Here is a 57,671-nt window from a genome sequence, read left to right as displayed (position 1 = left end):
TTTTAAAACCAACCATTACGCTTTCAAGTGATCTTCAAATTCTTCACCGAGCTGCATTGCTAAAGAATTTCCAGATAAATCACAAGTGACTAAACCATATTCTTTTTTAAAGCTAAAAGTAAAACCGCGATTATCTGTCAGATTTTTAACTGAATATCCTAACTTTTCCAACCAAATACGAAAAGCCAATAAATTTTTTGCTTTAACAACTCTGTTTTTCATAGCCGAACTCCTTGTGAACCTGTATTCATTAATAAGGGTTGCTTAAATTTTTTTAAAGGGGGATTGCATAGATTTATTTTGCTACATGTAAATAATGTAAAAATAGAGTAATTTTTAAGTATTTTGTTCTAATTGCATTTGGTTTAAGTGTCTGTATTTAATTGTGAAAAATATATTTGTGTATTTGAGTAAGTGGTTTCAAACTTAAAAATAATTTAATTAAAAATGTAAAAAATAATTTCATTTTTCAGTTTGGTTCTATGTGAAAAATGAAATCATTTTTATTTGATCGAATCTATTAAAACTGATCTTTCAGGCTACGGATTCGAGCAAAATCCTCGGCACTCTCGGTGCGTAAGAAAGGGTTGGTTTCTAGTTCTAACTCAATGCTACTAGGTAGCGTGATTTGATCAGATTCTCTTAATGCTTTGACCTGTTTTATACGCTCTTGTAGTGCAACATTGTTCGGTTCAATGGTGAGCGCAAACTCAGCATTTGCGAGCGTATATTCATGGGTACAATAGACTTTGGTTTGGATTGGCAACGCAGCTAGACGATTTAAAGAATGATACATTTGTTCTGCTGTACCTTCGAACAAACGTCCACAACCCATTGCAAACAGGGTATCACCGCAGAATAGACTGTCAATTTCCTCAATAAAATAAACGATATGACCTAATGTATGTCCCGGTGTCGCAATGATTTCAATCTTTAAATCATGGAAATTGAAATGGTCATTGTGTTGAAGCGGATTTGAGATGAAAGCAATTTTACTCAATTCGTCACGCGGACCGTATACGGGAAGATTATTGTTTGCGGATAACTCTGCTACACCATTGGTATGGTCGGGATGCCAATGGGTGAGCCAAATTTGCTTGAGTTGTAACTGGTGTTGTTCGCAGAAATCACTGACCAGACTGGCTTCAGTAGGGTCGATTGCAATAACTTCATTTGAGCGAGTATCTTCCAATAACCAGATATAGTTTTTTAAGGCATTTTTTACGTCAATTACATGAATCTTATAATGCATAGCCGATTCCTAAACCTTTCGTCATGTGGTTATTTGAAGCTGTCGATAAACGCTTTTTAGAGCTCCTAGTGTAAGTGTAAATGCGTAACAGTGCAAAACTGCTGATGATGAACATCGCGTAAATATGACTTTTTTGGGCAAATTTTGACAGCTTAAATCAGGGTGGATTTTTATCATTGACAAGCTTGGTGTTTTACATAAAGATGAGATAAAAGGCATATAAGTTAATGGTTTATATTGTATTTAATGGTGTTAAATAGATCGCATATTAGACGGTTTTCATAAATCGGTTTTGTTTCTTCTTGTGAGAGAAATACAAAGAGGGTATGAATAATTATGAAAGAGCTCTATTCAATATAATTGAAATGAAGGGATTTATCCTGTTTAAGTATTGAATGTTGATTTAGGCTAGGGGGATGTGCCATTTGCTAAGATGGCATTGAAAAAGACAAGCCATTGTAAATAAATATAATTTAATGAGCGTAGAGCGGGAATAAATCACGATAAGACAGAGAGGGAATCATGTCAGATTTGGTCGATCATGAAGTGGTCGTTATCTTTAGAAAATATTTATGTCCTCTATCTGCCAAACTTACAGAAATGCTCAATGAGCACTTTAGTCATCAAACGGAGCGGCGTGGTTGTGGATATACCCAAGCAACACGTGTGATCGCAGAATTTGTTTCGCAACCTCGCGATGCGCTTGGTTTCCAGGATTTTCGTATTTTTGAAGATTATGAAACTAAGGCTTTGAAAAGTATTTTGAATCAAGCATCTTCCTATGGTTTGGAACTAACGAGTTGGCGGAACCTAGATATAAACTCAGATGTCCAGCAATGCTTAGTGCGTTTGACTCCACAAGAATTATTTGCGAAAAACTTGCAGCAGCAAGTCGATTTTCAAGCGAAGCTCAGAAGCATTCATCAATATGCCGAGCTGGAGGAAAGCGTACTGATTTGTCAGTTATTGGCAGATATTATTCTTCCTCAAAGTGCCAAAAATGGCTTGATTGAATGCAATGCTTTGCCAGAAAAGCCTAAAGTGGGTTCTTGTCCAATGGCTGAAAAATTCTTTCTTCGAATTGCACATCATCGGTTGCTTAGACAGGGCGAGATAAATATTTTTGTTGATGAGCATGAACAACCGATTATGATGGAAAAAATGAATATGGGGGACAATCACTCCTGTATTAGCCTTGTTTCATTATTGATGAATGGAGTTCGTTTACCTGCAGGCAGCCTTTTTTCAGCAAATTATGAAATTGAGCCATTAGAAAAGCATCAAAATAAACACTATAAAGGACATGTGATTCCGATTTCTGCGATCAATGGGTTTTGGTTTTTGAGATTAACAACTTTAGCTGTTTCCCCTAAAAATCGTGCCCGTGCGTTTGGTTATCATTTTAAGCAACAGGTAGATAACGGATTGTTTAGACCTGATATCACTGAACTGGGGCAGCTTATGGAAATCGCTCAAGGTCAAATCTTTGTAGGACATCCATGCTAAAAGCTTGTTATTCACCACGCTATTATGCGCAAACGCATACCAATAGCATGGAAAAATTGACCGCAGTTGCGGATATGCTTCGTGCGAATAAGATGGCTGATTTGATTGATCCAGGTTTGATTGATGTTGAAATTCTTAAAAAATTACACAATCCTCAATATGTGGAAGCATTTGTTTCAGGTCAATCTAGTTTTGCGACGATCCAAGGCTTTAAACCTTGGAAAGTACAATTACGTGATGCAATTTTATCTATACAAGCAGGGCAACTGCTTGGCGCTAAAATTGCGTTAAAAGAGGGGATTGCCGCAAATATTGCGCAGGGGTTTCATCACGCCAGTTATGAGTCGGGCGCTGCCTACTGCACCTTTAATGGTTTGGCTTTAGTTGCGAAACAACATCCTGAAAAACGGATTTTTATTTTAGATTGCGATCAGCATGGTGGCGATGGCACAGCCGTATTTGCGAACCGAATGACCAACCTTGTGAATTTTGGAATCTTTGGTATTCGCTTCGGTTGTAAGGCGAGTGAACGCAGTTTGACTCGTTATATCCATCCTAAGCAAGGCAACTTTGATTTGTACCGTGAGGCTGTTTTAGAGGCATTTCAATACGCTTCACGCTGGGACGCGGATTTAGTTATTTATCAAGCGGGTATGGATTGTCACCAAAATGACCGTTATGGTTCAAAATGGTTTACGACAGAATTACTGTTTGAACGGGATCGTTTGGTCTTTGAAATGGCAAAGAAAATGAATATTCCATTGCTGTTTGTTTTGGCTGGCGGATATCAACCCTTAGCTGATCTCGTTCCTTTACATGTCAATACATTTAAGGCTGCGACTGAAATCTATTTTCCATAAAAATACTTGAGATAAAAAAAGCCCTCATATTGAGAGCCTTAAGCTGTTTACTCAATGATTAACGCATTTTTGCTAACCAATCACCAAAGGTTTGCACAAATTGAACCAACAATAAAAGCACGATCACGGTCAGAATCACAACACTACTATCAAAACGTTGATAGCCATAAGAAATTGCCAAGTCACCAATTCCGCCTGCACCGACCGCACCTGCCATTGCCGTTGCACCAATCAAGCTAATCGTTCCCGTGGTTAAGTTTAGAATAACTGAGCTTCGTGCTTCAGGAATAATAAATTTGAAAACGATTTGCCAAGGCGTTGCGCCCATTGCTTGAGCAGACTCAATGATTCCTTCATTGACTTCAAGTAATGAGGTTTCGATTAATCGACCTAAATATGGGCCAACATAAATGGTGAGGGGAACAATCGCTGCCCACGTTCCGATTGATGTTCCAACGAGGAATTTAGTAAATGGAATAACTGCGATTAGCAAGATAATGAAAGGAATCGAACGTAACGCATTGACGATTGGGTTGAGGAAATAATAAATCGCTCGATTTTGTAGGATACCACCTGTACGTGTCACTACTAAGGTGATGCCTTGGATGAAGCCCCAAATACAACCAAAAAGCAGTGAGAAGAATACCATTTGTAAGGTTTCTTGTAAGGCTGTCACAAATTGATCCATTGACAAAGAACTTTGCCAAAAAGGCGCAGTGATTTCAGTCAGCCAGTGTACGATAAAGTCTCTCATTGGCTTACTCCAGACGGTTCAACTTTGACACCTTGTTGCTCTAGAAATTGGATTGCTTCTTGGATGATACGTGGGTCACCGAGCAGTTGTATAAACATTTGCCCAATCACTGTACCGTTAATCTCGGTCATGTTGGCAAACAGAATATTCAAACTAATATCAAACTGTTTAATCACAGACTGAATCACGGTTTCTTGTGCTGATGTACCTAAGAATTGAAGGTTATAGATACTGTTATGGTGCTTGTGTTCGAGATTGTTGAGAATATTGATCGGCAGTTGTTGCTGTAATACGGTTTGGATAAAGGTTTTGGTTGTGGGATGTTGTGGTTGACTGAAAATCTCTAAGGTCGAACCTGTTTCAATCACTTTACCAGCTTCCATGACAGCAACGTAATCGCAAACTGATTCGATCACATCCATCTCATGGGTCACCATCACAATGGTAATATTTTGTTCTTGGTTAATTTTCTTCAACAACGCTAAAACAGATTTGGTGGTTTGCGGATCTAAAGCAGAGGTAGCTTCATCGCAAAGTAAAATTTTGGGATGATTGGCGAGGGCACGAGCAATACCCACACGTTGTTTTTGACCACCTGAGAGTTCGTCAGGGTAGGCATCTTTTTTATGTTTGAGATCAATGAAATCTAACAGTTCAGCTAAACGCTTTTCTCGTTCAGCTTTACGATGACCGAGCAATTTAAGCGGCATTTCAATATTTTCAGACACTGTTTTAGTTTGTAATAAATTAAAGTGCTGAAAAATCATGCCGATATTTGCACGTTCGTTACGAAGCGTGCGCGCATCCATCGCAGTAAAATCTTTTTGATGAATAATCACTTGCCCTTTAGAAGGGCGTTCTAGCAAATTAATCAAACGAATTAATGTACTTTTACCTGCGCCACTATAACCAATAATGCCAAAGATACTGCCTTCTGGGATCTCTAAATCGATTTGATCCAGCGCATTAATGGTTTGGCCATTTAGCTGATAGTGTTTGGAAATATTTTTAAATTCGATCATATCGTCAATACTAAATTAAAAAGAAAACAGGCAAAATCATTTGCCTGTTTTGTAGAACGTCGGAGCGTAGTATATTACGAATTCGCTTCAGTGAGATAGCTTGTCGGTTTGTTTACATCAACCTTAGTGCCATCAAAGTGTTCTTGTACATATTTTTTTACAGCTTCAGTATGATAGAGCGCGCCGACTTTTTGAAGTACCGCATCATCTTTACGTGATTCAGCAGTTGCTAAAACATTCACATTGAGCTTAGTGCTTTGATCAACAGGTTCATAAAAGATTGCATCTTTAAGAACATTCAAACCACCTTCCATCGCCAGCGTATTGCCTAACAAAATTGCATCAACTTCATCTTTTACGCGTACCGCAGTCGCCATTTGGATCGGTTTAATCACAATCTTTTTAGTATTCTCAATAATATCTGCTGGCGTACCTTTTACTGGGTCAAAATCAGCTTTTAACTTGATTAAGCCTGCGCTTTGTAAAAGTAATAATGCGCGAGATTCGTTAGCACCGTCGTTTGGAATCGCAATGGTTGCACCTTCAGCAAACTCTTCAACTTTCTTAACTTTGCTTGAATAGATGCCCATAGGCTCTAAATATGTGGTTGAAACAGGTGCAATCTTATCTTTATTTGCAGCATTGAATGCAACAAGGTAAGCGTAAGATTGGAATGCATTGAGATCAACTTCTTTGTTTGCCGCAGCAGTATTCATCGCAACGTAATCAGTGAAGTTTTTAATTTCGAGTTTCAGGCCAGCGGCTTTGGTTTCAGGCAAAGTTGCAATATGACGCCAGATATCAGCATCTGAACCTGTAGAGGCGATGACAACAGTTTGTAATGCAGCAGCATCCCCGTTTTGGTCTGTAGCTGTGGTATCTGGTTGTTTACTGCAAGCTGCAAGTAATAATACCGATACACTTAAAAAAAGACTAATTAGCTTTTTCATGTATAAATCCTAATCAAAATAATGTCGGAAAATCACGTGGTTTCCGTATTAAAGATTGTAATAGATTGCGATGCTATTGATTGGCGTTGTATTCAAATAATCATGTGAATAATTTTTGAAGCATTTGCCAACACAAATTTCACAACATAAGAAAAATAGGTGAACATTCATGTTCCAGTTTGCTATAGATAAATAGCACAGTGAATCATTCACTTACTCTTGAAATTAAATTTGGATTTAACTGTAACTCGTGCAGCTCAGTTTAATATTCTAATCATTTGAAAATAATAGAAAAGAATAAAATCTGGCCATAAAAAGTACAGCTAAAAATTTCCCCAATCATAGCAATATTTTAGTTCAGGTTATAGTGGAGTAGACAATACTGAAGGGTATAAATAACTGATTATTTAAGGAAATTGTGTACTAAGTAAATATAAATAGATGAAAATTTTATAGATTTTTTAAATATTTGTTTAGATAATTCAATTGAATAGTGAATATATATTTTTTTGCATGCGTTATATGAAAATTGAATAAACAACTGGGCACTGTTTTGATTTGAGCAATAAAAAACCTTCCGAAGAAGGTTTTTCGAATTGAGACAATTTATTCAGCTTTTTCACGTGCAATCGCGCGGTAACCAATATCGCTACGGTACTGCATGCCTGTGAACGTCACTTGACCGCAAACTTCTAGCGCATTGATTTGTGCTTCAAGTACGGTGTCGCCCAGTGCTGTTACGCAGAGTACACGACCACCTGCAGTGATAATATGCCCATCAGCAGTCATGGCAGTGCCTGCATGGAAGATTTTAGTATCTTCTGGAGATTGACCGATACCCGAAATCACATCACCTTTACGGACGGTTTCTGGATAACCCTCAGCAGCAAGAACGATACCGATCGATTTACGCTCGTCCCATTCTGCTTCGCTTGGTAAGTTACCTTCAATACCTGCTTCAACGAGATCAACCAGCGATGATTTTAAACGCATCATGATGGGTTGTGTTTCAGGATCACCAAAGCGGCAGTTGAATTCGATGACACGAGGTTGACCTTGCTCATCAATCATTAAACCTGCGTATAAGAAACCTGTATAAACGTGACCATCCGCAGCCATACCATCAACGGTCGGGCGCATCACTTCATTCATGACACGTTCAAAGACTTCAGCAGTCACAACTGGGGCAGGAGAGTAAGCACCCATACCACCTGTATTTGGACCTTGGTCAGCTTCAAAGATACGTTTGTGATCTTGTGATGTCGCCATTGGCAAAATGTTGTTGCCATCAATCATACAAATGAAAGATGCTTCTTCACCTGCGAGGAACTGCTCAACCACGACACGTGAACCTGCATCACCAAATTTATTGCCTGCAAGCATGTCATCAATGGCAGCAAAAGCTTCTTCGTTGGTCATTGCCACGATCACGCCTTTACCCGCAGCTAAACCATCCGCTTTAATAACGATCGGTGCACCATTTTTCTCAACATAGGCTTTAGCGGCATCTACTTCGGTGAATACATCATAAAATGCAGTTGGAATGTTATGACGCTTTAAGAAATGCTTGGCAAAAGCTTTTGAACCTTCAAGCTGCGCTGCGTATTGTGTTGGTCCCCAAATTTTTATACCTGCTTCACGAGCAGCATCAACCACACCATTGACCAATGGTGCTTCTGGACCAACAATCACCAATGCCACATCATTTGCTTTTGCAAAAGCAATCACAGCTGGATTGTCTAAAATATCAAGTTCAACGTTTTCACATTTATCTTCTGTTGCTGTGCCTGCATTACCCGGCGCAACAAAAACTTTAGTTACTTTTGTATCTTGTGCGATTTTCCATGCAAGTGCATGTTCACGGCCACCGCTACCCAAAACTAAAATATTCATTATTAAGTTATTTCCTTTTTCAGTATTTAAGAATATACCTGTTCAGAATAAAAAAGTCCCCCTGAGATGCGACTATAAGGCATCGCAAGAAAGAGGGACTTGGGTGTTATTAATGGCGGAAGTGACGCATGCCTGTAAAGACCATTGCGATGCCAGCTTCATCAGCTGCTGCAATTGTTTCTTCGTCACGCATTGAACCACCCGGTTGGATAATACATTTAATGCCTGCTTTAGCAGCATTATCAATACCATCACGGAATGGGAAGAATGCGTCAGATGCCATTACTGCACCTTCAACCACTAAACCAGCATGTTCAGCTTTAATCGCAGCAATACGTGCAGAATTGACGCGGCTCATTTGACCTGCGCCGATACCAACAGTTTGGCGATCTTTTGCATAAACAATCGCGTTTGACTTCACATATTTCGCCACTTTCCAAGCAAAGATTAAATCATCAATCTCTTGTTCAGTAGGCGCACGTTTGGTCACAACTTTTAGGTCATCTTTACTGATCATGCCTAAATCTTGGTCTTGAACCAGTAAACCACCGTTGACACGTTTATAGTCAAGTTGTGGTGCACGTGCATCAATTGTAGGGAGTTCGCCACAAACCATGACGCGGACATTCTTTTTCGCGCCAGTCACTTCAAGTACGCCATCAGCAATACTTGGAGCAATAATCACTTCAACGAATTGACGATCAACAATCGCTTGCGCAGTTGCAACGTCCAATTCGCGGTTGAACGCAATGATGCCACCAAACGCTGATTCAGGATCAGTTGCATAAGCGAGGTCGTAAGCCGCTTTGATGCCATCGAGTGAAACAGCAACACCACATGGGTTGGCATGTTTAACAATGACACAAGCAGGTTTTACAAATGACTTCACGCATTCAAGTGCGGCATCTGTATCTGCGATATTGTTATAAGACAGTTCTTTACCTTGTAGTTGTTTCGCCGTCGAAACAGATGCTTCTTGTGCATTTGCTTCTACATAGAACGCTGCGCTTTGGTGTGGATTTTCACCATAACGTAAATCTTGTGCTTTATTCAGTTGGGTGTTGAATGTGCGCGCGAACGTATCCGCTTCACCTTCAGTTTTACCCACACGTGCGCCCAAATAAGATGCAATCATGCCATCATATTGCGCGGTATGTTCGTATGCTTTTACCGCTAAGTCGAAACGCGTTTCGTAAGATAAAGTCCCATTTGCTTTTAATTCAGCAACGACGGTATCGTAGTCAGCAGCATTGACGATAATACCGACAGATGCATGGTTCTTCGCAGCAGCACGAACCATCGTTGGACCACCGATATCGATGTTTTCAATCGCATCAGCAAGTGAACAGTTTGGTTTTGCTACTGTTGCTGCAAACGGATAGAGATTTACCACAACGAGATCAATTGGATCGATATCGTGTTCTTGCATTACAGCTTCGTCTAGACCACGACGAGCCAAAATACCACCATGAATTTTTGGATGTAGTGTTTTGACACGGCCATCCATCATTTCAGGGAAGCCCGTGTGTTCAGAAACTTCTACGACGGCGATATTGTTGTCTTTAAGCAACTTATATGTACCACCAGTAGATAAAATTTCTACCCCGAGAGCTGCAAGATTTTGAGCAAATTCAACGATTCCAGTTTTGTCTGAAACAGAGATTAAAGCACGTTTGATAGTCATGATTTTAGTCAACAGTTTGAAGTCTACAGATTAAAACAAAGGCACAAAAAAAATGCCCACGAGAACGTGAGCATTTTATCAATTATTCACTCATTAAACCGTGAGCTTTTAACTTTTTGCGTAAAGTTCCACGGTTAAGGCCTAGAATCTCAGCAGCACGTGTTTGGTTGCCACGAGTATATTCTAAGACCACAGATAAAAGAGGTTTCTCCATTTCTGCTAAAACCATGTCATACACTTGAGATGGTTGCTCACCTTGCAATTGTGCAAAATAATGACGAACTGCGCGATCTACATGGATGCGGAGAGCGACATCAGATTGAGCCGTAAAAATAGGAGATTTGCTATTCATGCGTTTTAATCCGAAAAATAAAAATATCACTTGGATAAAGTGATATATAAATGTGGTCTGAATTACTGAGCCCTGTTTTAGATCCTAAAACAGTGACTCTAAAACAATGGGACTATTAGCTTGCCACAAATCCTCGAATTGTGTAAAAAATAAGCGTAACAATAGTTAAATATTTGTTACAGCCTACTTTCAAAAACAAAAAAACCGACAATGCGCTTATGGGATAGAAGCACAGTTCGTTTAACTATTTTTTGTCTATAAATAACGAGGAGTATGTAGGTCAAAGCTTTCGTGGCGCGTATCATACCACTGTCTACGAAAAAGTGAGCAAATTAACTGCACTTTTTTTATATTTTTTTGTCATTTTTTTTTGTTTTTAGGGTTGTACAATTTCTAAACTATAGTCATTGAAGCTATTTTTGCTTTTTGGAATGGTAAATTCAAACCTAAATGGGCTATTTGTTGGGATGCGTTGAATCGTCTTCAAGCTATCAACCAAATAGTTTTGGGGGGTTAATACCGTATTTGAAATCACTTCACCATTGTCTTTCAAAATAACTTTAATGGCAGGAAGTACAACACTGTTTTCATGTCGGTTGACGAGCGTACCTGAAAAGCGTGTTGAATTTTGATCAGCAGGTCTAACTTGTACTTTTTCAAAGTTTAAATATTTATACTGCTCATCTCGTGTTTTACAAGTTAAAGCACCGCATGCGTAGTTAAAGATTCGATTTAATGCAGGGCTTTCGTGCATCAATTTAGGATTGAACCATAAAATTTGAAAGGCAAATACCAATATAAGGGAGATATTGCCAAGCCCCCAAAGGGTGTAGTACAGCCAACCGTGTTGTTTTTCAGTTGAAGTCTCATCTATGAGAACGGTATCTTCTGAAAGGTTTAAGTTGGGTAAAGCAGTGACTGGTTCGGTATTGAAATAATTTAGGTTGTTTAAATAGGTCAACAAGTCGATATTAGAGTTTTCAATTTTTTGATCAAAAATACTTAAAATTTGCATTTGCTTTTCTGCAAATGAGCTGTTTGGTTGGATTGAAGAAAATAATGAACGATTTGCGGGTACGGCAATCGTTTCATCTTCTTCAGAAGCGAGTAAATTAGTGAGTGCATTAAAGTTAATCACACATTTTGGACAACAAACCATACCCTGTGCAACGCTGAGTTGTGAAAGGGTCACTTTGTACACGGTTGAGCATTTAGGGCAGCGGGTTTGTTTTTCACTCATAACTTATAGAGATCTCAAGTTGTTGTTTTACGTTTTCCTGAAATGCGACACCAGTTTTCTTCACGCTTTTCGATCTCTAATATATCAAAAAACTGAGAGTAAACACTAGAAACATCAGCAACTTGCTCTTCTATTACACCAGCAAGTGCGAACTCGCCCTCATTTTTTAATAAAGTTGAGAATTCAGGCGCAAGTGCCATTAACGGTGCTGCCAAAATATTTGCAACAAGTACATCTGCTTGTTGTTGTTTAAATTCTTGATCGAACTCTTCTGGCAAGCCTACATAAAGATGATCGAGCACACCATTTAATTCTGCATTTTGTTTGGTCGCCAAGACTGCTTGTGGGTCAATGTCTGTTGCATAGACCTTTTTTGCGCCGAGCAACAATGCTGCAACACCTAAAATCCCTGAGCCACAACCATAGTCAATTACGACTTTGTCTTTTACATCGGTTTTGCCTAACCATTGTAAGCACAAGAATGTACTGGCATGGTTACCTGTGCCGAAAGCTAAACCAGGATCAAGCTTGATGTTGGTTGCATCTGCTTCTGGAGGTTCTAGCCATTCAGGTACGATCCAGTATTTCTCACCGATTTGGATTGGCTCATAATAGTCCATCCATGCACGTTCCCACACTTGGTTTTCTAGATATTCATGACGCATCGGAACATCTGGAAGTTGTGCTTTTAAGAATGCTTCCAACGTATCGACATCAATTGGATCATCTTCTTCTTGTTGATAAATGCCTGTAACAATGACTTTGTTCCAAAGTGGTGTTTCACCTGGTAATGGTTCAAGTAAAGCCTGATCTTCGGCATCATCTAAAGTTACACTCACTGCGCCTAATGATAGGAGTAGGGTTTCAGTAAGTTCAACTTGATCTTGATCGACAGTAATATGAATTTGTAGCCAGTTCACAGGACAACCTAAGTAAATGTATTTGGGATTATTGTAATGGATTCAGGCTTGTTAAAGGGCTTATAAAATAGACAGATTACAATTTTTAAGATGAAATAACTGTAGTTTCTAAGAATTCGGTATTTAAAAAACATGAAAGGATGCCACATCACGCGGCATCCTTTCTTTCATTGGATCTTCATTTAAGCACTTTGATTGATTTAAGGTGCTTCTAGATCATTATCCATCATCGGTTGTTCAGCATTTTCCATCGGAGCAGCAAGTTGGGATGGTGCTTCGGCTGGCATTTCAGTCGGTGTGCTTACAGGGCGTGGAGCAGATTGCGTTTCTGAAATTTTGCTTTGTGTTTCAACTGGCGCTTCAGAGGCAGGCGTTGGAGGTTGGAAGCTTAGCTTGTTATTTTCATCGCTTTCACAAGCACCGTTAAAAACAACACCTTTGTGGGCAAATGAAACCGCATCACCTTGTTTCTTACCTTTACATACTTGCTGATACTTCTGGGTCAGTGGATCTGTGGCAGTTTTGGCATTTGCTTGAGCCGTTACAGTAAAAAATAAACCACAGATTAATGATGACAGTAAAAGCTTCGAGTTCATTTCATTTTCCTAAACTATTTGTTCTGTACTTTTAGGATAGAAATATTTTGAGATAAGACAGTGGTGATCAGGTTAGCAATTTTAGAGCGCTTTGTTAAAAGTACAGGGAAAATGCAACAGAAAGTTTCTTTTTGTGTCATTTTTCGCCTTATCAATCCTTTGCAGCCGATAAGAATCTCACTGCTTTTTGTCAAATAACAAGGAAAATCCTGTATAATGCTCTGTCATTTTTTGAATACACATTTACCACTATGCACTATCCTAAAGTTTACGACGTTATCGTAATTGGTGGCGGTCACGCTGGTACGGAAGCGGCGCTTGCTGCTGCACGTATGGGAAGACAAACATTATTGTTGACGCATAATATTGAGACTTTGGGGCAGATGAGCTGTAACCCTGCGATTGGTGGTATTGGTAAATCACATCTAGTCCGTGAAATCGATGCGCTCGGTGGTGCAATGGCACTTGCAGCGGATAAAGGTGGTATTCAATTCCGTATTTTAAATTCGCGTAAAGGCGCTGCAGTTCGTGCAACGCGTGCACAGGCTGACCGTGTTCGTTTTAAAGCTGCGATTCGTCATACCTTAGAAAACCAAGCAAATTTAGACATTTTCCAACAAGCGGCAGATGATCTTATTGTTGAAGGCGATACGGTTAAAGGTGTTGTGACCCAAATGGGCATTCGTTTCGACACTAAAACTGTGGTGTTGACGACGGGAACATTCTTGGGTGGTGTCATCCATATTGGCTTACAAAACTCAAGTGGTGGTCGTGCGGGTGATCCACCTTCGATTGCCCTTGCTCAGCGTTTACGTGAACTCAAATTACCAGTGGGTCGCTTAAAAACAGGCACACCACCTCGTATTGATGCGCGTACGGTTGATTTCTCAGTCATGACCGCACAACCGGGTGATTTTCCATCTCCTGTGATGTCATTTATGGGTGATGTGTCGATGCACCCGGAACAAGTGAATTGTTATATCACGCATACAAGCGAAAAAACCCATGAGATTATTCGTGGTGGTTTAGACCGTTCGCCGATGTATACCGGTGTGATTGAAGGTGTTGGACCGCGTTATTGCCCATCGATTGAAGATAAAATTCATCGTTTTGCAGATAAAGATTCGCACCAAGTTTTCCTAGAGCCTGAAGGCTTGGATACCCATGAGCTTTATCCAAATGGGATATCAACTTCACTGCCATTTGATGTGCAGTTCAATTTGGTTCGTTCGATTCGTGGTATGGAAAATGCGCATATCTTACGACCGGGTTATGCGATTGAATATGATTATTTCAATCCACAAGCACTTAAATTTACGCTTGAAACTAAAGCGATTCAGAACTTGTATTTTGCCGGTCAAATTAACGGTACAACGGGTTATGAAGAAGCGGGTGCGCAAGGCTTACTTGCTGGTTTGAATGCTGCTCGCCGTGCTTGGGAACAAGAAGAGTGGACACCAAAACGTGATCAAGCTTATATGGGCGTATTGGTCGATGACCTCATCACTTTAGGAACGAAAGAGCCATATCGTATGTTTACTTCACGTGCAGAATATCGTTTGATGTTGCGTGAAGATAATGCCGATCAACGTTTAACGCCGATTGGTCGTGAGCTTGGTTTAGTTGATGATGAACGTTGGGCTGCTTATAGTGAGAAAATGGAAGCAGTTGAACGTGAAACTTCTCGTTTACAGCATTTATGGGCTGCGCCAAACAACCCGATGGGCAAAAAGTTCGTTGAGATGACAGGGGCAGATCTCAGTAAAGAGTGTAGTGCGATTGATTTGTTGAAGCGTCCAAATATTAATTTTGGTCAAATCGCAGAATTGACAGGTTCGGATGTTGCTCAACACGTGGGTGAGCAGATCGAAATTGCTGTGAAATATGAGGGTTATATCAATCGCCAACATGATGACGTTGCTCAAATGAAGCGTTTGGAAGAAACCAAGATTCCTGTTGATTTTGATTATGATATTGTGTCTGGCTTATCTCGTGAAATCACTCAAAAATTAAAAACCGTTCGTCCTGAAACATTGGCGCAAGCCAATCGTATTCCGGGTGTGACTCCAGCAGCAGTTCAACTGGTGATGATCACGATTCGTAAAAATAATATGGCGAAGAAATCTGCATAACGTTTAGCCATACAAGATAATTCCTAAAAACACCCTTTTGCTAAAAAGGGTGTTTTTCTTTGTGTATCATGTCTTACTATTTCGTGTGTACTGGACTAGGTATCTAAATTAATGAAGAATTGGATGTTTTTATTCATTGCAATTATTGCTGAAGTGATTGCAACTTCAGCTTTAAAAAGTAGCGAGGGTTTTACTAAACCGATTGCTTCAATTATTGTCGTGCTTGGTTATATTATTGCATTTTATTGTTTGTCTTTAACCTTAAAAACGATTCCTGTTGGTATTGCATATGCGATTTGGTCTGGGTTGGGGATTGTACTCATCTCGGCTGTGGCTTGGATTGTCTTTGATCAAAAACTAGATGTGTGGGGCATTGTGGGTATTACATTGATTATGGCTGGTGTATTGATATTGAATTTGTTATCGAAAACCAGTGCGCATTAACCTTTGCTATTATGGTCCACTAAAGTAGATTTAGTTTATGCCTATATGGAACTCATCTTAAGTTTTATTAAATTATCATTCTATTTCAGCATTCGATTATTATATCTATATGGAAAAAGTGACAGTTTTTTTAGCTGAAAAAGATATTCTTTAAACAGAATTTTCTATTATAATTGCTCGAACTTTAAACAATAAAACTTTATTAAGATGGAGCGTGCGAGGGTGGAAAATAGAAATAATATCTTTGATTGGGTATTCATCGTAGGACTAATCGGGAGCGTACTAATAATTTCAGGTTGCGAAACTGAACAAAGTGCCTCAAAGAGCAATAACGCTATGGTGGGGTACACCCAAGACTATGCTAATGCTCAGGCTGATTTTATTAATCAAGAACAGCTAAAAAAATCTTCGATCACAGAGATGAAAGCTGTAACAGATGGTTCTCCGCAGTCTTTGCGCTCACAGAACTAAATTTTATCAGTTAATAAATAAAACCGCTTAAAATGAATGGAATTTTTGTATGGAAATTTATACATAAAATTCTGTATATATTATTGGATGTAATAATGGAAAAAATAATCAATAAATTTAAGCATAGTATTTGGCTATGTTTATGGGGGCTGGTAAGTTTAATTAGCCAAATCAGTTATGCGGCACCTGATATCGTGTCGCAAAACTATGCTTCCGCAAGATCCCCAGGAATTCAGTCATGTACAACTGGATATGATTTAATGGCGGGTGATGTGAGTTATGGACAATCTCAGATCGTAGGAGCTTTACCATATAGTCTTAACTATCGCGCACCTCTTCGTCAGAATCTTTCGGCAGCACAAACCTTTGCTCAACCTGAATCTAGCAGTACTGGTTGGACAGATAATTATCAAGCTCATGTTTTTATACAGAATACGACTGCTCGTACAACTGAATATACACAGTATAATACCCAACTTGTCAGTTCTAATCCTTTACGCTATCAGCTGACGACTACTTCGCCAACAACGTATACAAGCTTATCTGCTAAAACCATTTGGGTGCGTCTACCAGGTGAAAGTGTTGATACAATCTTCAAGGAGCAAAATGGCAGTTTCACCCGATTGTATTCTGCGGATGCAGTACGAGATTTAAATAATAATAGTTTACAAAGTTTACCGTGGAATTCTGATCTTGGCGAATACCAACTCAGTCGTTCGGGAGCTAATCTGATCATCGTAAAAAACGGTGTGAAATACACGATATCTGATAGTTCCCATACCATTTCTCCAGCGCAAACTGCAACAAGAAGAGTAAACCTTTTTATTGATGCAAATGGATATTTTGGACTTACAGAGAATAGCTGGGGTGTGTATAACACACCAAATGGCGTTATTTCTAATACTGATCTATATCTTAAAACAGATACCACTGTTTCATTAGCGCTTCATAGAGTGACACAGATTGATAACCAACAAGGTAAAGTCATCAATCTACAATATGATAGTAATATGAATCTGACTCAGGTGAGTGATAAATACAACAACAAGCTCGTATTTGAACGTACTTTCCATGATGCTAGTACGGGATCAAGCCAAACGATTGACGAATCTCGCTTAGTCACAAAAGTAACTTTTACCGCTGCACAAGGTGGTAGTCAGGTTGCTACATTTAACTATCAAGCTTATGTAAATAAAGTTCCAAGTACAGGACAAAACACGACAGTTTTTGCATTAATTAGCTCAAATTCAACAGCAGCTGGTTCTTACAGTTATATTAACGAAATGACTGAAATTGGAGCAATAAAAGCTTATGTTGCGAGTAAGGGGAGAACTGCTGATGAAAGTTATTATTATCCTGTATTACGGCAAGTCAAAAATAGTGCTGATCAAGTAATTAGGCAATGGGATATTACCCAGAACTATGTACTAGGAAGTGGAACAACTTATACAACAGCACTTACATTATTAAGATCATATACATTGTTACCCTCTGGACCTGTACAAGATACATCGACTTATTATGATGATGTCGCTAAAACAATACATTTTGTTTTATTGTTAGATGGTAGCTTGGTGTCAAGCTCGATTCAAAGTACAGTAAATTCAGATAAAAGCTTGAGTATTACAGCATCGGGCTATCCATGTTTAACCTCTAATGGTACGCCTATCAGTTCTGCTGAATTTGCAACTGATCGGAGCCGTTTGGTTAAAGTCACTGATGCGAAAAATGTTGCCAGTACCTATAAGTATGACAATTTAAATCGTGTCACTGAAATTAAGGAAGCGGTAGATACAGCACTGAGTCGGTCTACAACTTATACTTATGGTCCATTGAACAATAATGCAGTGAATCTATTTGCTGTACCTACTAAAATCACAACGCCATTACTCACGATAGATAATGAGCTGAATGCACGTGGACAAATTGTTAAACAAACTGAAAATTCAAATCAGTCTGGGAGTGTGAGTAAAACAACAAGTTATACTTATAATGAGACGCCTACCAACATACACTTTGCTCGATTGTTAAGTGTTGATGGGCCACGTGCAGGAACAGCTGATAAAATTTCATATACCTATCATAGTCATGGAGCGCTTGCTAGCCAATATCAAATCATTAACGGGGCAGAACGTAGAACGTGGTATTCAGGTTATAACCATTTTGGTCAACCTCAAAGGCTTGTATATCCAACTGGTTTAGTCGATTTTATGGTTTACAATTCGGATGGTACTGTTAAGAGTAAAACGACAGGGGTAGGGGGAACAACTGGAACAATTACGGGACAAACCACCACTTATACCTATAATTCACTGAAACAAAAAATCAGTGAAACCAGTCCAGATGGAGAGACGATACAGTTTACTTATGATGTAGCTGGACGACTTAGCTTAAAAACACTCGCGAATGGTACCAAAGAGCAATATAGCTACTATCCAGTTGGTATTTTGGCACGCATTGATCAACTTGATGCGAGTGGGGCGGCGGTTATTTCGAGCCATCAGCTTATAGACCAAAATGGACGTGTGAATAAAACCTACCAAGGGAGCAATAGTAGCTTTGATTATATTCTCTACAGTTATGATGCCAATGGTAATTTAATTCAAACGACTCGTCCGAATAGCATCATTGAAAAATGGAGTTATGATGCGTTGAATCGTCTAAAAACCCATACTGATGGTGAGGGCAAAGTTGATGTTAAAGACTATGATGTAGGAGATAATTTAGTTCTTGCAAAAGATGCTTTAAATGCAGGAACAAACCCATATCGTTATAGAAATGGTAGTGTTCTTACGGATGAGTTTAATACGGATTATGGTCATAAGAGTTATGCTTACAATGAAGCAGACCAATTGACACAACGTTTGCATGGCACTCGTCGTTGTGATTACAATAATCTTGATGAGATAGGTCGCCATCGTAATTTTTTGTGTCAACCAAATTCAGGATCTACTGCTGAGGAGTATCGAATAGATGAAACCTATATATATGACCAGAGTAGATATGGTCGTTTAGATCAAGTGATTGGTAATATTGCAGGTTTTGATGTTGATACAAATTATATTTATGATAATTACGGGCGGATTATCAAAAAGAGTCAGGCTGATAAACGTGTAAATCGCTGGTTGGGGAAAGTTGGACAAAACCTCGGGGTAAGTTATGGTTATAGCTTAGCGGGAAAACCGACATCAGTAACGCTTCCATCAGGACGTAATATCAGTTATCAATATAATAACGCAGGGCAGTTAAGTGGTATCCAGTTGGATGGTACTTCTTTAATTCGTAATATTATTTATGATGGTGCAAATCGTCTGAGTCAATGGAATTGGGGTACTGGCAATGCCAATATTACATTTAGTTACCATGCTACGTACGGTGTATTAAATAGTATCATTAATCGTAACAATAGTAATTCAAGTAATTATTGGCTTACACATGCTTATGATAGTGCGGGACGCGTCATTGCCTTAAACCGTAATACAGGCGTTCGAGATACATTTAGCTATGACAAGGTTGATCGTCTGGTGAGTGAAGCCAGAACAACAGGCGGTGTAGAAACTTATCAAATCCAATATGGCTATGATGCCAATGGTAACCGAACTAGTCTTGGTGCAATCGGTCAGCATTTACAATCTGCGTCCAATGTCAATTATAGCTATACTGGGAATCGTCTGACGGGTTTGATTAAAGATGGCGTGAGCCAATCCCTTACATATACAGCGGATCGTGAACTTCGTTATGGAGCATATTTACCAGCTTATGATAATGTTGGTCGTCGTAAAAGAGATAGTGGTTCTACGACTTACTATATGGGGTATAACCATAAAAATGAGCGTAGTTTTAGAGCCTCTGGAACAAATTTCCAGTCAACAACCAAAGAGTTTATTTATGATGAGCAAAGCCACTTAGTTGGTGAATATCCAGCAGCAGGTGAAATGGTTGAATATGTCTGGATGGGAGATAAACCTGTTGCAGCGATCTATGGTAGTGGTGCAAATACCAAGATTTATTATATCGTTGCAGATGCTCAGAACACCCCACGTCGTTTGATTGATAGTAGTACGCATCAAGTTGCATGGGCTTGGGATTCGACCGCCTTTGGTTTAGGTGATCCTGTTGGAACAGTGACTTTTAACTTACGTTTTCCTGGGCAGTACTATGACCAAGGCACTGGACAGTTTTATAACCACAATCGTTATTACAATCCTGAACTTGGGAGATATATGGAACCTGATCCGATTGGGTTAGAAGGTGGTTTGAATCCGTATGCGTATGCAGGTAGTAATCCTGTGATGAATGTTGACCCGAGTGGGTTGTGTATGTTTGATCTATTATGTTCTGGCAGTTGGAATATGCCTACACAAAACTATGATCTTCAAAATCAAAATTGGTATGCTATACAAAATCAATTTAATTATGGGTCAGGCCCATTCTATGTCGATCCAGCAAAGTTTAATCTTGATTATTCAATTGATATTGGAAAACAGTTGCAACAAAGTGCGCTTAACGTAAATGGTTATTTTAATAATGAATTGAATAGAATTAATGTGGGACAAAGTACGAATTTTTCCCGTGAAAATATTGCATTTAATAGTAACTATGCACATGCAGTAATGGATGGTTCATGGCCAATGGGACGAGTATCTGCTAATTTGGAGGCTACGGTACATAAGTGGGCAGATGGTACTTATGATGTTTATGGGACATTGGCATTTAATAAAGATATGTATAGTTGGAAGCAAGACGGAACAACTTGGCTTCAAACGGCAGCTATTACACTAGGAAATAGTTTACTCAATTATAGTAATGGTCAGGTGAAAAGCTGGGGAACCCCATCTTCCGCATATGTAAATAGTGTAGATAAGGGGGAAATGCCGTTAATCTATATCCGAAGTTATGGATTTACAGCATCAGGAAGATGGAAGTGAAAGCATTTATTAGAAAGTATCAGATTGGTTTGACTGTATTGATGCTGATACTGATAGGATATATTTTATTTTATAATCCAAATAAAGATCCACATCTTATAGCTGTTCAAGACATTTTGAAACGTGGAAATAATATGATAAAAAAAGATATTATTTACCGCGATTGTACACGTGTAGAGTTTAATCGCTATCCTGAACTTAGTGATAAATTTACTGAGGCTGTTAAGATGAAAATGGTTTCAGAATATTATGACGAATCTAAACCATTTATTGGTCAACCATTTACTTCTGTATTTCCACCTAAGGGTAAGTCATGTTTTAAAAATATGAAATTGGTAAATCTTGAATATTCATACGACATTCATGGAAATTATGAAGCAGTATTTCGTTGTGAAAAAAACGGCGTGGGAGAGGAGCTAAAAGTAGGCTATTTTCAAAAATCTTGTAGCTATACCGCCTATCTTACCAAATGGGATTTTCCAGTAGGAAAATATACAATGGTATCTCAACCTTAACACAATAGTTATAAGTTTTTCTGAAACCAATTATTCACTCATGAGTAATTGGTTTCTTATTTCATCCCAAATAACCAAAATGTTTAATTGATAGTCGTACGCATCAAGTTGCATGGGCTTGTGGATGAGCAACGGTAAGCAAAGCGATTATAGCTTTGCCGTTGCGCAAGGCCTTTGGTTTAGGTGATCAAGTTGGAACAGTTACTATTCAGGCTTTAGTTTCTACAATATAGGAAAAAGGGAATAGTATATCTACCCCCTTTTATATTATGAAAAAATTCTTGATAATTTAAGCGATTGATACTTAATACAAATTCTTATAAAGCCACCTCAATTCCCTGACGTAAATTTAATTGGTCAAGTTTAGAATTTTCATCAATTTTTGCAAAAGCTTTAGGCAGTAAACGACGAGCTGCTTTATTCACCCTTTTCTCTAACCAAATAGGCATTTTCATGGCGAGAGGGTTGGTTTCAGTGGTCGAAGCATCGGTCATCACGCGTGTTCCCATGATGTAGTCAAACCAAGGTCGCGTGACACACCAGTTTGCATTTTGATTACTGGTCATGTGGTGGTCATAGTGCCAAGGAATCCTTTTTTGCGCATATTCAGGGTCTAAATGAGACTTAGCGTGGACTTTCCAATAATTCCAAATCCCATAATACAAACCAGCGGTAAAGAAAGGAGCAACGGGAAGAAAGACAGTTGCAGCAGCGGTTAAACCATATAATGCTGTTTTTTCATTATAAATTTCAGCATTTTTAAACATCGATTCTGCATAACCTTCATCATGAAAGCCATTTAAACGCGCACGTTTGTGATGTGCAATATGAGTAAAGAAGGGGCTATTTCTATTTTTACTTGGAAATTCATGTAGCCATACCTTATGAAAATACCATTCCATCCCATTCGCAACAAAAACACCTACTGGAAAACCGATCATATTCGCCTACCTCATAAAACATGATCAGATTTTAGAAACATAGCGCTGATTTTTTTTGACTGAACGGGCAGTTATAATCTGCCGATTAAATCAACTTATTGTTGTTTTCGTAGTCGATAGGCTGTTGGTGTTTCACCAGTCCAACGTTTAAAAGCTCTTGAGAATGCAGATGGTTCAGAGAATCCAGTAAGATATACGATTTGATCAATAGATTCTTGGGTCTGAGAGAGTAAGCGCCGAGCAAGTCGTTCACGATATTGCGCAATTACTTTTTCATAAGTTGTATTCAAAAGTTGCAAATCCGCTCTTAAACTGCGGGCGCTGCGGTTTAATCTTCTCGCAACAATGTTCTGATCAAACTCACTTGATTCCAAAAATCCGCTGGCCAAGATCTTTTCTATCTCATCAATAAGTTGATGTTTGTGTAAAAGCTCAAGTTGTGAGGCGGCATGGTGTTCATGGATTTTTAATAACTCAGGTTCATAAGCAGGCGAATGATGGTCTAATAATTTCGCATCAAAGAAAATACAGCCTTCAGTTTGCCCAAGTCTGACATTACACCCCCATATTTTTTTATATTCATCTAGCTTGGCACCTTCATCGTAAGGAAGCCAAATTTCAGAAGGTGTAAAAGCATCTTCACTTATATATTTGAAGAACGTAAGCAAAATTCCTATCGCACATTCTAAATAGTGTCTAACTGGATGGTTTAGACCTGAAATGATCGCAATCTCATTGTCATGGTATTCGAGTTTAAAAGACAGCGCATCAGTGAGTAATGCTTGATAGCGAATAGTGCGTTGTAATCCTTCACCAAAGGTTGGACTACTGAGAAAAAGATATTCAATCACTTGTCCACGAAAGGGTGGAACATGGCTACCAACATGTAAGCCAATATCCTGATCTTGGCTAAAATGTTCCGCAGCGCGCCAAAATCGTTGTTGAGTAGCGTTATCACGACGGACGAATTTATCAGGCGGTTGGTCAGGTAAGTGAACACTGGCAAAGATAGCGGCCGCATCAAGGTTCATCTTGTGCATGGTTTGATAAACCATCCATAGAAAGATGCCTGCATCACTGGTTTTTCGAGAAAGCATATAAACAAAGTAAATATAAGTTTTAAAATAATATACGCTGTTCTTTTTAGGATAGAAATGGAAAAGATCTAATAAAAGAAAGGGCACTTACAATTACAGTAAGTACCCGATGTGCTTATTCAGTTACTTCTACAGTCACGCTATAAGTATAGCTTTCAGCGATTGGTTGTTTGGTATTGTCACTATTTGCTTCAGGATAAACGCCAGTAATTAAATAAATACCAGCTTGCTCCAATTTAACTTCTAATTCGCCTTTTGTATTGGTTTTGACATGTGGAAGTTCACGTCTTTCATTTGCGGTGTAATTGCTCGCACCTTTGAAAATATCAAATTCAACATTCGGTACAGGTTTACCATTCATTAACACGACTGCTTTTAATGCTTCGCCTGCATAAAGTTCATTTGGATGCGTGATAAATTTAAGCTCAAAGCCTTTATTGCTCACAGTAGGAATAGGACTTGGTTTGCCCTTGGTCACGAAACTTTCAGCAATATAATGATTGATTGTTTGTGCTGTTTTAGCTTTTGCTGGAACTTTGTCTTCAGTAATGAAACGAGGTGGCTGTTGAGTCGCTGGTGCTGCTGGTTTTTGCTCATTATTGGCAGTTGTTGGTGTTGGCATATTATTCATAGGACGTGGCGGACGCACACGTAACCAACGACCATCAATCAATGCGTATTTACTTGGGTTGCCTGTCGCATTTTGTGTGCGAATACGATAAGTTCCTTCGCCATCAAGACTAAATTCAGCGATATTAAATGTTTTGAGTTCTGCCGCTGCATTGACTTGCTGATTACGACCATTCGGTGTTGTTATTTGATAACTGGTTTTAAAATTACGGCTAGGAACAAAGAATTTTTCTATGGTTATACCGCTTTGGAAGCTGACGTTATCAGATTTACTATCGAATACTTCTGGTAATACAAAAGGGCTAGCTGTATGAGCATGGCTTAAAATAGGTAATACAGACAATAACGAAATGGTCAGTAAATGACGCATCATATACCTCAGCTTACAAATTAATAAAAGATTGTAACAATCTACTTGATAACGAGTATCAATTGCAATATTATTTTTACTAAATTTTGGAGTTAAAGTTATGTCATCAGGTGCTGTATTACTTCGTCCAATCAATTTGGTTTTTCGTTTATCTCCACTGATGGCCGCGATGGCAATAATGGCTTCTCCAGTACAGGCGACTATCCCAACAGTTGATTCAGCAATCGCACCACCGAGCATCGCTACAGATGCACAAGCTGCAAGCTATCAGTTTCACCAAGATCATGTTTTAGGAACGTCATTGGATGTGATCGTGACGACATCGGAACAAGCTGATGCTGAAAAAGCTTTGCAAGCCATTCAAGCAGAAATTGCTCGACTCGATCAAATTTTATCGGTGTGGCGTGATGATAGTGAAATTAGCCAATTAAATCGTGAGCAAACTATTTCTGCTTCATCCGAACTTTATGATGTGATTGCTGCTTGTGAGCAATGGCGTAGTGCAACCTGTGGTGGTTTTGATGCACGCTTAGGGCAGTTGCTCCAACTTTGGGAGCAGAGTAATGATGTACAGCGTCTCGATCTCGATACGCAAGAAACCTTGCTACAGCAACTTAAAACACAAAGTATCGAATTAAATTCACAAACCAAGCAAATCACAACAAGTTCAGCGACCAAAATCGTTCCAGATGCTTATGCCAAAGGTTATGTGATCGACCGCGCTTTAATTGCGGCGAAGAAAGCAGTGCCACACTTACAAGGTATCTTGATTGATATTGGTGGGGATATGCGTGTTTGGGGACAATCGCCAAACCAAACAGGTTGGAAAATTGGTATACAAGATCCAAATGAACATTTTGATAATGCAGCACCCGCGCAAATTCTAAATATTAAAGATCAAGCGGTCGCGTTTAGTGGTCAAGGCTATCGCCAACTTGCGGGACAGTCTCACTTAGTCAATCCGCAAACAGGTATGCCCGTGCAGCAGGTCGAACAATGTGTTGTTGTCGGACAGTGTGCAGCGGATGCAGATGCCTTAGCCACGGCATTGACGGCAATGACCCCACATGACGGCATGCAGTTGATTGAGCAGTTGGTCGGTTATGAGGCACAGCTTGTAACGCGTGATGGTACACATTATCAAAGTACAGGTTGGTCATCTTTGTTGGATGCAAATCAACCAGCAGTGATGCGTCATGTTGCTTCAAGCGGTGAGGCGACTGCTTGGCCAAAAGGTTATCAAGCGCAGTTAGAGGTGAATATTCCTAAGCTCGCGGTTGAGAAATATCGAGCGCCTTATGTTTCGATTTGGGTGACAGATACCGACAAAAAGTTGGTTCGTACGCTTGCAGTATGGGGCAATGATGAAAAATGGATCAACTCCAATTATGTGTGGTGGCGTCGTTATGGTCGTCAAATGACAAATCTTGATGCAGTCGCAAAACCATCACGTCAACCAGGACAATATCGTTTGGCTTGGGATGGTAAAGATGATCAAGGAAAAGTGGTGAAGGCTGGACAATATGTGATTCACATCGAAACTTCACGCGAACATGGTGATCGTTCTTATCAAACTTTTGAATTGGATGTTGCACCAAAAGCAGTGAACAAAACACTACCAGCTCAAACTGAAATTGGTACGCTTAAACTGAATTTCCAACGTGGTGCTTAAATCTATTCACCACTAAATCAATGGGGCTTGTCTCTTGTATCAACGCCGTGATTTTTACCGCCATGCACGTTATGTGCATGGTTGGCTCTCCGCATTTGCCTTTATTGCGCTTATTTTCTTCTCCGTTACGGGTTTGTTATTAAATCATCCAGAGTGGTTTAAACCAGTACAACAGGAACAAAGTAACACCATTATTTTACCTGAACAGTTAATGCGGACGGTTGCGGAGCAAGAAAACCCAACGCAAACGCTTTTGGATTATTTACGCCAACAACAGTCTTTGGTTGGGAGATATCAAAGCAGTGAAATATTAGACGGAGAAGTGATGATTCGTCTCGATAGTCCTGCGGGTTCGACTGATATTTGGGTGCTATTGGATACTGCCGAAGCTGAGATCACGATGAAGCCAGCATCTACTGTTTCATTGTTAAATGATTTACATCGCGGTAAGAATGTGGGTGCGGGTTGGAGTTGGTTAATTGACATCAGTGCGGTGATCATCGTGTTGTTGTCATTGGCTGGATATATCCTATTTCTAGCCTTAAAAACCCGATTATTGACGCATCTGACGCTTACAGCGGTGAGTTTAGCACTGATTATCCTCCTGATCTGGTCAGCGGTTTAAGGGGCGCAATATGACTCAGCCATTATTTTTGGTGATTTGTGCATTACTGTTTTTATTGCTAGTGCATATATTTATTATCATTTATTTATTTTGGCGGCAGTTTAGCCAACGTATTGATACGGACATCAATGCACAACAATATTTGGTGGTTTATGCCAGTCAAACTGGACAAGCTGAGGCTTGGGCAAAACATACCGCTGAACAATTAAAAATCATTCATGAAGAAAAAGTTGAGTTGCTGGATATCCATGAACTCAACTATCAACACTTGCAACAGCCGAGTACGATATTGTGGGTGGTGAGCACTTATGGCGAGGGTGATGCACCTGATACTGCTCAAAATTTTGTGCATAAAATTCTGAATCAGTCCTTAGATCTAGCGCATTTGTCTTTTGCAGTTTTGGCACTTGGAGATAAACGCTATTCGAATTTTTGTCAGTTTGGGCAGAGAATTGAACAATGGCTATTGCAGCATAATGCACAAGCATTATTTCCTACCGTATTGGTAGATCAACTCAATAGCGATGATCTAGAACAATGGTTAATTGGTTTAGAGCAACTCACCTCAACCACATTTACCTCGATAGCACTTGATAAAGAAATGCTTGCCTTCAAATTTGCCCATCGGCAATGTCTAAATACGGGAACTGTTGGTGAAGCAATTTATAAAGTTCAATTGATTGCAGATCGGGATATATCTTGGTCATCGGGTGATATTTTGGAAATCCAATGTGAAAATGACATCACCGAGATTCAACATTTTTTAGACACTCAGCGACAGGAATACTCAGATGATTTGGTTGCCAAACTAGGAAGATTAAATTTAAGAAAACTTCCTACGCGAACAGGCCTCTCGGTGCTAGAGTGGATTGCACAATTCGAAGTATTGCCCAAGCGTGAGTACTCAATTGCAAGTTTGCCTGAACAAGGTTTAGTTGAATTGGTGGTGAGACAACAACAAACTGAAATAGGTTGGGGCTTAGGTTCAGGCTGGTTAACGGTTGGACTGGAACAAAATCAACCTGTTCACGCATCGATACGAAATAACTCAAGTTTCCATTTACAGCAGGATGACAAGCCCATAATTTTGATTGGCAATGGTACGGGTATCGCTGGTTTAGTTGCGCATTTGCGTCAAAGAGAACACTGGGGTTACAAGAAAAACTGGCTCATTTTTGGTGAAAGACAACAGCAATTTGATCATTTATATCAGACGGAGATTGCGTACTGGCAGCAGCATGGTTACTTGCCACACGTGGATTACGCCTTTTCGCGTGATCAGACAGAAAAAATCTATGTGCAAGATCGTTTAAGGCAACAATCATCTCGTTTACAAGAGTGGATAGCACAGGGAGCGCTGATCTACGTCTGCGGTAGTTTAAAAGGGATGGCAAGCGGTGTAGATCAAGTGCTCGAAGAACTTCTGGGTACTGAGCAGTTGCAACAACTTAAACGGGAACAGCGTTATTTGCGTGATGTTTATTAAAGATTATCCTTTAGACTTTAAGGCGTTTGCTCAGAGATCAGCGCTTTGATTTTTGTGGCTTTCTCAAAATGATCTAATTTATGTTCCATAATCCACCAATGCGCTGCTTCCATCAAGCGTTCAGGGTCATCATTTTTATTGGCGAAAAAAGCATAGAAAGATAGCCCAACATTACTGCCTTTTTTCTCAATTTTTTCATCACAAATTTTCAGGATTCGCGTTTTAAGTTCAGCTCTCATTTTTTTCTCTTTGGTTTGTTAATGCATTAAATTTCAACTGTATTTGTACATAATAACAGTCATGCTGCAAACGGTCATTCAGCTATTGTTTATTTTCCATAAGATAAACACACATCCTATCTATTTCTTCAATATAAGTAGGAGGAAAAAAGCCAACGACAAAGGTCATTGGCTTTTTATGAGACGGTGTTCGGTTTATGTCAACAGACCCTAGGAATATTAAAACTTCTTTTCGAGTGTGAATTGATAGCTAGGAACACTCTCATTGGTTCTAGCTTGATAGAGACGACCATCAGATTGATGAGTTAAACGTTCTTTAGCATCTGTGCTGAGTACGTTATTTAGGTTTAAACTGGCTGCCCACCCCTCTGTAAAGCGTTTGGTTGCACTGAGATTCAGGCTAAAACGTTGATTGGTGGTTCGATCATAAGGTTGACCATCTAAAGCGCGTGTAAATTCTGGTGTGTAGCTGATATTGAAGCTGCTTGAAACTTGCCAAGGTTTGAAACTATGCGATAAACCTGCGCTGGCGTTGTATGGTGCCACATCACTGACGAGACGCTCTTTGTGTTGCCCATCTTCAATTTTGGCGCGGATGGTGGAGATTTGCCCGTTGAGCATAAGTGCATGACCTGCTTCAGTTTGTTTTAGGGCATAACGGGCAGAAAGCTCAGCACCATAGGTGGTGGCCTCATCTTGGTTTTGTGGACGCTCGACATAGCGAGTATTTTCCAGTGCAATGACTTTTTCGATATAGTCTTTAATTTGACGATGGTACGCCGTTAAGCTCACACCGCCACTGGCAGAATCATAAGCAAGCGTTGATTCAACGGCGCGTACTTTTTCTGCTTTGAGATTTGGATTGCCACCCCGATCAGGGTTGTTTAATGAGCCTGCATCACTATCTGTCGAAACAGTGACGGTCGGAATCAAACGGTCTGATTTGGGGCTGCGGAAAGCCTGACTTAAATTGGTTTGAATTGACCACTGCTCATTGAGGCTCAAGCGATAAGCAATTACAGGACTTAAATGTTGATCTTGATAATCAACCAAACCTGAACGATTTAACCATTCTTGCCTTGCGCCTAAGGTAATCGTTTGACGATCAGTCAGCCGCCAGCTTCCTTCGCCATAAACTGCATAACGTTGTTCGTCTAGGCTTGGGCTGACATTGCTATCGAGTTCATTAAAACGTGAATCAAAGCCAAATTTGATTTGACGATTTGCATCCAGTTTTCTTAAGCTATCATAAGCCAGACCATATTCATGTATGGTTTCATCCGTATAAATGCGGCTTTGAGTGGAGCGAGTTAGCTGAGTTTCTGTTTGGCGTTCTACTGAGAAGCGGATTTTATCACTGAACTCTTTATCTTTACGTTCATAGCGGGTATTTAGGCGAATACTGTCATTTTTATCATCTTGGGTTTGATTTGCTGAGTATCCTTGCATTTTGATGTTGCGATAAAATAACTCGGCAATCATTTTTTGTTGGTCATCAAGATCATATTGTAGACGAGGCGAAAACATTTGCATGCTGCGATTTATCGTACGTAGGTTTTCACGAGTTCCTGTTTCAGATTCGATTTTTGAAACTGAAGTATTATCGATCCACATTTGATTGGCAGAGAAACTATAAGACCACTGGTTTTCACGACCATCTGCTTGGATATTGATCTGCTTTCGTTCAGATTGTTGCTGACCACTGTCGCGCAGACCATAACCTAGCTTGACCGTACCATTTAAGCGCGTATTCAGAGGCTCTTTTAAAATAATATTAATGACCGCTGAAGAGGCGACTGAAGATTGAGCCACACTTGGTTGCTTTATAACCTCGATATGCTCAATCATTTCAGGCGTAATCGTGTCAATAACTGACATACCACCACGTGGTCCGCCTTGTACAGGTTCACCATTAATCAAAAATGTTGGCGCACCACCCCCACGAAAACGCATACCAGAAGCACCACCGCCACCGCGAGGACCGTGTCCTGTAGGGAGTTGAAAGCCCGCTGCTCGACGTAAAGCATCCATCACAGATTGATCGCCATATTGGAGCATTTCTTCACGACTGATAATGGTTTTGGGAACTGCACTTATATCATCGTCATGTTGTTTTTGGGGATCTACAGTAGCGTTGATGCGCAGGGTTGGCAGTACATGAGTTGCTGCTTCAACGGGAGTCGCAGAGGGATCAACAGCATTTGCAAAAAGTGGGGAACTCATGCCAATTAGTGCAGAACTGAGAACACTCAATTTTCCATAATCGCGTGGATGCTTCATTTTCAATACCCCAAAGAAGAACAGATCAAATTGTTTTGTGTAGCTTAATGTAAGATTGTGTAGAAAAATGGAATATTGGATGGATAAGCATTTGAATTTCTCAATTTTACAGGCATAAAAAAGTTGGAGTACATAAAATGCACCCCAACCAATATTAATTAGAAATAAATAGTTAAGTTTTAATCATCATCTGTAAGATCACGCCCGCCAGATAAAACCTCTTTTCCTAAATGTTTGAGTTGTTCGAGTGGGGTTGGTGGTGGTGGTGTACGCGTGTGTTCTTCTAATAAATGCTTTTCTTTAATGTATTCCAATTCTTCTTTACTAACTTTGGGTGGAGGATTAAATTCTCCCCATCCACCAAAATGGATATTGCCTTGAAATGTTTCAGCCTGATCTGTGGGTTGTAAATCTTCATTCGATTGAGATGGATCATTTTGATTATTGGTCATTTTATAATTCCTTAGTAATAGATATTTTTATTTTATCAATGTCTTATCACATGTCTTTTATTGAAATAAGCAATGGAGTGATCTAGACCAAATCACTTTAGCAAATTTTTTAAACTAGAAAACATCAATAAACATAAAAATACAAATCTAGTCTTTTAGTGTTCATGGGATTTTTAATCTTTAATGGGTGAAAAACAATCCATAGATTGAAAATTAATACGAAAGTTGGTGAAAATGAGAATTATTTTTATTAAAATTGTATCGTTTTTTTTAATCTTTATTTTTTTAATTTTTCGTCTGAACTGTTTTTTGGAATTTTTATGAAATCTTCACATTTAGACTTTTATCAAAAGCCTATTTTTAAGTTTACTTTGCTCAGTATGATGATGCTGCAAGTGCAATATGCAATTGCAAATGAACAAACTGCGGTGATGCCGACCATTAAAATTGAGGCGATGAGCGAACTAGATCCGATCAAAAGCTATATTGATTATGATCAGGCAAGTGTGACGCGTAACGGGTTAAAGAAAAAAGATATTCCGCAGACCATTGATACGATCGATGTGCAAAAATATAAAATCTATGGTGCAAATGATTTAAGCGTGATGCTTCAAGGTACGCCAGGTGTATCAACGACATATGATACGCGTGGTGACGGTATTATGATTCGTGGATTCAGTGCTGATACCAGTGATATCTACCGTAATGGTGTACGCGAAGGGGGGCAAGTTCGTCGTAGTACTGCCAATGTAGAACGTATTGAGATTCTAAAAGGTCCAGCTTCTGTGTTGTATGGGCGAGGGGCAGGTGGTGGTGTAGTAAATATGGTGACTAAGTTCGCCAATTTCGACTCTAAAAGTTCTGTGGGTATCTTTGGCGGTTCTTATGACAATATTGGGGGTACCTTAGATATCAATCAAGTGGTGAATGATAATTGGGCGGTACGTTTAGTTGGTGAAAAATCTGATACTAATAGCTTCCGTTCGGGTATTGGCACAAAACAATCTATGTTTTCACCCAGTGTGACTTATCGTAGTGATGATGAGAAGTTGTTATGGACTACAGAGTATACCTATGACAAATTAGATCGTATTCCTGATCGTGGTCCATCATTTTCGGTATTAAGTCGTTTCCCTGAAAATATTTTAAGAGAAACAGGCTTTGCAACAGCATCAGATTTTATCGTTGATGAATTACAAACGGTACGTACCGATCTAAAATATGAATTTGCACCAGATTGGAAATTTCATTGGGCATTGAGCTATCGTCAAGCTAATCAAGATTTCGATAATTTCTTTGGCGGAAGTTATTGTACTGATGATACGAAAGGGTGTAAATCTGGCTATATCAAGCAATCGTATGCTTGGCAAGAAACCATGAATAAGACCACGACAAACACATTTGATATTACGGGTAAGTTTAATACGGGTAAATTAGAACATCAGATAATGTTTGGTGCGGATTGGTCACATGAAGATCGTGAGCCTAAGTTAGGTAATTATTCAAGCGGCGATAAGGCAGGATTATATTATCAATTAATTAATCCTTATAAAGTTAAGGATTATCAAACTTCTTTCGATCGTAATAATGGTCGACCAAATGCAACATCTTATACTCATCAAAACAATGATAGTCTGGCATTTTTTGTACAGGATCTTATTTCGTTAACACCGACATTAAAGATGATGCTGGGCGCCCGTTATGATCAATATGAAGTAAAAACTCGTGACACTTTAATTGGTTCAAAAACATATGGGCAGTCAGTCACAATGGATGCTGAAACCTTTAGCCCGAATGTAGGTTTTGTTTGGCAACCAGTAGATAATCAGAGTTTTTATACCTCTTATAGTAAAAGCTTTGCACCGTTTGGTGGAAGTGCAGGGGTTTCACCATTTACTAATGGTACCGTTGATTTGAGGACGGTGAATGCTGAACCGCAATATAATGAGCAATACGAAATTGGTGTAAAAAGTGATTGGTTTAATGATCGCTTGAATACTCAGTTTTCTGTATTTGATATTCGCAAGAAAAATATTCGTTTTCGTCCAAACCCAGAGAAAGATCCATTTGAGTACGTAATCGGTGGTGAACATCAGTCAAAAGGAGCTGAATTTAGCTTTATTGGTCGTGTACTTGATAATGTATTTATTCGTGGTGGCTATGGATATACAGATGCAAAAGTGAAAGATGATAAAGATCCAAAATCTGCTAACACTGGTCACTACTTAGCAAACACAGCTAAAAATACTGGTAATTTATTCATTCGTTATCTACCTGTTGAAAATATTTATACGGAAGTTGGTGCAACTTATAATGGTTCTCTTTACACGAATATTTCCAATAACCCAGATACAAAACTTGATGGTTGGATGCGTTTAGATGCTGCGGTTGGTTACAAAGGTGAGCATTGGGGTGCAACTTTAGCTGTGAGTAATCTTACAGATAAAGTGTATTGGAGATCGAACACAATGCCGGGAACACCTCGCAACTTCTTGGTGCGTTTAAATTACCAATTCTAATAAGTTAATTTAATGCTATTAAAGAGCAGTTTTGATTAAGCAAAGCTGCTCTTTTTAATATGTAACAGCGTATAAGTAGGGGAAGACATCGGGTATTGTTCACTCAAATTGAAGTGTTAAAGAATTTACACTATATGTTGTTGAAAATACTAAATATATAAATTAAACATCAAGTTTCTTATTTTTAAAAGCATAATGATAAACTCGAAAAAAATATTGTGAATTACATTGTAATTACGTTAATTTCGCCATTTATCCTTAAAAAAGTAGAATATTTCATATTCTTTGCTAATGTTAAAGAAAACGGTGAAGCAGAGATAATAATGAAGATCGTACTTATACTATTACTGATATTTTCTATTGGTATCTTGGGCTATTCAACGCATGTAGATGCCCAAACGAAAAAACGCCAAGAGCTTATGAAAGTTGTTCATGATGCTGAGCATAGTTTGAATGAAATTCAGCATAGCCCACATACAAATTTACCCACACTGAAACAGAGTCATTGATGTCTAAATATCATGATGCTTAGACGGTCCAATTTGATGCATTTTAGCTTGTGATCAAATATTTTTTTAATTTTCGATTCGCAAGTTTTCGATAGAATCTGTTAAAATATTTACCATTAAATAAAAAGCTGCATATTTGTTATGCAGCTTTTTATATTTTTAATTGCGGAATTCGATTTATCCAAGTTTTAGATGTAACACGTATCAAGCTGGCATATAGATTGCTTTTAGCTTTGTATACCTTTTGGTTTAAATTCAAAAAATATTTGAAACACAAAGGTATAGATTTCATCTCCTACGATCCTAGATTTTAACAGGTGCTATTATGGCAATGCCTAATGCTTCGGCTGGTTTGTTAGAACGCTTATTTAAACTAAGTGAAAACAAAACCAACTTTAGAACAGAAGTTCTAGCAGGTGTAACTACATTTTTGACCATGTGTTACATCATTATTGTAAATCCAATGATTCTTTCTGAAACAGGAATGGATCATGGTGCCGTATTTGTTGCTACCTGTTTGGCTGCTGCAATTGGCTGTTTAGTGATGGGGTTGATTGCAAACTATCCAATTGCGCTCGCACCTGGTATGGGGTTGAATGCTTATTTTACCTATTCTGTTTGTTTAGGTATGGGCGTTCCTTGGGAAACTGCTTTAGCAGCGGTGTTTATTTCGGGGATTGTATTCTTAGCAATTAGCTTTATGAAGATTCGGGAAGCGATTGTGAACGCGATCCCGATGTCATTGAAGTTAGCGATTGGTGGCGGTATTGGTTTATTCCTTGCCTTAATCGCATTAAAAAATGCAGGTATTATTGTTGATAATCCAGCAACTTTGGTGGCTTTAGGTGATATTAAACAACCATCTGTATTGTTGGCTTTATTTGGCTTTTTAATGATTGTGGTATTACACCAGTTCAAAATTCGTGGTGCGATCATTATCAGTATTTTAGTGATCACTGCGATAGCCACTGCTTTGGGCTTAAATGAATTTAAAGGTGTTGTTGGTCAAGTTCCATCTCTAGCGCCGACATTCATGCAAATGGACTTTGAGGGCTTGTTTACTGCCAGCATGATCGGCGTTATTTTCGTATTTTTCATTGTCGATCTATTTGACAGTACGGGAACTTTGGTGGGGGTTTCTCATCGCGCTGGTTTATTGAAAGATGGTAAGTTACCGCGTCTGAAAAAGGCATTGTTTGCTGATTCGTCTGCGATTGTTGCAGGTGCTGCATTGGGGACATCTTCAACTACCCCTTATATCGAATCTGCTTCTGGCGTTGCTGCAGGTGGTCGTACAGGTTTAACGGCTGTCGTGGTTGCGGTATTATTTGTTGGATGTTTATTTCTAGCACCGCTTGCGCAATCTGTACCAGGTTTTGCGACCGCACCTGCATTGTTATTCATTGGCGTATTAATGATTCAGGGTATCACTCATATCGATTGGGATGATATTACTGAGGCTGTTCCAGCATTTTTAACCATCGTATTTATGCCATTTACCTATTCAATCGCGGATGGGATTGCAATGGGCTTTATCAGTTATGCGTTGGTGAAACTACTTACGGGCAAGGCGAAAACAGTACCTTATATGGTTTGGATTATCGCTGCGCTTTGGGTGTTTAAGTTTGCGGTGTTTGGCGGTTAAGCTTAGTATTTTTTTACATTCTCTTTTTGAGCAGTTTTCATTGCAGCTCATCCTTCAAAGAGAATCTTAAAAAAAGGGGTGTACCCATTTTGGCAACACCCTTTTTTCTTTAGACGTGGAGTTAATATGAATCAAGTCGAGCTGATTCGTGCTTTACCCAAAGCCGAGTTGCATGTGCATATTGAAGGGACTTTTGAACCAGAACTGATGTTTGCAATTGCACAGCGTAATCAGATTCAGATTCCTTATCAATCAGTTGAGGAAGTGAAGCAAGCTTATAACTTCCATAATCTTCAATCTTTTCTAGATATTTATTATGCAGGCGCAAATGTGCTTGTGCATGAACAAGATTTTTATGATCTTGCTTGGGCATATTTTGAAAAATGTGCAGAAGATCGTGTGGTTCATACAGAAATGTTTTTTGACCCGCAAACACATACTGAGCGTGGTGTGGAGTTTGCTACCGTCATTGCAGGTTTGAAGCGTGCTTGTACTGATGCGAAAGCAAAGTTAGGGATTAGTTCTCAGCTCATCATGTGCTTTTTGCGTCATTTAAGTGAAGAAAAAGCTTTTGAGACACTTGAGCAAGCATTGCCATTTAAAGATGACATTATTGCAATTGGACTAGATTCAAGTGAAGTCGGGCATCCGCCAGCAAAATTTGAGCGTGTATTCGCTAAAGCGCGTGAAGCAGGTTTCTTGATTGTTGCACATGCAGGTGAGGAAGGTCCGCCAGAATATATCTGGGAAGCTTTGGACTTGCTCAAGGTAAACCGTATTGATCATGGGGTACGTTCTGAAGAAGATGAGCAACTCATGGCACGCTTAATTGCTGAAAAGATGCCTTTAACGGTTTGCCCACTCAGCAATTTAAAATTGTGTGTGGTCAATGATATGAAAGAACACAATATCCGCCGTTTATTGCAAAAGGGCGTACATGTGACCGTGAACTCGGATGATCCTTCGTATTTCGGTGGTTACATGAATGATAATTTCTTTGCCATTCAACAGGCTTTGGATTTAAGCCAAGATGAATTAAAACAACTTGCTATTAACTCTTTTGAGGCTTCATTTATTTCTGATGAAGATAAGCAAAAGTGGATCAGTGAAGTAAAGAAAATATAAGTTAAAAAAAACCGCGTAATGCGGTTTTTTTTATGATCAAAATTTATTTTGGGCGACGTATCATACTCAGCAATACATTATCTTTATCAATAAAATGATGTTTAATCGCTGCTAAGGCATGCCCAACAATCAGTAAGCCCGCAAACCAAGATATGTAAATATGTAAGGGTTTAACGATTTCCAGAAGCTCTGGATTATCTTGTACTAAACGTGGTATTTCAAATAAATATAAAACTGGAGCTGGGTGTCCAGCGCTCCAACTAAATAAACAACCAGTAATCGGTAAAGCCAAAAGCATTAAGTAAAGTAAAAAATGTCCAACATGCGCCAACTTTTTTATCGTCGGTGACATGGTGTTTGGTAATTGTGGGACGGGATGGGTGTAGCGCCAAAAAATACGAATGACAACTAAGAAGATAATTGTAGTTGCAATATTCTTATGCAGTGTAATCACGCTTCCTTTAAAACTACCATCAACGTCATAGCTGAGAAAATTACCACTATAAAAGCCGATAAGCCAAGCGATAATAAAAATAGCAGCCATGAGCCAATGCAAAACTTGTGCTGTGCGCGTGTAGTATTGTGCTGAGGTTGACATCGCAACATCCTAGCTGTGATATATGAGTGATTTGATTTTAAATATCGCTATTTATTCCGCATACAGTGTATCTGTAACAGAGCGTATTATGCTTGGAACGGTCAAGCTAAAATGGATAAAGTATAACTGTTATATTATGTAAAGATAACTTTGAGTCATATCATAAAGTTTGGCATTTAGGCACAATACGCCTGCCAAAAATTTAGATACAGGTTAAAAATATGAAAAAGTTGGTATTGGTTATTGCTCCCGTTGTTTTAGCATTTGCAGGATGTGCTGCGACAGATACAAATAATACAGCGACGACTTCGCAGCAGCTTGGTGTGGCAGCACTCAAAATTGCTGTAAATGCAAAATGTTTAAATGAAATCAATAATGTTGCAGCATGGAAGACAGCAACACGTTTTATGGCCACAGAACAGCGTAATGACATTCAAACCAATGTTTGTGGCTGTGTCAGTGAAAAAGCGCCAGAGAGTGTTACTACTTTTGAGTTGGCAACGGCTGCAATTGATCCATCAGCACGAGCAACGATTGTAAATAAAGTCGTTTCTGAAACTGTGAACGCATGTGTGAATGAAGCTTTAAAGCAAGCTAAATAATAGATCAGGCTGAGTCATCAGCCTTTTTGAGAGTTTAAATATGTTTGTTGCTGGTGTCGATGAAGCAGGGCGCGGACCTTTGGTAGGTTCTGTCGTTGCTGCTGCTGTGATTTTAGATCCGAATAACCCGATTGAGGGTTTAAATGACTCTAAAAAATTGACTGAAAAAAAGCGTGAAAAGCTTTTTTTAGAGATTCAGGAAAAGGCGATTGCATGGTCGATCGCTGAAGCAAACCATCTTGAAATTGATGAGTTTAATATTTTACAAGCCACTTTTTTGGCGATGCGTCGAGCAGTTGAGACATTAGAGACGCAACCTATAAAAGTTATTGTGGATGGCAATCAAATTCCGAAAGGAATCACGATTCCATGTGAAGCCATCGTGGGTGGAGATGCCAGTCATGCTGAAATCAGCGCCGCAAGTATTTTAGCGAAAGTCACCCGTGATCGCCAAATGCATCTCTTAGATCAGCAATATCCTGATTATGGTTTTGCCAAGCATAAAGGCTATCCAACCAAAGCGCATTTTGAAGCAATTGCTGCACATGGTGTTATTGAGCAACATCGCCGTAGTTATGGGCCTGTGAAAAAAGCCTTGGGTCTAGCATGAATTAAAAACAGGTCGTTTAAAAAAATTAAAGCGACTCAGATGAGTCGCTTTAATTTTATGAGAAGAGTTTTTCATATCAACGATTAAAATTATTATGTTGAGTGAAATCAGTAGCATTTTCTTCTTCATAAGAAGGATGTTGATAGTCTTGATCAAGATGTTGTAAATGCTCATGCATGGCACGTTCATGTTGGATACGTTGGTAAATTTCCTCACGATGCACAGAAACTTCTTTTGGAGCATTTACACCAATACGCACCTGATTGCCTTTTACGCCAAGCACAGTAACACTGACTTGATCCCCAATCATTAATGTTTCTCCGACACGACGGGTCAGAATCAGCATGTTTATCTCCTTGCTAAACGCTTAAAACTTGCGACAGGGAATTCATTATTTGAAAGCACAGCCTAATATACAGAAAATTCTAACAAAAATATGTAAAAAAATTTATTTCGTAAGTTTTGTGAGAACTTTCTTAAAAACCTCAAGGCTAATATAACAGAGCCACTATAAAAAAAACTATAGTGGCTCTGTTTTTTTTACTATATGCATGAAAGTAAATATGTTTAACTAGCTATTAATTAAGCACGTACACTGCTTTCGCCGTGTTCGCGGTCTAAACCAAAAGCTGTATGTAAACAACGAACTGCTAACTCAAGGTAGTTTTCTTCGATGATGACAGAAACTTTTATTTCTGATGTAGAAATCATGAGAATATTAATGCTTTCTTCAGCCAATGCTGTGAACATTTTGCTCGCAACGCCAGCGTGAGAGCGCATACCGACACCAACGATAGATACTTTAACAATATCATCACGTGTGACAACTTCACATCCTTCAATGCTACTTGCTGTTTGATCTAAAATCGCTTTTGCTTTCGCTAGATCATTACGGTTCACGGTAAACGTAAAATCAGTTGTTCCATCTTCTTCTACATTTTGGATAATCATATCCACTTCGATATTGGCATTACTGATCGGCGACAAGATTTTAGACGCAATACCTGGTTCGTCAGGAACACCCAAAATCGTTAATTTTGCTTCGTCACGGTTAAATGCAATACCTGCGATGATTGGTTGTTCCATATCGTCTTCTGCCTCAGTGGTAATTAGTGTGCCTACATTTTGTTTGAATTCTTCATCAAAAATACCATCATCATCATTGTCAAAACTCGATAATACACGCAATGGAACTTGATATTTACCTGCGAATTCAACAGAGCGAATTTGTAAAACTTTTGAGCCTAAAGATGCCATTTCCAGCATTTCTTCAAAAGAAATACGATCAATTTTCTTTGCTTTAGGTGCAACACGCGGGTCAGTGGTATAAACACCATCGACATCCGTGTAAATCTGACATTCATCTGCTTTTAATGCAGCAGCAAGCGCGACACCAGAAGTATCTGAACCACCGCGACCTAAAGTTGTGGTATTGCCTTTGGCATCGAAGCCCTGAAAGCCCGCAACAACCAATACACGACCAGCGTCTAAATCTTCGGTCATGATATCTGTGTCAATTGATTCGATACGTGCTTTGGTAAATGCGCTGTCAGTTTTAATACCAACTTGACGACCAGTATATGATTTAGCATCTACACCAATTGAATTCAGTGCCATAGCTAACATGGAAATCGTTACTTGTTCACCCGTTGACACCATTTGATCTAGTTCACGTGGGTCAGGGGTGCTGGTAATGGCCTTTGCAAGCGCAAGTAAGCGGTTAGTTTCACCACTCATTGCAGACACAACTACAACCACTTTGTGACCGTGATCATGCCAACGCTTGACACGACGAGCAACATTTAAAATGCGCTCAGGAGTACCCATCGAAGTACCGCCATATTTTTGAACGATTAAAGCCATAGTTATTCCATATAAGCCATGACCCTGAATGGCATCAGGGTCAGTTACACAAAAGTGAAGTTCTTATTGCTCAAGCCAAGCAGGCAGTGCTGCAATCACTTGATCAAACTTCTCGTTTAGTGGCGCGCCACCTTGTGCTAAGTCAGGTTTACCACCACCTTTACCACCCAGCTCTTGAGCTAAGTGTTTGATGATGTCACCTGCTTTTAGATGTGCAGCATGTTGTTTAGCGACAGAGGCGATTAAACTCACTTTATCACCATCAACGCCAGCTAAAATAATGACTGCATCTTCCAATTTTGATTTTACGCTGTCATGCAAATTGCGTAATGATTTTGCATCCAAGCCTTTTACCGTGGTAATCAGTGTTTGACGACCTGCAATTTCTTTCACTTGATCAAGCAAATCAGCGGCTTGGAAGCTTGCTAATTTTTGATTTAATTGCTCGATTTGCTTTTGCAAAGCTGAAGCAGTTTCAGCAATTGCTTCAACTTTTTCTACAGTTTGATCTTTTTGTGCTTTTAACAAGCTATTGATCGTTTGAATATCAGCATCTGCTTTCTGAATAACGTCAAGTGCTTGAGTACCAGTCACAGCTTCAATACGACGAATACCTGCTGCAACACCGCCTTCAGATGTGATTTTGAATAAACCAATATCACCTGTGCGCTTCACGTGGATACCACCACAAAGTTCGATTGAGAAATTCTTTTCATCAATCACAGAACCCATTGAAAGCACACGAACTTCGTCACCATACTTTTCACCAAAAAGCATCATTGCGCCTTTTGATTTGGCAGATTCAATATCCAGAAGTTCAGTGCTTACTGGTGTGTTGGCAATCACCTCAGCATTGACCAAACGCTCAATCTGTTGCAATTGTTCAAATGAAACAGGCTGATCATTGGCAAAGTCAAAACGTAAAATGTCGCTGGCAACCAGAGAACCCTTTTGCTGTACGTGTGAACCTAAGATCTGACGTAAAGCAGCATGTAACAAGTGCGTTGCAGAGTGGTTACGTGCAGTCGCATCACGAATATCTGCTTTAACTGTTGCTTCAACATTCTGAGTTGCTTTGAGGCTACCTACAGTCACGATACCTTGATGCACAAATGCGCCACCAGATTTCTTGGTATCTTGGACTTCGAAGATGCCCGTATCGTTTTTGAAAATACCCGTGTCACCGATTTGACCGCCGCTTTCCGCATAGAAAGGGGTTTGGTTTAAAACGATCAGTGCTTCATCGCCTTCATTGATTTCATCAACTTGAACGCCATCTTTGTAGATTGCAACAATTTGACCTTGACCTTGTGTTGCATCATAACCATCAAATTGTGTTTCACCTTCAACTTTAACAATGCTGTTATAGTCAACTGCGAATTTGCCAGCATCACGCGCACGTTGGCGTTGTGCAGCCATCTCTACTTCAAAACCTGCTTCATCAATCGTCAGGTCACGCTCACGCGCAATATCCGCAGTCAAGTCAGTCGGGAAACCATAGGTATCATAAAGTTTAAATACCGTTTCACCCGCAATCACATTACCTTTAAGTTGAACAAGTTCAGCTTCTAATAACTTCAAACCTTGCTCAAGTGTTTTCGCAAATTGTTCTTCTTCACGGATCAATGTCGCTTCGATCGCGTCTTTACGAGCAGCAAGTTCAGGATAAGCTTCGCCCATGGCTTCAATGAGCGGTTGCAACATTTTGTAGAAGAATGTACCCGTTGCGCCTAACTTGTTGCCGTGGCGGACTGCACGACGAATAATACGACGGAGTACATAACCACGACCTTCATTTGAAGGGTTTACACCATCAGCAATCAAGAAACAGCAAGAGCGAGCATGATCAGCTACGACTTTCAGTGAAGCAGGGTATTCAACTTTTGTCCCTTTCTCATTTGCTTCAGCTTCGATGGCAGTAGTATCGAAACCAATAATATCTGCAGCAGCTTTTAATAAGTGTTGGAACAGGTCAATTTCATAGTTTGAGTTGACGTGTTGTAGTACAGCCGAAATACGCTCCAAGCCCATACCTGTATCGACAGAAGGTGCTGGAAGAGGGTGCATCACACCATCCGCAGTGCGGTTGAACTGCATGAATACGTTGTTCCAGATTTCGATAAAACGGTCGCCATCTTCTTCAGGTGTACCGGGTAAACCGCCCCAAATATGATCGCCATGATCATAGAAAATTTCTGAACAAGGACCGCAAGGACCGGTATCACCCATTGTCCAGAAGTTGTCAGAAGAATATTTTGCGCCTTTATCGCCGATACGGATAATACGCTCAGCGTCTAGACCGATGTCTTTATTCCAGATATCAAAAGCTTCATCATCGGTATGATAAACCGTGACATATAAACGATCTTTAGATAGTCCTAACCATTGTTCACTGGTTAAAAACTCCCAAGCAAATCTCAGTGCATCACGTTTGAAATAATCACCAAAAGAGAAGTTACCTAACATTTCAAAGAAAGTATGGTGACGTGCTGTATAACCGACATTATCAAGGTCGTTATGCTTACCGCCTGCGCGCACAACTTTTTGTGAAGACGCCGCACGCGTATAGCTACGTTTTTCTAAACCGAGGAAACAGTCTTTAAACTGATTCATCCCAGCATTGGTAAATAGCAAAGTTGGGTCGTTGGCGGGAACAAGTGAACTCGAAGCGACACGTGTATGCCCTTGCGATTCAAAGTAACGCAAAAATGCTTCACGGATTTCAGCGGATGTCATAAAACGAGTACTCACAACCAAGCGTCCATAATTTTGAAAGTGCTAAATTATAACGGAAATTACCTGTGCAACCAACGATTTTACAAGCAATATCATATAAAACTGTGATTAAGCTAAAAATCTATATTCAACAACGCTACTCATGTTTTACCATAGACAAGTCTGATGACACTTTATACATAAAGTATTCACAGATATTGATACACAAAGATGATGTTTTTATGAATAAGGGTTCTACATGCAACGTATCGCGATTAATGGATTTGGCAGAATTGGTCGGAATGTATTACGTGCGTGGTTTGAAAACCCTAAACAATTTCAATTTGAAATCGTTGCAATTAACGATATTGCTGACGTACAAACTTTAGTCCATTTGTTTAAATATGACACTACACACGGGCGTTTTGCTGGACAGGTCGAAATTCAGATTGAAAATGAACAGATTTTTCTAAATATTCAATCCAACCAACGTCAGCTAAAATTACAAGTCTTTAAACAGGCACAGCCAGAATTGCTGCCGTGGACAAATCTAGAAATAGATGTGGTGCTTGAGTGCACGGGTTTGTTCCGTTCCAGAGCCGATGCAACGCGTCACATAGAGGCGGGGGCAAAACGAGTCATTATTGGGGCTGCTCCATTTGATTCTGTAGATGCTGCAATTGTCTATGGCGTCAATCATGCCGAAGTTAAAGCCACCGACCAAATTATTTCCAGTGTGTCTTGTACCACTCAAGCGCTCGTGCCATTGGTCAAAATTATCGATGATGCATTTGGTATTGAAACTGCATTAATGACTGAAATCCATGCTGTGACAGCAGATCAATCAGTACTTGATCATGCACATCGGGATTTACGCCGTGCGCGTGCAGCGGGACAAAATATTATCCCAACAACTTCTAGTGCATTGGGTGCACTCAAACGAGTCATGCCAAAGATGGAAAATCGAATCGATGGCTATTCGATCCGTGTACCGACGATTAATGTTGCGGCGATTGATTTAACCTTTGTTTCACATGCGCCGATTACTGTGCACAAAGTCAATGAAGTATTAAAAAAAGCAGCACAATTTGATTATGCACAGATTATGCAAGTTACGGATGAAGACCTTGTATCAAGTGACTTTAATCATTCACCTTATTCTTTAATTGTTGATTTGACTCAGACAATAGTTGTCGGTCATCAAGCGAAAGTTTTTGCGTGGTATGATAATGAATGGGGCTATGCAAATCGTTTACTTGATTTATGTGAATCATTTGTGTGAATGATTTAGTTTAAATTTTATAAATTAACTTGGGGATTTAAATGACATTCATATTGATGTGGGGATTTATTGCGCTTTTATTATTAGCGGTTATTTTTTTATTCTGGTTTCAGTTTAAAAATAAACCAGAGCCAAATTGTGATGCTCAAATTTTACATGTAGAAGAAAAGGTTTTGCATTTAGAGCTACATCTTAAAAAGAGTTTAGAAATCATGCAGGACTTAGCCAAGAAAATGCATACTCAGCAAGAAGTGCTCGATAAAATGATCGCCAATGTTGCTGCACTGGAAAAGCAAAATGTTGAGTTGGTGAATGTTTTGGAAATGATGATTAAAACTGGAAATAAAAAATAAAGAAATTTTGTTGTTTGCTATATTTACGGCGCTGTTGGAAATACCAATGACCAAACAATCCATGCCGTCCTAACTTCACCATTGCTATGGAACGTTGAGCTTAGTTTGGATTATGAGCGTAAACAGTTAGAGGAACTTAAAAACTCTAATTTTGAGTTCGAAAGTGCGTTTCGTGAAGAACTTTTATTGAGTCAGAGTCATCGCGTAGCTATGTTAGACAAAGGCTGTTTTGCATTCAATACACCAGCGATTCAAGCGATCCAAAAATTAAATAAGGTGAATTGGAAACAAGGTGATAGTTCAGGTATTGGACAGTTCTTTGGACAGCGAACTTGGATTTTTGAGCCAAATCAATAACAATAATCTATTGAAAATATTGGTTAATTATATAAAATCTGTTTGTTTTTTAGAGAGTGGAATAAGCAATTTTTATTCAAATTCTCAGGTGCATCGCATAAATCTTCATGCTACACTACGCTGAATCGGGCATTCACCCGATTTTTTTATGTGGCTGCTTTTTGTGTGGATGCTTCCACGGTGAACAGATTTTAGGTTTGAACATGACCATTTCAGAGACATGGTTGCTCCCTGACGGGGTAGCAGATGTATTACCCGAACAAGCGCAAGTGGTTGAAACTTTGCGCCGAGAAGCTTTAGATTTCCTCGCAGTTCGAGGTTATCAATTGGTCTATACGCCATTTATTGAACACATCGAATCGTTGTCCTCACTTTCCGAATCCAATCAAGATTTAGATTTAGTTACTTTCAAAGTGATTGATCAACTCTCTGGTCGTTTGCTTGGAATTCGTGCGGATATGACACCGCAAGTTGCGCGTATTGATGCTCATGTTCTTCCCGTTGAAGGTGTTGCACGTTATTGCTATGCAGGCACAGTACTACATACCAAACCACAGAACTTTAATGCAACGCGCACACCTTTACAGTTAGGTGCGGAGTTGTATGGTCATGACAGCATCGAAGCTGATGTTGAAATGATTGATGTGATGTTAGGTTTAATCGAACATGCACATACCTTAGAGGCTGTTCATTTAGATTTGGGGCATGTTGGTTTATTCCGCAGCTTGGTCAAACGAGCAGGATTAAATAAAAATACCGAAAACCAACTGTCAGATTTATATCAACGTAAAGCATTGCCTGAGTTAGAGGAATTTACCCAAGACTTAGCAATGGGTGCTGATTTTTATGCATTAGGTCGTTATGCAAGTGATCTTGATGCATTACAAACGCATTTAAGCCAAGATATTTTGAATGATGTTGATTTTAGAAATGCATTTGATGCATTAAAAACAACATTTGCGCAAATTCAATCACAGTGGTCTAACCTAAATATTGGGATCGATGTAATTGAGTTGCGTAGTTATCATTATCATACAGGTTTAATGTATGCCATTTATGCACCTAATCGTGCTGCGCCACTTGCACAAGGTGGACGCTATGATGGCATCGGTGAACATTTTGGACGTGCACGTCCAGCAACAGGATTTAGTTGTGACCTATATGCTTTAGGCGCTACCCAGTTTGTGGAAATAGAAACTGTAGTCGCACCTAAAGATCATGACCAAGATTTATTAAAAGCAATTGCGGATGCCCGAAGCCAAGGTCTACGTGTGGTGCAATTGTTAGGTAATGATGATTTAAGCTCGGTGCCTTATGCGACCCATCAAATGGTGTCTCAAAATGGGCAGTGGGTGATTGAAAAAATTTAATTGCTAAGCTCACAGCTTGGTTTCCAATTTTAACAGCATGATGTAATGAGGCTATTATGGGCAAAAATGTTGTGGTACTTGGTACCCAATGGGGCGACGAAGGCAAAGGTAAAATCGTCGACCTGCTCACAGATCAAGCGGCTGCGGTCGTACGCTATCAAGGTGGACACAACGCGGGTCATACGCTTGTGGTCGGTGGTAAGAAGACTGTATTACACCTCATTCCATCAGGTATCTTACGTGAAAACGTATTATGCTTAATTGGCAATGGTGTGGTTCTATCTCCTGAAGCATTAATCAAAGAAATGGCAATTTTGGAAGCAGAAGGCGTACCTGTTAAAGAACGTTTGCGTATTTCTCCAAACTGCCCATTGATTTTGCCAAACCACATTGCACTTGACCAAGCACGTGAGAAAAAGCGTGGAAATGCCAAAATTGGTACAACAGGTCGTGGTATCGGTCCAGCTTATGAAGATAAAGTTGCTCGCCGTGCTGTGCGTGTAGCAGATTTGATTCGTGGTGGTGCGTTACTTGAAGAAAAACTTCAGGAAATGCTAGAGCTTCATAACTTCCAACTTTCTCAATTCTATGGCGTTGATGAAGTGAAGTTTGAAGATGTACTTGCTCTTTGTAATGAATGGCGTGAAGTACTAGCTCCATTGGTCATTGACGTGACTAAAGTGTTACATGATTACCGCAAAGAAGGTAAGGCGATCATGTTTGAGGGTGCACAAGGTTCATTACTTGACATCGATCATGGTACTTATCCATATGTAACCAGTTCAAATACAACTGCTGGTGGTGTGAGCTCTGGTTCAGGTATGGGACCACTTCATTTAGATTATGTATTAGGTATTACCAAAGCTTATACAACTCGTGTTGGTGCTGGTCCATTCCCAACTGAGTTGCACTATGATGCAGTGACAGATCAAGGTGATGCGATTGGCCGTCATTTAGGAACAGTAGGTCACGAGTTTGGCGCGTCTACTGGTCGTCAGCGTCGTTGTGGTTGGTTTGATGCTGAGATTTTGCGTCGTTCAGTTGAAGTAAATTCTTTATCGGGTATCTGCTTAACGAAGCTAGATGTTTTAGATGGTTTAGAAGAAATCAAAATCTGCGTGGGTTATGAAGATGTAGATTCTGGCTGTGCGGGTTCATCAGATGCGATTTCATTTGAAAGCCTAAAGCCAATCTACGAAACCATGCCAGGTTGGAGTGAGTCTACCGTTGGCTTGACTCAAATTGATCAACTGCCTGCAAATGCATTGGCTTATGTACGTCGTATTGAAACGTTAATTGGTTGCCCAATTGATATCGTTTCAACTGGTCCTGACCGTGCAGAAACAATCGTTTTACGTCATCCATTTTCAGCATAAGCTGAGTCGATTATAAAAAAGCCCTCAAATTTGTTTTGAGGGTTTTTTTATGGAAAACTTTTGAAAACGAGAAATGATTGCATGACCTTAAAGCTGATTGCCGAAGATTTTATTCAGCCAGATAAAATCGAAATTGTTTTACCACTTTATCGAGAGCTTGTTGAGAAAACAAAAGCAGAAGCTGGGTGTTTAGCCTATGATCTTTATCATGATATAAAGCAGAAAGGGCACTTTGTTTTTATTGAAGAATGGGTTGATCGAGCTGCTTTAGATCAGCATATTCAATCAGAGCATTTTCAAAGACTTGTAGCTAAGATAGATCAATATCAAGTTCATGTGGGACGTTTTACGCATTTACATGGTTTTGAAACATTATTGCAAGAATAGTTTTTGTGTATTTAATATCTATTTATAAAACCAGCGATAATAGATATCTTTCATCATAGTTTAGCCGCCTTGTATTTCTCCCAACGGGAGAAAAAAAGGGATGTATGTAAAAAGTTTAATAGCAAAAAATCAGCTTTTGAATCCCATCTTTGTTATTTCACAAGTAGAAAAATCCTCGTTATATTATTTTTACATTCAAAACAAAGAGGGTTTTAATGATGACGATGAAAACGATTCGCTACAATGGATATGAATTAGCATGCCGATGTTAATTCATATCTCAGTGATGAAATGGCACAAACCAATTTTGATCGAATCGGGGAGTTGGTTTGATTATTTTAATAGAACAAAAATCAGCTTATTTCTAAATAAAAATTATAAAAAGTTTAAGAGAACCAAGTGGTTCTCTTTTTTTAGTTGGATTATTCTTCCTTCACCGCATTATAAACAATCGCCGGTTCAATATTTAATAACTTTTTACCAAAACTTCTTAACCACCACACCAGTTGCGAGGTAAAAGGAACAGTGGCACAAACCACAACGATATTTTCCTCTAGAGGCTGAATGACCTGATCTTTGCTTAGCTGACTCTCATAGAAACTTTGAGCGGTACTTTCAGTCATGGTGAGTTTCAGTTCAACGAGCTCAGTTGCTTTACTATAATCAACGCGGAAACCCAGCGCACCAGAATCAATATAGCTATCAATATCGAAATTTACAGGATGTAGTGCGCGGCTATCTAATACTGTAGCTGCTTTAAAACGGTGCAAAGCAAAAGTTTGTACATCGGTTTTGTCATTCCGTGTACAGATCAAATAAATCACAGCACCTTTTTGGACCAAAGCTAAAGGATTAAGAATATAGCTCTTATCTTCACCTTGATTGATTCTTGCTCGATAAATGCACTCAATTTGCTTGTCTTGTAGTAGCCCTTCGTAAATTGCTTGTTGCGCGTGCTTATCCACCATAGGTGGAATTAATGGTTGATTGGCAGGGACAATACGAACGCGGTTGATCCATTGTCTAACGTTGTTTTGAGTGGAGAGACTACGTTTTGCCAGATCAAACCAAGGTGTCATCTCCTCAAGTAAGCTTGGTGGAAGCAAGTGACGTAAATGCTCTTCTACCATCATAAAAGTCACTGCTTGTGAGCTGGTCATATGTGGCAAGCTTTGGATAGGGGCATCTGAACGCCAGCGCCATCCTTGGGGTACGGTTTTGTTGCTTTCAATCGGGAAGCGTTGTGCGATTTGATTTAAATCGCGTTGAATCGTACGAAGGCTGATTTCAATCCCTTCACGCTCTAAGATTTCTTGTAATTCACGGGTGCCCATCCATTTTCCTGTGGAGAGACGAGATAAAATTTGCCATTGGCGATAAAGGCTGTTTGAGGTTTCTTTTTCTTGTATGGATGACATAAGCTGGGTACGTAATTTAATGGTCTAAAGCAGACACAATAAAAAAACTATATCTATTTAGCAAGCCCATCATATTTAGATTACGTATTTACGACTGAAATGTACCCAAACTTGTTTAAATATTTTAAATCTGATCAAAAAAGAAGCTTTTTATATGAATGGCACTGAAATTGCTTATTTGATTTATGAATAAATAAACGATGAAGCGAGGTTTATATGTCAGAACAAGAACACAACCTAGATATCAGCACAGACTATTACGCTCCAGATCAAGTAGCGACAGTCTCGGTACATTCATCTACATTTACTCAACAGCTCAATGTCAAAAAAAATCTATTTGAGCAACTAAAGTCACAATTTTTTAATGAGATGTTAGACGATGAAAGTTTTAATGGTGAAGCATCAAGAAAAATTGAGCAATGGTTGAGCCTGCATAGTCTTGATGACTTAAAAGCACTCGGTGCTGAGGCAAAACAACATTTTTTATATCAAGGTATTACCTTTAATGTTTATGCCGATCAAGAAGGGGTAGAGCGAACCATTCCTTATGATTTGATCCCGCGTGTCATTGAAAAAAAACAGTGGGAAAAGATCGCAGCAGGATGTACGCAACGAGTCAAAGCGTTGAACTACTTTCTAGACGATATTTATCACGGACAAAATATTTTAAAAGAGGGTTTGATCCCTGCACAGCAAGTGATGACACATGAGGCTTTCCAACCGCATATGTTAAAGCATGCTTTAAAAGGTAAGATTTATTCACAAATCAGTGGTATTGATATTGTTCGAGATGGTCGAGGTGATTTTTTTGTTCTTGAGGACAATTTAAGAACACCTTCTGGTGTGTCTTATATGATCGAGAGTCGTAAAATCAGTCAAAAGCTGATGCCAGATTTGTGCCTAAGTAATAATTTACAAGGCATCGAGCACTTTCCAAGCGTGTTACGAGAAATTTTAGAAGAAAATGCATATGTTGATCATCCTTTAATCGTTGTTTTAACGCCGGGTCGATTTAATTGTGCCTATTATGAGCATGCATTTTTAGCGCGTGAAATGGATGTTCCCTTGGTGACCAGTCGAGATTTATTTGTAGAGGATGATAAAGTTTATGTCAAAACGATTCGTGGCCGCCAACAAGTTGATGTGATTTATCGTCGGGTGGATGATGATTTTTTAGACCCATTGATTTTTAGACCCGATAGTTGTTTAGGCGTTGCTGGCCTCATGGCTGCATATTTACAACATAATGTCGTGATTGCCAATGCACCGGGAACAGGTGTGGCAGATGACAAGTCTATCTATCCCTATGTGGATCAGATGATTCAATTCTATTTAGGTGAAACGCCAATTTTACATAATGTTCCGACTTATCAATGTCGTGATGCTGAGCAGCTTGATTATGTGTTAAGCAATCTAGAAAAATTGGTGGTAAAAGAGGCGCAAGGTTCAGGCGGCTATGGCATGTTAATTGGTCCTCAGGCAAATGAACAACAAATTGAGGCATTCAGACAAAAAATTATTGAAGCGCCGCATTTATATATTGCACAAACAACTTTAGCACTATCCGTTGCACCTACACTGACATCTGATGGTGTGGCAGAACGACATATTGATTTACGTCCCTTTGTACTAAGCTCACCTTATCGCACTGAAATCGTTCCTGGTGGCTTAACCCGTGTCGCTATGCAAGCAGGTTCGTTGGTTGTTAATTCTTCTCAAGGTGGAGGAATCAAAGATACATGGGTGGTTGAAACATTACCTTCTTAACGGTCTTCCTAGCAGTGCTTTAGTCTAAAACACAGAACTGTATTTTATCGGGATGTGTTCTAGATGATTTTAAAATATATAAGGGAGGACATGTATGGTTTTACTTCGCTCAAATGCCCAACATATTTACTGGTTGGGTCGTTATTTATTTAGAATTGATCATGTTGTACGTCAGTTGCCATTAGCTAATGATCAGCAAGCAGCGGCATTTGCTCAAGCGCTTTATTTGCAGATTGATGATGCTGAAAGTTTAAATCAGTTTATGTTGGATCGAAAGCAGCCTTATTCATTGTTGAGTCAGCTTGAGATTGCGCGTGATAATATTCAGGAGTTAAGAGGGCTATTATCGGCTCAAGCTTATGCGGAACTCAATCATCTCATTAAAAATGCACCATCTGATGCTTTAGCAATTGGTGATATAGTGAAGCAATGTTGTGCAATTTTAGAAACAGAGCAAGAGGAAATTTGCTTATTCCTACATATTGGACAGAACGTAGAACGAATCGATACCTACTTCCGTTTTCAGCATAATATTAATCATGTACTTAATACGGTCGAACCCATCATTGAACGGTTGTTTCATTTAGGTTGGGACGATTTAAAGCCGAGTTGGGAGATATTGAAAGATCAGCCTTATTTAAATCAGTTTTATGCATTTACTTATACGCTGGAAAATCAATTTGAGGTAAGCTCATGAAGCTAATGGTGAATCACCAAACTCATTATCGTTATACCGAGACTGCACGAAACAGTGTGCAGTCTATAAAAATGATGCCCCAAAGTTCTCAGCATCAAATTGTTGAGACTTGGCATGTGAGTGTGCCAGGACAATACACATGCAAGCGGGATGCTTTTAATAATTTATGGATTACAGCGACTCAACGTCATGATTATCGTTATTTAACAATTATGGCACAGGGGATTGTTGATTTATTGGATACTGAACTCGGTTGTTTTGAAAGTGATATTTCCCCAATGCTTTTTCAGCAGCGTACCGCAATAACTTGTTGTGATTTAGCCATGTCGGACTTTGCTCATTCAGTTGTTAAAGTTAAAGATCGTCAACATTTGATCCTTTTATCAGAGAAAATTTTACAGCAAATTTCTTATCAACCACAAAGTACATCAGTCACAACCTCTGCAATAGACGCATTTTATGCAGGTCAAGGTGTCTGCCAAGACCATGCACATGTATTGATTGCGATGTGTCGTGTACTACAATTACCTGCACGGTATGTTTCGGGATATTTATACGATCGAAATCAACCACACCTTGCCAGTCATGCATGGGCAGAGGTTTTTTTAGATAATCAATGGTATTGTTTCGATGTAAGTAATCAAATATTTACACCTCAGAATCATATCTACGTTGCAGTTGGACGTGATTATCTAGATGTTGCACCAATTCGTGGTGTGCGTGAGCAGGGTGGCATTGAAAGTATGATGTCTACTGTTCAGGTATTGGCTTGTTGATTAAAGAGAGAAAGATGACCTATTGTTGTGCATTAAGATTAGAGCAAGGTTTAGTGTTGATTAGCGATACTCGAACTAATGCAGGGGTCGATCATATTTCTGTATTTCGTAAATTGCATACCTTTGGTGTCGAGGGCGAGCGTTTTATTGCACTGCAAACAGCAGGCAATTTGGCAACCACTCAAGCGGTCGTTGGGCACTTGCAAAATTCTTTAACTTTAAACCAAGAGCCAAACCTCTATACGGTAAATACCATGTTTGAGGTTGCTGAACTGGTTGGTAAAACTTTGCGTCGTGTTTTAGAAGATATTACGACCAATACACATGAGCAAATGAATTATTCATGCAGTATTTTGGTGAGCGGTCAAATTTTGGGTGAAGATATACAGCTCTATAATGTCTATCCTGAGGGTAATTTTATTCGCGCAACAACAGATACACCATATTTTCAAATTGGTGAAAGCAAATATGGCAAACCCATTTTAGATCGCGCATTACACTATACGATGCCTTTAAGCGAAGGTTTACGCTGTTCATTAATTTCTTTTGACTCAACCTTACGTTCCAATGTTTCTGTTGGTTTGCCTTTAGATGCTTTGGTTTATCATAAGGATAGTTTTAAAAGCCCTGCTGCCAAGCGTATCAATGAAGAAGATCCTTATTTCACCCAGATCAGTAAACAGTGGTCTGAAACCTTGCGCCGTGGTTTGCAAGAGTTACCTGAACCAACAAATGATTATGGTTTATAAAGATCCGAAAGTACCAGTTCACCTTAATAAACATTTATTTTGTGTAGTATTTTTATCTTAAGACGCAAATTTTTTGTTTAGGATATGATCCAAGGACATAAATTGAGATTTAGATGTAATCAGGATCGCTAAGATCAGCATATATAGAAAATCGTGAATATAAAAAAACCAACTGAGCCAGCTGATGGAATCTAGATTAGGCGGAATCGTGTGGATTCCAACCGTGTAGAGTGCAGTAAGACAAATGATAAATAATAGAATACTGCCGATTTGTGTAAATAATCCAATAATTAGCAAGAAGCCTGCTAGCATTTCTGTAGCTGAAACAAAGCTGCTCATCATCTGAGGAAATGGAATGCCTGCATCAATAATGGTTTCTAGCATAATTAATTTATTTTTCTCAACGAAAAGTTTATTGAAACCCGTTGTGAAGAAGAAAATGCCGAGTGAAATTCGTGCTAGAAAGAGAACAAATTGCTGTAACGGCATTTTATAGAGTGGATTATCGTAAATAAATTTCAACATGCTTTTTTCGTTTAAATCGTCAAAATCGTATTAAAGATAAAACGAAAAAAGAGCACAAGGAGTATTTGGTTACGGGTTTTTCCGTCGAGATGGTCTTTGTGTTAAACGACACAGTAGTTCGTATCCAATGGTGCCATTGGCATCTGCAACATCATCGACTAAGCGATGCTTACCCCAAAGTTCAACTCGGGTGCCTATTTCAGCCTCAATGTCAGTTACATCGATTGCAAGCATATCCATACTGACACGCCCGACAACTGGAACAAGTTTTTGATTAATCGCAACGAAGTTTGGTTTTAGATAAGCACGCGGATATCCATCGCCATAACCAACAGAAACGATGGCAATTTTCATATTTTTTGTCGCAGTGAAACTAGAACCATAACCGACATGCTCACCTTGTTGAATATGATTTAAGGCAATGATTTCAGCACTAAAAGTCATGACTGGTTTTAAATCAAGTGTATGTACGTTTTTATCAGCAAATGGCGTTGCACCATAAAGCATGATTCCTGGACGGACAAAATCGAAATGTAATTCAGGATATTTAAAGATAGCCGCAGAATTACAGCAAGAAGCCATGATCGGCTCACAAGCTTGTTTTACTTGTAGAAACTGATCTATTTGCTGTTCGTTTAAAGGATGGTCTGCATCTGCATTTGCAAAATGCATAGCTAAAACGCAGCTAAAGCCTTCAGCTTTTAAACGTTGAATGACAGCAATGATTTCTGTGATTTTGAAGCCTAAACGGTTCATACCACTATTTAATTTGACCCATACTTTTAAGCCGAGTGCGTTATACGCATTTTTATGTGCTATCAACCATTCAACTTGTTGAGCGTGATGAACCATACATTCAAGTTGATATTGAATCACATGCGTCATTTCATCTTCAGAAAAAACGCCTTCAATTAACGTAATGGGTTGAGTGTATCCAAGTTGCCTGATCTCAATGGCTTCTTCTAAGCAGGCGACACCAAAAGCATCTGTGCGATCTAAGGCGGCTAAGCAGTCTTTGATTCCATGTCCGTAAGCATTAGCTTTAACCATACTTACAATTTTTGAATGTGGAGCAAGTTGTTTGACACGGTTTAAATTATATTGCAGTGCGGAACTGTCAATATAAACTGTTGCTTGGCGCACCCTGATTTCTCCTTTGGGACGACTTGGAAAGTATATAAAGCAGGTATTAAATTAAGTATTATTCATCGTTATCGTATTGAGCATAGAACTCAGGTGATAGATTACTAAATCGAGTGTATTGACCCTCAAATGCTAAACGGACAGAACCAATCGGGCCATTACGCTGTTTCCCGATAATAATCTCAGCAGTACCTGCCTCTTTAGATTCTTTGTTATAGACTTCATCACGGTAAATAAACATGATTAAGTCAGCATCCTGCTCGATGGCACCAGATTCACGCAAGTCAGACATAACAGGGCGTTTGTTTGGTCTGTTCTCCAAACTACGGTTAAGCTGAGACAGTGCGATCACAGGACATTGCATTTCTTTTGCCAAGGCTTTCAGGCTTCGAGAAATTTCAGAAATCTCGCCAACACGGTTATCTCCCATGCCTGGGACTTTCATCAACTGTAAATAGTCGACCATGATACAGCCAATTTTGCCATCATGCATTTTGGCGATACGCCGTGCACGTGCTCTTAGTTCAGTTGGTGGCAAGGCAGAGGAGTCATCAATATACAATTGCATTTGTTGTAACTGCAAAATTGTACCTGTGACTTTGGTCCATTCATCTGCATCAAGATTACCTGATCGTAAATGCCCTTGATGGACTTTACCCATTGCGGAAATCAAACGCATGGCGATCGAGTCTGCTGGCATTTCCATAGAAAAAACCAGTGCAGGCAATCGATTATATTGTAAAACACTTTCAACCAAGTTCATGGCAAATGTGGTTTTACCCATCGATGGACGCGCTGCAACAATGATTAAATCTCCAGCTTGCATCCCTGAGGTTTTATTATCCAGTTCTAAGAAGCCTGTAGTTAAACCTGTGATACTTCCTTCTAATTTAGAAAGTTCATCGAGTTTCATGATTACATCGGCTGTCACTGAACTAATCGATTTAGGACCTGAATCTTTTTTATTATTGTTATGTTGTTCTGCCAATGAAAAGATTTGAGTTTCAGCAAGATCAAGGATTTCACTGACAGGACGACCTTTGGTATCGTAAGCATTTTGTAGAATATCGGTACTTACTTTGATCATTGTACGTAAGGTAGAAAATTCTTTGATTTTGTTGGCATAAGTTTCAAGATTATAAAAACTTGAAGGCGAATCAGCCATCAATTGCATTAAATATTCTTCGCCACCAATTGCATCGAGTAGATTTTGTTTAAGTAACCAATCATTGACTAGAACTGCATCATAAGGTGAATTTTCTTGGGCAAGTTTCTCAATTGCGCGATAGATATATTTATGTCGTGTTGCGTAAAAATCATTTTCTTTCAGCATGTCACTGACTTGTTCAAATGATTCAGCAACCGTCATCAATGCAGCAAGTACAGCTTGCTCAATGGCAAGATTGTGGGGAGGGGTACGGAATTCCTTTAGTTGACCTGAGTCACTCATTTTACTCTCTGTCTTTGGAGGATTTTTTGTAAAATTGGCATTCGCCTGTGACATAACAAGACCTAATAGAAAGATGAAACAGTAACAACTGACTATCTTAATCCAAATGAATCACATCAAGTGAACTTAATTTAGAAAAATTGTTTAATTGGTGAAAAAGTGTAGTTTAGATTCTAGAGTCGATTGGAAGCTCCCCATTGGCACATCATGTCTAACAGAGGAATCAAGGAGAGTCCACGTTCTGACAGACTGTATTCAACTTTGGGCGGGATTTGAGGATATTCATTACGAATAATAAGCTGATCTCTTTCCATTTCTTTCAAGGTAAGACTTAAAGTCTTGAATGAAATATTGCCAATCGAACGTTTTAACTCATTAAAGCGCATGATGGACTTATGTTGATAAAGCCAATACATGATAATCATTTTGTACTTTCCATTGATCAATGAAAGTGTGTATCCAAAATCTGTTTGTTCTAAGTCGATATGTGGGGGTGCACAAATTTCCATAATTTTCTTCTGACA

General features: G+C 39.2%; 52 protein-coding genes. 26 read left to right on the top strand and 26 right to left on the bottom strand.

What is annotated here, in order from left to right; all coding sequences use genetic code 11:
- Nucleotides 1-15 precede the first annotated feature (15 nt).
- Nucleotides 16-222, bottom strand: a complete 207-nt coding sequence (locus tag F903_RS12925; protein WP_004670577.1) for a hypothetical protein — start codon at nucleotides 220-222, stop codon at nucleotides 16-18.
- Nucleotides 223-520: 298 nt separating this feature from the next.
- Nucleotides 521-1,252, bottom strand: a complete 732-nt coding sequence (gene gloB, locus F903_RS12920; protein ID WP_005197605.1) for a hydroxyacylglutathione hydrolase — start codon at nucleotides 1,250-1,252, stop codon at nucleotides 521-523.
- Between the two features lie 522 nt (nucleotides 1,253-1,774).
- On the opposite strand from gloB, the gene F903_RS12915 reads away from it, so the two are divergent.
- Both F903_RS12915 and F903_RS12910 read left to right on the top strand, forming a co-directional pair.
- Nucleotides 1,775-2,758: a hypothetical protein gene (locus F903_RS12915; RefSeq protein ID WP_005197604.1), complete on the top strand. Its 984-nt coding sequence runs from the start codon at nucleotides 1,775-1,777 to the stop codon at nucleotides 2,756-2,758.
- Nucleotides 2,752-3,618: an arginase family protein gene (locus tag F903_RS12910; protein ID WP_005197602.1), complete on the top strand. Its 867-nt coding sequence runs from the start codon at nucleotides 2,752-2,754 to the stop codon at nucleotides 3,616-3,618. The genes F903_RS12915 and F903_RS12910 overlap by 7 nt, the downstream gene beginning before the upstream one ends.
- A 58-nt stretch (nucleotides 3,619-3,676) precedes the next feature.
- On the opposite strand, the gene F903_RS12905 is transcribed toward F903_RS12910, so the two are convergent.
- From F903_RS12905 to F903_RS12865, 9 genes are all read right to left on the bottom strand, one after another.
- Nucleotides 3,677-4,372, bottom strand: a complete 696-nt coding sequence (locus F903_RS12905; RefSeq protein ID WP_005197600.1) for a methionine ABC transporter permease — start codon at nucleotides 4,370-4,372, stop codon at nucleotides 3,677-3,679.
- Nucleotides 4,369-5,394 (bottom strand): methionine ABC transporter ATP-binding protein, encoded by a 1,026-nt coding sequence (locus F903_RS12900; protein ID WP_004670582.1) that lies wholly within the window; start codon nucleotides 5,392-5,394, stop codon nucleotides 4,369-4,371. Before F903_RS12900 ends, F903_RS12905 begins: the two co-directional genes overlap by 4 nt.
- A 74-nt stretch (nucleotides 5,395-5,468) precedes the next feature.
- Nucleotides 5,469-6,344 carry a MetQ/NlpA family ABC transporter substrate-binding protein gene (locus F903_RS12895; RefSeq protein ID WP_005197597.1) on the bottom strand — a complete coding sequence of 292 codons (876 nt, stop codon included), beginning with the start codon at nucleotides 6,342-6,344 and terminating at the stop codon, nucleotides 5,469-5,471.
- A gap of 606 nt (nucleotides 6,345-6,950) precedes the next feature.
- Nucleotides 6,951-8,237 (bottom strand): phosphoribosylamine--glycine ligase, encoded by a 1,287-nt coding sequence (gene purD / locus F903_RS12890; RefSeq protein ID WP_005197595.1) that lies wholly within the window; start codon nucleotides 8,235-8,237, stop codon nucleotides 6,951-6,953.
- A gap of 109 nt (nucleotides 8,238-8,346) precedes the next feature.
- Nucleotides 8,347-9,921: a bifunctional phosphoribosylaminoimidazolecarboxamide formyltransferase/IMP cyclohydrolase gene (gene purH / locus F903_RS12885; protein ID WP_005197593.1), complete on the bottom strand. Its 1,575-nt coding sequence runs from the start codon at nucleotides 9,919-9,921 to the stop codon at nucleotides 8,347-8,349.
- 82 nt (nucleotides 9,922-10,003) lie between these two features.
- Complete coding sequence (gene fis / locus F903_RS12880; RefSeq protein WP_001086304.1) at nucleotides 10,004-10,273, bottom strand: DNA-binding transcriptional regulator Fis; 270 nt, start codon at nucleotides 10,271-10,273, stop codon at nucleotides 10,004-10,006.
- 376 nt (nucleotides 10,274-10,649) lie between these two features.
- Nucleotides 10,650-11,513: a zinc-ribbon and DUF3426 domain-containing protein gene (locus F903_RS12875; RefSeq protein WP_005197591.1), complete on the bottom strand. Its 864-nt coding sequence runs from the start codon at nucleotides 11,511-11,513 to the stop codon at nucleotides 10,650-10,652.
- Nucleotides 11,514-11,527: 14 nt separating this feature from the next.
- Nucleotides 11,528-12,433: a 50S ribosomal protein L11 methyltransferase gene (prmA, locus tag F903_RS12870; protein ID WP_005197589.1), complete on the bottom strand. Its 906-nt coding sequence runs from the start codon at nucleotides 12,431-12,433 to the stop codon at nucleotides 11,528-11,530.
- Nucleotides 12,434-12,633: 200 nt separating this feature from the next.
- Entirely contained in the window at nucleotides 12,634-13,029 is a 396-nt protein-coding gene (locus F903_RS12865; protein WP_005197587.1) for a hypothetical protein, read from the bottom strand.
- Nucleotides 13,030-13,280: 251 nt separating this feature from the next.
- Between F903_RS12865 and mnmG the strand changes: the two genes are divergently transcribed.
- From mnmG to F903_RS12840, 5 genes are all read left to right on the top strand, one after another.
- The gene (gene mnmG, locus F903_RS12860) at nucleotides 13,281-15,161 is read left to right on the top strand and encodes a tRNA uridine-5-carboxymethylaminomethyl(34) synthesis enzyme MnmG (RefSeq protein WP_005197586.1); all 1,881 of its coding nucleotides are present in this window, start codon (nucleotides 13,281-13,283) and stop codon (nucleotides 15,159-15,161) included.
- A 111-nt stretch (nucleotides 15,162-15,272) separates the two neighbouring features.
- A complete protein-coding gene (locus F903_RS12855) occupies nucleotides 15,273-15,605 on the top strand; it encodes a DMT family transporter (protein WP_004670590.1) in 333 nt (110 codons plus the stop codon).
- A gap of 222 nt (nucleotides 15,606-15,827) precedes the next feature.
- Nucleotides 15,828-16,076, top strand: coding sequence for a hypothetical protein (locus F903_RS12850; protein ID WP_005197584.1), 249 nt, complete (start codon nucleotides 15,828-15,830; stop codon nucleotides 16,074-16,076).
- Between the two features lie 95 nt (nucleotides 16,077-16,171).
- Nucleotides 16,172-21,004: an RHS repeat domain-containing protein gene (locus F903_RS12845; protein ID WP_005197583.1), complete on the top strand. Its 4,833-nt coding sequence runs from the start codon at nucleotides 16,172-16,174 to the stop codon at nucleotides 21,002-21,004.
- Nucleotides 21,001-21,519 (top strand): hypothetical protein, encoded by a 519-nt coding sequence (locus F903_RS12840; protein WP_005197580.1) that lies wholly within the window; start codon nucleotides 21,001-21,003, stop codon nucleotides 21,517-21,519. Before F903_RS12845 ends, F903_RS12840 begins: the two co-directional genes overlap by 4 nt.
- A 317-nt stretch (nucleotides 21,520-21,836) precedes the next feature.
- On the opposite strand, the gene F903_RS12835 is transcribed toward F903_RS12840, so the two are convergent.
- The 3 genes from F903_RS12835 to F903_RS12825 all read right to left on the bottom strand — a co-directional run bounded on the left by F903_RS12835 (nucleotide 21,837) and on the right by F903_RS12825 (nucleotide 24,557).
- Entirely contained in the window at nucleotides 21,837-22,460 is a 624-nt protein-coding gene (locus F903_RS12835; protein ID WP_005197578.1) for a sterol desaturase family protein, read from the bottom strand.
- Nucleotides 22,461-22,555: 95 nt separating this feature from the next.
- The gene (locus F903_RS12830) at nucleotides 22,556-23,557 is read right to left on the bottom strand and encodes an AraC family transcriptional regulator (protein ID WP_005197577.1); all 1,002 of its coding nucleotides are present in this window, start codon (nucleotides 23,555-23,557) and stop codon (nucleotides 22,556-22,558) included.
- A 115-nt stretch (nucleotides 23,558-23,672) separates the two neighbouring features.
- Nucleotides 23,673-24,557: a DUF4198 domain-containing protein gene (locus F903_RS12825; RefSeq protein ID WP_004670594.1), complete on the bottom strand. Its 885-nt coding sequence runs from the start codon at nucleotides 24,555-24,557 to the stop codon at nucleotides 23,673-23,675.
- A 100-nt stretch (nucleotides 24,558-24,657) separates the two neighbouring features.
- Between F903_RS12825 and F903_RS12820 the strand changes: the two genes are divergently transcribed.
- From F903_RS12820 to F903_RS12810, 3 genes are read left to right on the top strand one after another with little or no spacing between them, the layout of a single operon-like run.
- Complete coding sequence (locus tag F903_RS12820; RefSeq protein ID WP_005197575.1) at nucleotides 24,658-26,229, top strand: DUF2271 domain-containing protein; 1,572 nt, start codon at nucleotides 24,658-24,660, stop codon at nucleotides 26,227-26,229.
- Between the two features lie 34 nt (nucleotides 26,230-26,263).
- Entirely contained in the window at nucleotides 26,264-26,854 is a 591-nt protein-coding gene (locus tag F903_RS12815) for a PepSY-associated TM helix domain-containing protein (RefSeq protein WP_005197573.1), read from the top strand.
- A gap of 10 nt (nucleotides 26,855-26,864) precedes the next feature.
- Complete coding sequence (locus F903_RS12810) at nucleotides 26,865-28,340, top strand: sulfite reductase subunit alpha (protein WP_005197571.1); 1,476 nt, start codon at nucleotides 26,865-26,867, stop codon at nucleotides 28,338-28,340.
- A 17-nt stretch (nucleotides 28,341-28,357) separates the two neighbouring features.
- Here the strand turns inward: F903_RS12810 and F903_RS12805 are convergent, their stop codons facing one another.
- The 3 genes from F903_RS12805 to F903_RS12795 form a co-directional block, all read right to left on the bottom strand.
- On the bottom strand, nucleotides 28,358-28,579 hold the full coding sequence (locus tag F903_RS12805) for a DUF6500 family protein (RefSeq protein ID WP_005197569.1): 222 nt from the start codon (nucleotides 28,577-28,579) through the stop codon (nucleotides 28,358-28,360).
- 219 nt (nucleotides 28,580-28,798) lie between these two features.
- The gene (locus F903_RS12800; protein ID WP_005197567.1) at nucleotides 28,799-30,859 is read right to left on the bottom strand and encodes a TonB-dependent receptor plug domain-containing protein; all 2,061 of its coding nucleotides are present in this window, start codon (nucleotides 30,857-30,859) and stop codon (nucleotides 28,799-28,801) included.
- A 179-nt stretch (nucleotides 30,860-31,038) separates the two neighbouring features.
- Complete coding sequence (locus F903_RS12795; protein WP_005197565.1) at nucleotides 31,039-31,311, bottom strand: hypothetical protein; 273 nt, start codon at nucleotides 31,309-31,311, stop codon at nucleotides 31,039-31,041.
- 320 nt (nucleotides 31,312-31,631) lie between these two features.
- Here F903_RS12795 and F903_RS12790 point away from each other — a divergent pair, with 320 nt between their 5' ends.
- The 4 genes from F903_RS12790 (at nucleotide 31,632) to F903_RS12775 (ending at nucleotide 37,109) form a co-directional block, all read left to right on the top strand.
- Nucleotides 31,632-33,830, top strand: a complete 2,199-nt coding sequence (locus tag F903_RS12790) for a TonB-dependent receptor (protein WP_005197564.1) — start codon at nucleotides 31,632-31,634, stop codon at nucleotides 33,828-33,830.
- A 323-nt stretch (nucleotides 33,831-34,153) separates the two neighbouring features.
- A complete protein-coding gene (locus tag F903_RS12785) occupies nucleotides 34,154-34,339 on the top strand; it encodes a hypothetical protein (protein ID WP_004670602.1) in 186 nt (61 codons plus the stop codon).
- A 325-nt stretch (nucleotides 34,340-34,664) separates the two neighbouring features.
- Nucleotides 34,665-35,984: an NCS2 family permease gene (locus F903_RS12780; protein ID WP_004670603.1), complete on the top strand. Its 1,320-nt coding sequence runs from the start codon at nucleotides 34,665-34,667 to the stop codon at nucleotides 35,982-35,984.
- 126 nt (nucleotides 35,985-36,110) lie between these two features.
- On the top strand, nucleotides 36,111-37,109 hold the full coding sequence (locus F903_RS12775) for an adenosine deaminase (RefSeq protein ID WP_005197563.1): 999 nt from the start codon (nucleotides 36,111-36,113) through the stop codon (nucleotides 37,107-37,109).
- Nucleotides 37,110-37,152: 43 nt separating this feature from the next.
- On the opposite strand, the gene F903_RS12770 is transcribed toward F903_RS12775, so the two are convergent.
- Nucleotides 37,153-37,707 (bottom strand): cytochrome b, encoded by a 555-nt coding sequence (locus F903_RS12770; RefSeq protein ID WP_005197561.1) that lies wholly within the window; start codon nucleotides 37,705-37,707, stop codon nucleotides 37,153-37,155.
- Nucleotides 37,708-37,928: 221 nt separating this feature from the next.
- Between F903_RS12770 and F903_RS12765 the strand changes: the two genes are divergently transcribed.
- Together F903_RS12765 and rnhB are read left to right on the top strand one after the other, a co-directional pair.
- Nucleotides 37,929-38,309, top strand: a complete 381-nt coding sequence (locus F903_RS12765; RefSeq protein WP_005197558.1) for a hypothetical protein — start codon at nucleotides 37,929-37,931, stop codon at nucleotides 38,307-38,309.
- A 40-nt stretch (nucleotides 38,310-38,349) separates the two neighbouring features.
- Nucleotides 38,350-38,919, top strand: coding sequence for a ribonuclease HII (gene rnhB, locus F903_RS12760; protein WP_005197556.1), 570 nt, complete (start codon nucleotides 38,350-38,352; stop codon nucleotides 38,917-38,919).
- A gap of 76 nt (nucleotides 38,920-38,995) precedes the next feature.
- Here the strand turns inward: rnhB and csrA are convergent, their stop codons facing one another.
- From csrA to alaS, 3 genes are all read right to left on the bottom strand, one after another.
- Complete coding sequence (gene csrA / locus F903_RS12755) at nucleotides 38,996-39,265, bottom strand: carbon storage regulator CsrA (protein ID WP_005197554.1); 270 nt, start codon at nucleotides 39,263-39,265, stop codon at nucleotides 38,996-38,998.
- A 236-nt stretch (nucleotides 39,266-39,501) separates the two neighbouring features.
- Nucleotides 39,502-40,782, bottom strand: a complete 1,281-nt coding sequence (locus F903_RS12750; protein ID WP_004670609.1) for an aspartate kinase — start codon at nucleotides 40,780-40,782, stop codon at nucleotides 39,502-39,504.
- Nucleotides 40,783-40,845: 63 nt separating this feature from the next.
- Nucleotides 40,846-43,533, bottom strand: a complete 2,688-nt coding sequence (gene alaS, locus F903_RS12745) for an alanine--tRNA ligase (protein ID WP_171065240.1) — start codon at nucleotides 43,531-43,533, stop codon at nucleotides 40,846-40,848.
- Nucleotides 43,534-43,756: 223 nt separating this feature from the next.
- Between alaS and F903_RS12740 the strand changes: the two genes are divergently transcribed.
- The 6 genes from F903_RS12740 (at nucleotide 43,757) to F903_RS12715 (ending at nucleotide 48,622) form a co-directional block, all read left to right on the top strand.
- Nucleotides 43,757-44,779, top strand: a complete 1,023-nt coding sequence (locus F903_RS12740) for a type I glyceraldehyde-3-phosphate dehydrogenase (protein ID WP_004670611.1) — start codon at nucleotides 43,757-43,759, stop codon at nucleotides 44,777-44,779.
- Between the two features lie 41 nt (nucleotides 44,780-44,820).
- Entirely contained in the window at nucleotides 44,821-45,132 is a 312-nt protein-coding gene (locus F903_RS12735; protein WP_005197545.1) for a hypothetical protein, read from the top strand.
- A gap of 105 nt (nucleotides 45,133-45,237) precedes the next feature.
- Nucleotides 45,238-45,489, top strand: coding sequence for a hypothetical protein (locus F903_RS12730; RefSeq protein WP_005197542.1), 252 nt, complete (start codon nucleotides 45,238-45,240; stop codon nucleotides 45,487-45,489).
- A 203-nt stretch (nucleotides 45,490-45,692) separates the two neighbouring features.
- Complete coding sequence (locus tag F903_RS12725) at nucleotides 45,693-46,859, top strand: ATP phosphoribosyltransferase regulatory subunit (RefSeq protein WP_005197541.1); 1,167 nt, start codon at nucleotides 45,693-45,695, stop codon at nucleotides 46,857-46,859.
- Between the two features lie 56 nt (nucleotides 46,860-46,915).
- The gene (locus tag F903_RS12720) at nucleotides 46,916-48,235 is read left to right on the top strand and encodes an adenylosuccinate synthase (RefSeq protein WP_005197540.1); all 1,320 of its coding nucleotides are present in this window, start codon (nucleotides 46,916-46,918) and stop codon (nucleotides 48,233-48,235) included.
- 81 nt (nucleotides 48,236-48,316) lie between these two features.
- Nucleotides 48,317-48,622, top strand: a complete 306-nt coding sequence (locus F903_RS12715) for a putative quinol monooxygenase (protein ID WP_005197536.1) — start codon at nucleotides 48,317-48,319, stop codon at nucleotides 48,620-48,622.
- Between the two features lie 422 nt (nucleotides 48,623-49,044).
- Here the strand turns inward: F903_RS12715 and F903_RS16755 are convergent, their stop codons facing one another.
- Nucleotides 49,045-50,040, bottom strand: coding sequence for a helix-turn-helix transcriptional regulator (locus F903_RS16755; RefSeq protein WP_034595058.1), 996 nt, complete (start codon nucleotides 50,038-50,040; stop codon nucleotides 49,045-49,047).
- Nucleotides 50,041-50,256: 216 nt separating this feature from the next.
- On the opposite strand from F903_RS16755, the gene F903_RS12705 reads away from it, so the two are divergent.
- The 4 genes from F903_RS12705 (at nucleotide 50,257) to F903_RS12690 (ending at nucleotide 54,029) form a co-directional block, all read left to right on the top strand.
- Entirely contained in the window at nucleotides 50,257-51,807 is a 1,551-nt protein-coding gene (locus tag F903_RS12705) for a circularly permuted type 2 ATP-grasp protein (protein ID WP_005197533.1), read from the top strand.
- 94 nt (nucleotides 51,808-51,901) lie between these two features.
- Nucleotides 51,902-52,504 carry an alpha-E domain-containing protein gene (locus F903_RS12700; protein ID WP_004670623.1) on the top strand — a complete coding sequence of 201 codons (603 nt, stop codon included), beginning with the start codon at nucleotides 51,902-51,904 and terminating at the stop codon, nucleotides 52,502-52,504.
- Nucleotides 52,501-53,280 carry a transglutaminase family protein gene (locus F903_RS12695; protein ID WP_005197532.1) on the top strand — a complete coding sequence of 260 codons (780 nt, stop codon included), beginning with the start codon at nucleotides 52,501-52,503 and terminating at the stop codon, nucleotides 53,278-53,280. Before F903_RS12700 ends, F903_RS12695 begins: the two co-directional genes overlap by 4 nt.
- A gap of 14 nt (nucleotides 53,281-53,294) precedes the next feature.
- Nucleotides 53,295-54,029 carry a proteasome-type protease gene (locus F903_RS12690; protein WP_005197531.1) on the top strand — a complete coding sequence of 245 codons (735 nt, stop codon included), beginning with the start codon at nucleotides 53,295-53,297 and terminating at the stop codon, nucleotides 54,027-54,029.
- A 57-nt stretch (nucleotides 54,030-54,086) separates the two neighbouring features.
- On the opposite strand, the gene F903_RS12685 is transcribed toward F903_RS12690, so the two are convergent.
- The 4 genes from F903_RS12685 to F903_RS12670 all read right to left on the bottom strand — a co-directional run bounded on the left by F903_RS12685 (nucleotide 54,087) and on the right by F903_RS12670 (nucleotide 57,656).
- Nucleotides 54,087-54,554: a DoxX family protein gene (locus F903_RS12685; protein WP_005197530.1), complete on the bottom strand. Its 468-nt coding sequence runs from the start codon at nucleotides 54,552-54,554 to the stop codon at nucleotides 54,087-54,089.
- Between the two features lie 69 nt (nucleotides 54,555-54,623).
- Nucleotides 54,624-55,697, bottom strand: a complete 1,074-nt coding sequence (gene alr, locus F903_RS12680) for an alanine racemase (protein WP_005197529.1) — start codon at nucleotides 55,695-55,697, stop codon at nucleotides 54,624-54,626.
- 58 nt (nucleotides 55,698-55,755) lie between these two features.
- Nucleotides 55,756-57,201, bottom strand: a complete 1,446-nt coding sequence (gene dnaB / locus F903_RS12675; RefSeq protein ID WP_005197528.1) for a replicative DNA helicase — start codon at nucleotides 57,199-57,201, stop codon at nucleotides 55,756-55,758.
- Between the two features lie 119 nt (nucleotides 57,202-57,320).
- The gene (locus F903_RS12670) at nucleotides 57,321-57,656 is read right to left on the bottom strand and encodes a winged helix-turn-helix transcriptional regulator (RefSeq protein WP_005197526.1); all 336 of its coding nucleotides are present in this window, start codon (nucleotides 57,654-57,656) and stop codon (nucleotides 57,321-57,323) included.
- Nucleotides 57,657-57,671: the final 15 nt, after the last annotated feature.

Source organism: Acinetobacter sp. NIPH 298 (genome assembly GCF_000369505.1).
Classification (GTDB): domain Bacteria; phylum Pseudomonadota; class Gammaproteobacteria; order Pseudomonadales; family Moraxellaceae; genus Acinetobacter.
Note: the sequence above shows the minus strand (reverse complement) of the source record. Positions and strands in the feature narration are given on the sequence as shown.

Coding starts and splice junctions, on each gene's coding strand:
- F903_RS12875 (WP_005197591.1), bottom strand. CDS start 11,513: ATGAGTGAAAAACAAACCCGCTGCCCTAAATGCTCAACCGTGTACAAA.
- F903_RS12795 (WP_005197565.1), bottom strand. CDS start 31,311: ATGACCAATAATCAAAATGATCCATCTCAATCGAATGAAGATTTACAA.
- F903_RS12905 (WP_005197600.1), bottom strand. CDS start 4,372: ATGAGAGACTTTATCGTACACTGGCTGACTGAAATCACTGCGCCTTTT.
- F903_RS12855 (WP_004670590.1), top strand. CDS start 15,273: ATGAAGAATTGGATGTTTTTATTCATTGCAATTATTGCTGAAGTGATT.
- F903_RS12750 (WP_004670609.1), bottom strand. CDS start 40,782: ATGGCTTTAATCGTTCAAAAATATGGCGGTACTTCGATGGGTACTCCT.
- F903_RS12805 (WP_005197569.1), bottom strand. CDS start 28,579: ATGAGAGCTGAACTTAAAACGCGAATCCTGAAAATTTGTGATGAAAAA.
- F903_RS12685 (WP_005197530.1), bottom strand. CDS start 54,554: ATGTTGAAATTTATTTACGATAATCCACTCTATAAAATGCCGTTACAG.
- F903_RS12810 (WP_005197571.1), top strand. CDS start 26,865: ATGACTCAGCCATTATTTTTGGTGATTTGTGCATTACTGTTTTTATTG.
- F903_RS12725 (WP_005197541.1), top strand. CDS start 45,693: ATGACCATTTCAGAGACATGGTTGCTCCCTGACGGGGTAGCAGATGTA.
- F903_RS12835 (WP_005197578.1), bottom strand. CDS start 22,460: ATGATCGGTTTTCCAGTAGGTGTTTTTGTTGCGAATGGGATGGAATGG.
- F903_RS12785 (WP_004670602.1), top strand. CDS start 34,154: ATGAAGATCGTACTTATACTATTACTGATATTTTCTATTGGTATCTTG.
- F903_RS12690 (WP_005197531.1), top strand. CDS start 53,295: ATGACCTATTGTTGTGCATTAAGATTAGAGCAAGGTTTAGTGTTGATT.
- F903_RS12820 (WP_005197575.1), top strand. CDS start 24,658: ATGTCATCAGGTGCTGTATTACTTCGTCCAATCAATTTGGTTTTTCGT.
- F903_RS12700 (WP_004670623.1), top strand. CDS start 51,902: ATGGTTTTACTTCGCTCAAATGCCCAACATATTTACTGGTTGGGTCGT.
- rnhB (WP_005197556.1), top strand. CDS start 38,350: ATGTTTGTTGCTGGTGTCGATGAAGCAGGGCGCGGACCTTTGGTAGGT.
- F903_RS12925 (WP_004670577.1), bottom strand. CDS start 222: ATGAAAAACAGAGTTGTTAAAGCAAAAAATTTATTGGCTTTTCGTATT.
- F903_RS12800 (WP_005197567.1), bottom strand. CDS start 30,859: ATGAAGCATCCACGCGATTATGGAAAATTGAGTGTTCTCAGTTCTGCA.
- F903_RS12830 (WP_005197577.1), bottom strand. CDS start 23,557: ATGCTTTCTCGAAAAACCAGTGATGCAGGCATCTTTCTATGGATGGTT.
- F903_RS12780 (WP_004670603.1), top strand. CDS start 34,665: ATGGCAATGCCTAATGCTTCGGCTGGTTTGTTAGAACGCTTATTTAAA.
- csrA (WP_005197554.1), bottom strand. CDS start 39,265: ATGCTGATTCTGACCCGTCGTGTCGGAGAAACATTAATGATTGGGGAT.
- fis (WP_001086304.1), bottom strand. CDS start 10,273: ATGAATAGCAAATCTCCTATTTTTACGGCTCAATCTGATGTCGCTCTC.
- dnaB (WP_005197528.1), bottom strand. CDS start 57,201: ATGTCACAGGCGAATGCCAATTTTACAAAAAATCCTCCAAAGACAGAG.
- F903_RS12705 (WP_005197533.1), top strand. CDS start 50,257: ATGTCAGAACAAGAACACAACCTAGATATCAGCACAGACTATTACGCT.
- F903_RS12720 (WP_005197540.1), top strand. CDS start 46,916: ATGGGCAAAAATGTTGTGGTACTTGGTACCCAATGGGGCGACGAAGGC.
- F903_RS12845 (WP_005197583.1), top strand. CDS start 16,172: ATGGAAAAAATAATCAATAAATTTAAGCATAGTATTTGGCTATGTTTA.
- F903_RS12770 (WP_005197561.1), bottom strand. CDS start 37,707: ATGTCAACCTCAGCACAATACTACACGCGCACAGCACAAGTTTTGCAT.
- F903_RS12670 (WP_005197526.1), bottom strand. CDS start 57,656: ATGGAAATTTGTGCACCCCCACATATCGACTTAGAACAAACAGATTTT.
- F903_RS12775 (WP_005197563.1), top strand. CDS start 36,111: ATGAATCAAGTCGAGCTGATTCGTGCTTTACCCAAAGCCGAGTTGCAT.
- F903_RS12765 (WP_005197558.1), top strand. CDS start 37,929: ATGAAAAAGTTGGTATTGGTTATTGCTCCCGTTGTTTTAGCATTTGCA.
- F903_RS12695 (WP_005197532.1), top strand. CDS start 52,501: ATGAAGCTAATGGTGAATCACCAAACTCATTATCGTTATACCGAGACT.
- F903_RS12900 (WP_004670582.1), bottom strand. CDS start 5,394: ATGATCGAATTTAAAAATATTTCCAAACACTATCAGCTAAATGGCCAA.
- purD (WP_005197595.1), bottom strand. CDS start 8,237: ATGAATATTTTAGTTTTGGGTAGCGGTGGCCGTGAACATGCACTTGCA.
- F903_RS12895 (WP_005197597.1), bottom strand. CDS start 6,344: ATGAAAAAGCTAATTAGTCTTTTTTTAAGTGTATCGGTATTATTACTT.
- F903_RS12740 (WP_004670611.1), top strand. CDS start 43,757: ATGCAACGTATCGCGATTAATGGATTTGGCAGAATTGGTCGGAATGTA.
- gloB (WP_005197605.1), bottom strand. CDS start 1,252: ATGCATTATAAGATTCATGTAATTGACGTAAAAAATGCCTTAAAAAAC.
- F903_RS12915 (WP_005197604.1), top strand. CDS start 1,775: ATGTCAGATTTGGTCGATCATGAAGTGGTCGTTATCTTTAGAAAATAT.
- purH (WP_005197593.1), bottom strand. CDS start 9,921: ATGACTATCAAACGTGCTTTAATCTCTGTTTCAGACAAAACTGGAATC.
- F903_RS12865 (WP_005197587.1), bottom strand. CDS start 13,029: ATGAACTCGAAGCTTTTACTGTCATCATTAATCTGTGGTTTATTTTTT.
- F903_RS12735 (WP_005197545.1), top strand. CDS start 44,821: ATGACATTCATATTGATGTGGGGATTTATTGCGCTTTTATTATTAGCG.
- F903_RS12825 (WP_004670594.1), bottom strand. CDS start 24,557: ATGCGTCATTTACTGACCATTTCGTTATTGTCTGTATTACCTATTTTA.
- F903_RS12715 (WP_005197536.1), top strand. CDS start 48,317: ATGACCTTAAAGCTGATTGCCGAAGATTTTATTCAGCCAGATAAAATC.
- F903_RS12790 (WP_005197564.1), top strand. CDS start 31,632: ATGAAATCTTCACATTTAGACTTTTATCAAAAGCCTATTTTTAAGTTT.
- F903_RS16755 (WP_034595058.1), bottom strand. CDS start 50,040: ATGTCATCCATACAAGAAAAAGAAACCTCAAACAGCCTTTATCGCCAA.
- mnmG (WP_005197586.1), top strand. CDS start 13,281: ATGCACTATCCTAAAGTTTACGACGTTATCGTAATTGGTGGCGGTCAC.
- F903_RS12910 (WP_005197602.1), top strand. CDS start 2,752: ATGCTAAAAGCTTGTTATTCACCACGCTATTATGCGCAAACGCATACC.